This window comes from Myceligenerans pegani, assembly GCF_014892515.1.
Lineage (GTDB): Bacteria > Actinomycetota > Actinomycetes > Actinomycetales > Cellulomonadaceae > Myceligenerans > Myceligenerans pegani.
Genome location: NZ_JADBGR010000096.1, coordinates 57672 through 114813, shown reverse-complemented (window position 1 = coordinate 114813; position 57142 = coordinate 57672). Strand labels below are relative to the sequence as shown.

At 71.4% G+C, this 57142-nt stretch carries 50 protein-coding genes and 1 other RNA gene (2 of these 51 only partly in view); 22 read left to right on the top strand and 29 right to left on the bottom strand.

Features of this window, described 5'->3' with window-relative positions:
- Positions 1–1969 carry the 5' portion of an HNH endonuclease signature motif containing protein gene (locus IIE03_RS15880; protein WP_192863727.1) on the bottom strand. 53 nt of this gene lie to the left of the window's left edge, so only the first 1969 of its 2022 coding nucleotides appear in the window; the start codon lies at positions 1967–1969; the stop codon falls past the left edge of the window.
- Between the two features lie 402 nt (positions 1970–2371).
- On the opposite strand from IIE03_RS15880, the gene IIE03_RS15875 reads away from it, so the two are divergent.
- Positions 2372–5221, top strand: a complete 2850-nt coding sequence (locus IIE03_RS15875) for a glycoside hydrolase family 9 protein (protein WP_192863726.1) — start codon at positions 2372–2374, stop codon at positions 5219–5221.
- Between the two features lie 341 nt (positions 5222–5562).
- On the top strand, positions 5563–5751 hold the full coding sequence (locus tag IIE03_RS15870; protein ID WP_192863725.1) for a hypothetical protein: 189 nt from the start codon (positions 5563–5565) through the stop codon (positions 5749–5751).
- A gap of 243 nt (positions 5752–5994) precedes the next feature.
- On the opposite strand, the gene IIE03_RS15865 is transcribed toward IIE03_RS15870, so the two are convergent.
- From IIE03_RS15865 to IIE03_RS15855, 3 genes are read right to left on the bottom strand one after another with little or no spacing between them, the layout of a single operon-like run.
- Positions 5995–7731 carry an AIPR family protein gene (locus tag IIE03_RS15865; RefSeq protein WP_192863724.1) on the bottom strand — a complete coding sequence of 579 codons (1737 nt, stop codon included), beginning with the start codon at positions 7729–7731 and terminating at the stop codon, positions 5995–5997.
- Positions 7732–7767: 36 nt separating this feature from the next.
- Entirely contained in the window at positions 7768–11142 is a 3375-nt protein-coding gene (locus tag IIE03_RS15860; protein WP_192863723.1) for an ATP-binding protein, read from the bottom strand.
- Positions 11139–11780 carry a hypothetical protein gene (locus IIE03_RS15855; protein WP_192863722.1) on the bottom strand — a complete coding sequence of 214 codons (642 nt, stop codon included), beginning with the start codon at positions 11778–11780 and terminating at the stop codon, positions 11139–11141. The genes IIE03_RS15860 and IIE03_RS15855 overlap by 4 nt, the downstream gene beginning before the upstream one ends.
- Positions 11781–12422: 642 nt before the next feature.
- On the opposite strand from IIE03_RS15855, the gene IIE03_RS15850 reads away from it, so the two are divergent.
- The 3 genes from IIE03_RS15850 (at position 12423) to IIE03_RS15840 (ending at position 15140) form a co-directional block, all read left to right on the top strand.
- Positions 12423–12692 (top strand): hypothetical protein, encoded by a 270-nt coding sequence (locus tag IIE03_RS15850; RefSeq protein WP_193107586.1) that lies wholly within the window; start codon positions 12423–12425, stop codon positions 12690–12692.
- A gap of 283 nt (positions 12693–12975) precedes the next feature.
- Complete coding sequence (locus IIE03_RS15845; protein WP_192863720.1) at positions 12976–14067, top strand: HAD family hydrolase; 1092 nt, start codon at positions 12976–12978, stop codon at positions 14065–14067.
- On the top strand, positions 14064–15140 hold the full coding sequence (locus IIE03_RS15840) for a TIR domain-containing protein (RefSeq protein ID WP_192863719.1): 1077 nt from the start codon (positions 14064–14066) through the stop codon (positions 15138–15140). The genes IIE03_RS15845 and IIE03_RS15840 overlap by 4 nt, the downstream gene beginning before the upstream one ends.
- 377 nt (positions 15141–15517) lie before the next feature.
- Here IIE03_RS15840 and ssrA read toward each other — a convergent pair.
- The 14 genes from ssrA to IIE03_RS15775 all read right to left on the bottom strand — a co-directional run bounded on the left by ssrA (position 15518) and on the right by IIE03_RS15775 (position 26246).
- Positions 15518–15889, bottom strand: a transfer-messenger RNA (tmRNA) gene (gene ssrA, locus IIE03_RS15835).
- Between the two features lie 176 nt (positions 15890–16065).
- Positions 16066–16383, bottom strand: a complete 318-nt coding sequence (locus tag IIE03_RS15830) for an Rdx family protein (protein ID WP_192863718.1) — start codon at positions 16381–16383, stop codon at positions 16066–16068.
- Between the two features lie 3 nt (positions 16384–16386).
- A complete protein-coding gene (gene smpB / locus IIE03_RS15825; RefSeq protein WP_192863717.1) occupies positions 16387–16884 on the bottom strand; it encodes an SsrA-binding protein SmpB in 498 nt (165 codons plus the stop codon).
- A gap of 108 nt (positions 16885–16992) precedes the next feature.
- The gene (locus IIE03_RS15820; RefSeq protein ID WP_225997840.1) at positions 16993–18339 is read right to left on the bottom strand and encodes a peptidoglycan DD-metalloendopeptidase family protein; all 1347 of its coding nucleotides are present in this window, start codon (positions 18337–18339) and stop codon (positions 16993–16995) included.
- A gap of 2 nt (positions 18340–18341) precedes the next feature.
- On the bottom strand, positions 18342–19253 hold the full coding sequence (ftsX, locus tag IIE03_RS15815; RefSeq protein WP_192863715.1) for a permease-like cell division protein FtsX: 912 nt from the start codon (positions 19251–19253) through the stop codon (positions 18342–18344).
- Between the two features lies 1 nt (position 19254).
- The gene (ftsE, locus tag IIE03_RS15810; protein WP_192863714.1) at positions 19255–20067 is read right to left on the bottom strand and encodes a cell division ATP-binding protein FtsE; all 813 of its coding nucleotides are present in this window, start codon (positions 20065–20067) and stop codon (positions 19255–19257) included.
- Positions 20068–20351: 284 nt separating this feature from the next.
- Positions 20352–21467: a peptide chain release factor 2 gene (gene prfB, locus IIE03_RS15805; RefSeq protein ID WP_192863713.1), complete on the bottom strand. Its 1116-nt coding sequence runs from the start codon at positions 21465–21467 to the stop codon at positions 20352–20354.
- Between the two features lie 55 nt (positions 21468–21522).
- Complete coding sequence (locus IIE03_RS15800; protein WP_192863712.1) at positions 21523–22014, bottom strand: hypothetical protein; 492 nt, start codon at positions 22012–22014, stop codon at positions 21523–21525.
- Complete coding sequence (locus IIE03_RS15795; protein ID WP_318843017.1) at positions 22014–22469, bottom strand: pilus assembly protein; 456 nt, start codon at positions 22467–22469, stop codon at positions 22014–22016. Before IIE03_RS15795 ends, IIE03_RS15800 begins: the two co-directional genes overlap by 1 nt.
- Positions 22466–22843 (bottom strand): TadE/TadG family type IV pilus assembly protein, encoded by a 378-nt coding sequence (locus tag IIE03_RS15790; protein ID WP_192863711.1) that lies wholly within the window; start codon positions 22841–22843, stop codon positions 22466–22468. Before IIE03_RS15790 ends, IIE03_RS15795 begins: the two co-directional genes overlap by 4 nt.
- Complete coding sequence (locus IIE03_RS25965; protein WP_225997839.1) at positions 22840–23031, bottom strand: hypothetical protein; 192 nt, start codon at positions 23029–23031, stop codon at positions 22840–22842. Before IIE03_RS25965 ends, IIE03_RS15790 begins: the two co-directional genes overlap by 4 nt.
- Positions 23032–23065: 34 nt before the next feature.
- A complete protein-coding gene (locus tag IIE03_RS15785) occupies positions 23066–24001 on the bottom strand; it encodes a type II secretion system F family protein (protein ID WP_192863710.1) in 936 nt (311 codons plus the stop codon).
- Positions 23998–24852: a type II secretion system F family protein gene (locus tag IIE03_RS15780; RefSeq protein ID WP_192863709.1), complete on the bottom strand. Its 855-nt coding sequence runs from the start codon at positions 24850–24852 to the stop codon at positions 23998–24000. The genes IIE03_RS15785 and IIE03_RS15780 overlap by 4 nt, the downstream gene beginning before the upstream one ends.
- Entirely contained in the window at positions 24852–26246 is a 1395-nt protein-coding gene (locus IIE03_RS15775) for a CpaF family protein (protein WP_192863708.1), read from the bottom strand. The genes IIE03_RS15780 and IIE03_RS15775 overlap by 1 nt, the downstream gene beginning before the upstream one ends.
- Positions 26247–26600: 354 nt before the next feature.
- On the opposite strand from IIE03_RS15775, the gene IIE03_RS15770 reads away from it, so the two are divergent.
- Complete coding sequence (locus tag IIE03_RS15770) at positions 26601–27818, top strand: pyridoxal phosphate-dependent aminotransferase (RefSeq protein ID WP_192863707.1); 1218 nt, start codon at positions 26601–26603, stop codon at positions 27816–27818.
- Between the two features lie 117 nt (positions 27819–27935).
- On the opposite strand, the gene IIE03_RS26400 is transcribed toward IIE03_RS15770, so the two are convergent.
- Together IIE03_RS26400 and IIE03_RS15760 are read right to left on the bottom strand one after the other, a co-directional pair.
- Positions 27936–29375 (bottom strand): LCP family protein, encoded by a 1440-nt coding sequence (locus tag IIE03_RS26400; RefSeq protein WP_192863706.1) that lies wholly within the window; start codon positions 29373–29375, stop codon positions 27936–27938.
- A gap of 103 nt (positions 29376–29478) precedes the next feature.
- Positions 29479–30723: a multidrug effflux MFS transporter gene (locus tag IIE03_RS15760; RefSeq protein ID WP_192863705.1), complete on the bottom strand. Its 1245-nt coding sequence runs from the start codon at positions 30721–30723 to the stop codon at positions 29479–29481.
- A gap of 212 nt (positions 30724–30935) precedes the next feature.
- Between IIE03_RS15760 and IIE03_RS15755 the strand changes: the two genes are divergently transcribed.
- From IIE03_RS15755 to IIE03_RS15745, 3 genes are all read left to right on the top strand, one after another.
- Positions 30936–31685, top strand: coding sequence for an SOS response-associated peptidase (locus tag IIE03_RS15755; protein WP_192863704.1), 750 nt, complete (start codon positions 30936–30938; stop codon positions 31683–31685).
- A gap of 126 nt (positions 31686–31811) precedes the next feature.
- On the top strand, positions 31812–33518 hold the full coding sequence (locus tag IIE03_RS15750; protein ID WP_318843016.1) for a DUF885 domain-containing protein: 1707 nt from the start codon (positions 31812–31814) through the stop codon (positions 33516–33518).
- 143 nt (positions 33519–33661) lie between these two features.
- Positions 33662–34105: a CBS domain-containing protein gene (locus tag IIE03_RS15745; protein ID WP_192863703.1), complete on the top strand. Its 444-nt coding sequence runs from the start codon at positions 33662–33664 to the stop codon at positions 34103–34105.
- Here the strand turns inward: IIE03_RS15745 and IIE03_RS15740 are convergent.
- The 4 genes from IIE03_RS15740 to IIE03_RS15725 all read right to left on the bottom strand — a co-directional run bounded on the left by IIE03_RS15740 (position 34075) and on the right by IIE03_RS15725 (position 37603).
- A complete protein-coding gene (locus tag IIE03_RS15740) occupies positions 34075–35097 on the bottom strand; it encodes a hypothetical protein (RefSeq protein ID WP_192863702.1) in 1023 nt (340 codons plus the stop codon). The genes IIE03_RS15745 and IIE03_RS15740 overlap by 31 nt on opposite strands.
- Entirely contained in the window at positions 35094–35336 is a 243-nt protein-coding gene (locus IIE03_RS15735; RefSeq protein ID WP_192863701.1) for an acyl-CoA carboxylase epsilon subunit, read from the bottom strand. The genes IIE03_RS15740 and IIE03_RS15735 overlap by 4 nt, the downstream gene beginning before the upstream one ends.
- Positions 35333–35926, bottom strand: a complete 594-nt coding sequence (locus IIE03_RS15730; protein ID WP_225997838.1) for a hypothetical protein — start codon at positions 35924–35926, stop codon at positions 35333–35335. Before IIE03_RS15730 ends, IIE03_RS15735 begins: the two co-directional genes overlap by 4 nt.
- A 78-nt stretch (positions 35927–36004) precedes the next feature.
- Complete coding sequence (locus IIE03_RS15725; RefSeq protein WP_192863700.1) at positions 36005–37603, bottom strand: acyl-CoA carboxylase subunit beta; 1599 nt, start codon at positions 37601–37603, stop codon at positions 36005–36007.
- 142 nt (positions 37604–37745) lie between these two features.
- Here IIE03_RS15725 and IIE03_RS15720 point away from each other — a divergent pair, with 142 nt between their 5' ends.
- Both IIE03_RS15720 and IIE03_RS15715 read left to right on the top strand, forming a co-directional pair.
- Positions 37746–38612: a biotin--[acetyl-CoA-carboxylase] ligase gene (locus IIE03_RS15720; protein ID WP_192863699.1), complete on the top strand. Its 867-nt coding sequence runs from the start codon at positions 37746–37748 to the stop codon at positions 38610–38612.
- A gap of 157 nt (positions 38613–38769) precedes the next feature.
- Entirely contained in the window at positions 38770–39909 is a 1140-nt protein-coding gene (locus IIE03_RS15715; protein WP_192863698.1) for an adenylate/guanylate cyclase domain-containing protein, read from the top strand.
- Positions 39910–39947: 38 nt separating this feature from the next.
- Here the strand turns inward: IIE03_RS15715 and IIE03_RS15710 are convergent, their stop codons facing one another.
- Positions 39948–40688, bottom strand: a complete 741-nt coding sequence (locus IIE03_RS15710; protein WP_192863697.1) for a crotonase/enoyl-CoA hydratase family protein — start codon at positions 40686–40688, stop codon at positions 39948–39950.
- Between the two features lie 63 nt (positions 40689–40751).
- Here IIE03_RS15710 and IIE03_RS15705 point away from each other — a divergent pair, with 63 nt between their 5' ends.
- From IIE03_RS15705 to IIE03_RS15690, 4 genes are all read left to right on the top strand, one after another.
- Positions 40752–41426, top strand: a complete 675-nt coding sequence (locus tag IIE03_RS15705) for a Maf family protein (protein WP_192863696.1) — start codon at positions 40752–40754, stop codon at positions 41424–41426.
- Between the two features lie 246 nt (positions 41427–41672).
- Complete coding sequence (locus IIE03_RS15700; RefSeq protein ID WP_192863695.1) at positions 41673–43484, top strand: acetyl/propionyl/methylcrotonyl-CoA carboxylase subunit alpha; 1812 nt, start codon at positions 41673–41675, stop codon at positions 43482–43484.
- A 103-nt stretch (positions 43485–43587) separates the two neighbouring features.
- A complete protein-coding gene (locus IIE03_RS15695; RefSeq protein WP_192863694.1) occupies positions 43588–44052 on the top strand; it encodes a hypothetical protein in 465 nt (154 codons plus the stop codon).
- 41 nt (positions 44053–44093) lie between these two features.
- Positions 44094–44555, top strand: a complete 462-nt coding sequence (locus IIE03_RS15690; RefSeq protein ID WP_192863693.1) for a hypothetical protein — start codon at positions 44094–44096, stop codon at positions 44553–44555.
- A gap of 87 nt (positions 44556–44642) precedes the next feature.
- On the opposite strand, the gene IIE03_RS15685 is transcribed toward IIE03_RS15690, so the two are convergent.
- The 3 genes from IIE03_RS15685 to IIE03_RS15675 all read right to left on the bottom strand — a co-directional run bounded on the left by IIE03_RS15685 (position 44643) and on the right by IIE03_RS15675 (position 47178).
- Positions 44643–46091, bottom strand: coding sequence for an NAD(P)H-quinone dehydrogenase (locus tag IIE03_RS15685; RefSeq protein WP_318843015.1), 1449 nt, complete (start codon positions 46089–46091; stop codon positions 44643–44645).
- Between the two features lie 20 nt (positions 46092–46111).
- On the bottom strand, positions 46112–46579 hold the full coding sequence (locus IIE03_RS15680; RefSeq protein WP_192863692.1) for a hypothetical protein: 468 nt from the start codon (positions 46577–46579) through the stop codon (positions 46112–46114).
- Between the two features lie 74 nt (positions 46580–46653).
- A complete protein-coding gene (locus IIE03_RS15675) occupies positions 46654–47178 on the bottom strand; it encodes an NUDIX domain-containing protein (RefSeq protein ID WP_318843014.1) in 525 nt (174 codons plus the stop codon).
- Between the two features lie 96 nt (positions 47179–47274).
- Here IIE03_RS15675 and IIE03_RS15670 point away from each other — a divergent pair, with 96 nt between their 5' ends.
- The gene (locus tag IIE03_RS15670) at positions 47275–48114 is read left to right on the top strand and encodes a purine-nucleoside phosphorylase (protein ID WP_192863691.1); all 840 of its coding nucleotides are present in this window, start codon (positions 47275–47277) and stop codon (positions 48112–48114) included.
- Positions 48115–48118: 4 nt separating this feature from the next.
- Positions 48119–49993, top strand: a complete 1875-nt coding sequence (locus IIE03_RS15665; RefSeq protein WP_192863690.1) for a phospho-sugar mutase — start codon at positions 48119–48121, stop codon at positions 49991–49993.
- 22 nt (positions 49994–50015) lie between these two features.
- On the opposite strand, the gene IIE03_RS15660 is transcribed toward IIE03_RS15665, so the two are convergent.
- Positions 50016–51077: an LCP family protein gene (locus IIE03_RS15660; RefSeq protein ID WP_192863689.1), complete on the bottom strand. Its 1062-nt coding sequence runs from the start codon at positions 51075–51077 to the stop codon at positions 50016–50018.
- Positions 51078–51186: 109 nt separating this feature from the next.
- Between IIE03_RS15660 and IIE03_RS15655 the strand changes: the two genes are divergently transcribed.
- The 5 genes in view from IIE03_RS15655 to wecB are tightly spaced (each overlapping or abutting the next) and all read left to right on the top strand, a layout consistent with a single transcriptional unit that may run on beyond the window.
- Positions 51187–52599 carry a glycosyltransferase family 4 protein gene (locus tag IIE03_RS15655; RefSeq protein ID WP_192863688.1) on the top strand — a complete coding sequence of 471 codons (1413 nt, stop codon included), beginning with the start codon at positions 51187–51189 and terminating at the stop codon, positions 52597–52599.
- Positions 52596–54404 (top strand): glycosyltransferase family 4 protein, encoded by a 1809-nt coding sequence (locus tag IIE03_RS15650; protein ID WP_192863687.1) that lies wholly within the window; start codon positions 52596–52598, stop codon positions 54402–54404. The genes IIE03_RS15655 and IIE03_RS15650 overlap by 4 nt, the downstream gene beginning before the upstream one ends.
- Complete coding sequence (locus tag IIE03_RS15645; protein WP_192863686.1) at positions 54401–55324, top strand: ABC transporter permease; 924 nt, start codon at positions 54401–54403, stop codon at positions 55322–55324. Before IIE03_RS15650 ends, IIE03_RS15645 begins: the two co-directional genes overlap by 4 nt.
- On the top strand, positions 55314–56432 hold the full coding sequence (locus tag IIE03_RS15640; RefSeq protein ID WP_192863685.1) for an ABC transporter ATP-binding protein: 1119 nt from the start codon (positions 55314–55316) through the stop codon (positions 56430–56432). The genes IIE03_RS15645 and IIE03_RS15640 overlap by 11 nt, the downstream gene beginning before the upstream one ends.
- Positions 56429–57142 carry the 5' portion of a non-hydrolyzing UDP-N-acetylglucosamine 2-epimerase gene (gene wecB, locus IIE03_RS15635; protein WP_225997837.1) on the top strand. It continues 480 nt past the right edge of the window, so only the first 714 of its 1194 coding nucleotides appear in the window; the start codon lies at positions 56429–56431; its stop codon lies beyond the right edge, outside the window. The genes IIE03_RS15640 and wecB overlap by 4 nt, the downstream gene beginning before the upstream one ends.

Sequence of the window (57142 nt, the reverse complement as noted above, 5' to 3'; positions counted from 1 at the left end):
TGGCGGCTGTGAAATGTGCTTGCGGGTGAGTGGTGTATCGGCGGCCGGTCGGGCTGGTCCAGGTGATGGTGCCGTCCGCGGCAAGATCTGAGGTCCAGCGGGTCTGGTGCTTCGTGATGTGGTGGGTACGGCACAGGTGCACCAGGTTGTCGTGGTCGGTGCGGCCCCCGTGAGCCCAGTCGGTGGCATGGTCGACGTCGCAGCGCTCGGCACGCGCGCCGCATCCCGGCCAGCGACAGGTCACGTCGCGGATCCTGAGGTACTCGCGCAGGTCGGCCGGCACCACGTAGGAGTCCCTGCCGACCGAGACCACCGCGCCGGTCTCGGGGTGCGTCAGCAGACGCCGCAGGCTGGGCGCCTGAGCGAACAGTCGAGCGGCGGTCTCGTCGTCGACGGGGACCTGCCCGTCCAGCATCGCCGGCCCGGCGGCCGGGTCGAGCTCTCCGTGGTCCAGGAGGCCGGCGATGCGCAGCAACGGCACGGTGACGTGCACCACGGGGCGGATCGACCGCGCCAGTGGCACCAGCGGCAGGCAGCCGGCTCGTCCATCGGGGTCGAGGACGTGACCGGATGCCCCCGGGCCGTGACGTGCCTCGTCGCCGACCGCACCCTCCGCATCGCCGTCGCTGTCGTGGTGGTGGTCGTGGACACGGCAGACCAGCGCATCGTCGGTCGCCGGCGTGTCCGCGGGCACGCCCTCGCCGGTCACCTCAGCGCACCCATCGCCTGCGTCACGGCAGACCGTCTCCGGGCAGGCCGACTCAGGACCGGACGGCTCCGAGCCGGACTCCCCCGAGCCGGACTCCTCGACGGCGGACGATCCGAGCCTGGCCGACGTCGATCCGGCCGACGATCCGGTCGGCGTGGGGCCGACAGACGTGGGGCCGACAGACGTGGGGCAGGCCGGCGTGGGGCCAGGCGTTTCAGGACCGGATGTCTCCGCGAGGAGCAGACCGGACAGGGCGTCCGCGCGCAGTTGGGCGCTCGTGCGCGGGTCGCTGTGCCGGCGTGCGTGCCGCGCCGTGGCTCGCAGCCGATCGTCGATCGCGTGAGCGGTCACCGCAGGCAGGAATGCCTCGAGGTAGGCCATGCCGTCGCCGACATCCTCCAGACGCACGAACCTGCGGTCGGCCGCCTTCTGACACCGCACGTCCACCGGCTCACGATGGTGCCTCTCCCGAGCCGTGCGGGCACGACGACGCACCTGGCCGGGGGAGAGCACACCGCCGGTGAACACCGGCGCGGGCGGGGACAGCGGGCCGTCCACCTGCTCGGGATCCTCGGCCACGGCGGGGTTCATCACCTCGTCGGTCACCTTGTCGGCGACCTCGGCGTCCAAGCCCGCGAGCTGGGAAGCCATCGCTCGGGCATGGGCCAGGGAGATGCGTCCGTCCAGCAACTCGTCGAGCACCCGTGCCCCTGTCGAGGCGAGGATCTCGGCGTCGGTCAGCAGCCCGGCCGCCGACTGACCGGCCACCTGCATCACCGCACCCAGCTCCGCCGCCAGGCCGCGCCGGGCCAGGTTCTCCACCCACTCGGCCAGTGTGCCCCGCCGGCCCTGCGCACGGGTCGCCTTGGCCGCCGCCTCGGTGTCGACCAGCGCGTCACGGGACACCTGCTCGGCGATACGGCGGGCGCGCTCGATGGCTGTCACCATGCGCCCCGACATCGCAGCCACCCGCGCCTCGGCCTCCGCCACGTCGTCCACCGCGCGAGCCAGATCCTCCAGCGTCGGGGCGTCGGGCGTGGCGACCAGGGCCGCGACGCGCTCCGCCGGATCGGCCGGGCGGCCGGTCATCGCGGCCAGCGCTACCGATTCGGCCCCGCCGGCAACGGCCCGCACGGCCGAGATCTGCGAGCCACGGCCGCCGTCGGACGCGATGTCCAACGCCCCGCCGCTTGCGGGCGCAGCACCACCCCGAGCGGCGTCCACGCCGCTCCACAGCAGGCTTACCCGACGAAGCATCATGAAATCTATTCTCGCACCATAGATTCGTACACGCATCCGCACATGTGAGGATTCCCAAAATCTGTGGACAACCTGCGCCATGCGAAGCCATGTCGCAGCAGCTTCCTGTGGCCAGCCCTGCCGTGGCCAGCCCTGCCGATCCGCCCGAGGGGCCGGTCCGCGCACCGCCGATCCGCGCGGCGGCCGGGCCGCACTGCCGACGCCACGCGACGAGCCGGGCCGCACCCAGCGGGCGCCCGTGCGGCCCGCGCGCGGCACCCGTGCGTCCTACGAAGACCGGCATGTTCGTCGCCCGCTCCGCACCGCTAAACGTTTCGGCCCCTGCCGCCCGCCCGGACGGCTGGCGAAAGTATCGGACCGGGCCTGCGTCAACGCGGACGCGGGCGGATCCGAGAGGTAGCCATGCATCCACGTACCCCCGCACGACGGCGCGCGGCGGCCCGAACCACCGCGCTCACGGCGACCTGCGCCCTGCTCGCCGCCGGTGCCACCGGCGTCGCCCCGGCGGCATCCGCGGCCGGCGACCACAACTACGCCGAGGTCCTGCAGAAGTCGCTGTTCTTCTACGACGCCCAGCGTTCCGGCGACCTGCCCGACGACTTCCGGGTCAACTGGCGCGGGGACTCCGGGATGGACGACGGCGCCGACGTCGGACTCGACCTGACGGGCGGCTGGTACGACGCGGGCGACCACGTGAAGTTCGGCCTGCCGATGGCGTTCTCGGCGACGATGCTCGCGTGGGGCGCCATCGAGAGCCCGGGCGGTTACACGGCGTCGGGCCAGAAGGACGAGCTCCTGGGCTCGCTGCGCTGGGTGAACGACTACTTCATCAGGGCGCACCCGGAACCGAACGTGCTCTACGCGCAGGTGGGCGACGGCGAGGCCGACCACCGGTGGTGGGGGCCGGCGGAGGCCATGCAGATGGAACGCCCGGCGTACAAGGTCGACGCGTCCTGCCCGGGCAGCGACGTCGCGGGCGAGACGGCGGCCGCGATGGCGGCGTCGTCCATCGTGTTCGCCGACTCCGACCCCGCCTACGCCGCCGAACTGGTCACCCACGCCGAGCAGCTCTACGACTTCGCGGACACCTACCGGGGCGAGTACTCCGACTGCGTCCCCGCCGGGAGCTACTACAACTCGTGGTCCGGCTACCAGGACGAACTGGTCTGGGGTGCCTACTGGCTCTACGAGGCCACGGGCGACGCGTCCTACCTCGCGAAGGCGGAGGCGGAGTACGACCACCTGGGGACCGAGCCGCAGACCGACACCCGCGCCTACCGCTGGACGGTGGCATGGGACGACAAGTCCTACGGCTCGTACGCGCTGCTGGCGCAGGCGACCGGCGACCAGCGGTACGTCGACGACGCGAACCGGTGGCTCGACTACTGGACCACCGGATACAACGGCGAACGGGTGACCTACTCCCCCGGCGGCCAGGCGCACCTCGACACGTGGGGCTCGCTGCGCTACGCCGCGAACACGGCGTTCGTCGCCCTGACCTACGGCGACTGGCTCGCCCAGCAGGGTGACACGACGCGTGCACAGGCCTACCACGACTTCGGCGTGAACCAGATCGACTACGCCCTCGGCGACAACCCGCGGGGCTCGTCGTACGTCGTCGGGTACGGCGAGAACCCGCCGCAGGATCCGCACCATCGCACCGCCCACGGATCGTGGCTCGATTCCCTGAGCGATCCGGCCGAGACACGGCACACGCTCTACGGCGCTCTCGTCGGCGGCCCCGGCTCCCCCGACGACTCGTACACCGACGAACGGTCGGACTACGTGTCGAACGAGGTCGCCACGGACTACAACGCGGGCTTCACCTCCGCCCTCGCCCACCTGGTCGACGAGTACGGCGGCACGCCGCTCGCGAACTTCCCCCAGCCGGAGACGCCCGATCAGGACGAGTTCTTCGTCGAGTCGAGCCTCAACCAGCCGGGGACCCAGTTCACGGAGATCAAGGCCATGGTGCGCAACCGGTCGGCGTTCCCCGCGCGCGTGCTCGACGACGTGCGGGTGCGCTACTGGTTCACCCTCGACGCCGGCGCCGACGCGTCCACGGTCCGGGCCTCGACGAACTACACCGAGTGCCCGGACGGCGCGGCGACCGTCGGGCATGCGGGCGGCGACCAGTACTACGTGGAGATCGACTGCTCCGGTTCGCCGGTGTACCCGGGCGGGCAGTCGCAGCACCGCCGCGAGATCCAGTTCCGGGTGAGCGCGGACGTGTGGGACCCGAGCAACGACTGGTCGTACGTGGGCATCGGGCCCGACCTGGGCAAGAACGACCGGATCACGCTGTACGAAGGATCCGAGAGGCTGTGGGGCTCGGAGCCCGGCCCGGTCGAACCCGACACGACGTCGCCCACGACGCCGGGCACCCCCGTGGCCGACGACGTCACCGCCTACGGCGCGACCCTGACCTGGACCGCGTCCGACGACGACCGATCCGGGGTCGCCTCGTACGACGTGCTCCTCGACGGCGCCGTCGTCGCCACCACGACGACCCCCGCCTACACCCTCACCGGGCTGGACGCCGAGACCACCTACGAGGTCGCCGTGGTCGCCACCGACCACGCCGGCAACACGTCGGACCCCAGCGCCACGACGTCCTTCACCACGGCCGAGGCACCGGCGCCCGACACGACCGCGCCCACGGCGCCCGGCACCCCGGTCGCGAGCGACATCACAGCCAACGGCGCCATGCTGACGTGGGCCGCGTCCACCGACGACGGATCCGGCGTCGCCTCGTACGACGTGCTTCTCGACGGAGCTGTCGTGGCCACCACCGCCACCGCGGCACACGCGCTCACCGGCCTGGACCCGGAGACGAGCTACGAGGTCGCCGTCGTCGCCACCGACCACGCGGGTAACGCCTCGCAGGCCAGTGGGGTGGCGACCTTCACCACCGCCCAGGCCCCCGACCCGGGCGCGATCTCCTGCACGGCGTCGTACACGGTCGTCAATCAGTGGGACAGCGGCTTCCAGGCCGAGGTCTCGGTCACGAACACGGGGACCGAGACCGTCGAGGACGCGGTCGTCACCTGGGAGTTCACGAACGGCGAGACGATCTCGCAGTCGTGGAGCGGGACGGCGACGCAGGCCGGCTCGGCGGTGACCGTCGTGGCGCCCGGATGGGCCCCGGACATCGCGCCGGGCGTGACCTGGACCTTCGGTTTCATCGGCACGGGAAGCCCGGTCGCGCCGAGCGCCATCCTGCTCAACGGCACGCCCTGCACGATGGAGTGACACCGGCCGGCCGCGCCGTCCGCTCCCCCGCGTCGCCCCGCTCCGCAGCCTCGCGGAGCGGGGCGGCGCGGCCGCTCCCGGGCGCGGTTGCGCCGGGGAAACGAGGCGCAACACGACGCTGACCAGGGCACGTCCAGGATCTACGGAATGGGTGGCCCCTGCGTCAGAAATGTATGAACACAAATGCTGGACACGCGTCCAACAGCAACATCTCAATTGTTCTTGACGGCATTCTTTCCTCGCTGGCAGGCTCTCCTTCACCCATCGAGCCGGGCCGCTGACCGCACGACACCGGTCACGCGCATCAGTCCGGCCGGAGCAACAACAGAGAGAAGAACGCTATGGGCGACGCGATCGCCACGGGCGCCGAGGTGCGGGTCACCGGACCATCCAGCACGGAGCGCGGATCCGAGGGTGTGGTGAAGACGATCCGGCGCGGCTGGACCGGAATGGAGGCGGTGGTGGAGTCCCCCGGCCTCCTGCGCAAGCGGGAGTTCACCGTCCCCCTGGTCGACCTGTCGAGGAAGTGACTGAGTCCCGGCCGCCCCGCCCGGCGCACAGGAAGCCCCGCCCCCGTAAGTAGGCAACACCCCACGAGAAACGAAGCAGGAACACCCCACGAGAAGCCCGCCATGGCGGGGGTCCCGGGGCGTACCCCGGGACGGGGCGTGAGGGCTCCGCCCCCAGGTCCTGGGTGACCACGGCCTTTGCGAGAGCGTCGAGGCGCTGCTGGGGTCAGATCCGTCATCGGACCAGACGCCCATCTTAGGCGCTCAGCGACGCGCGCCGTTCAGCTCGCGCCGGGCCCGCTCGGCGAAGCGGGTCGTCCGGACGGCTTGGCTCAGCGGCACGCCGGCCTTCTTCTCGGCATCGATGGCTCGTTGCACGGCGGGCAGCAGCTCGTTGACGAGCTTCTCGGCCTTGGCCTCGTCCCACATCACCTCCAGGATCGGGACGCACAGCTTCTCCGCCGCGCGGTCGTTGCCGGGCAGCTTGCGGATCGGACCGATCAGGCGCTCCCTGATGAGCGCCATCAGGTGATGCTGCGCGGGCCGGTAGCCGCGGGCGATGTGCTGGTTGCGGATCAGCCACTCCAGCCGGTACCAGGTCACCGCGGCCGTGTAGTAAAGGACCTGCGGCTGCCCCGCCACGAACAGTTCCTTGCCACGCGCCTTGATCAGTTCCTGATAGCGGCCGACGCGCGCTGGTTCGTCCAGGAACATGGCCAGATACGCGCGGCTGAGCTGGCCGCGGCTGATCACGCGGGTCTGCTCCACGTCCTTGTTGCCGCTGTACTGTTTCGCGCGGCGCTCGTAGAACAGCCGGTGTTCCTTCGTCGTCCTGCCGAGCGCGAAATGGTCCTCCAACCCCTTGTGGAAGTCCTCGCGCGCGGCCAGGTCCTCGTCGCTGACCGGGGTCTGCTGGTTGGTCGCGGCCACGATGCCCTGGATGACGTCCTCATCGGTCGAGTGCACGATGTGGACGCTGACGAAGACCTCATCGGTGAGCTGATCGCGTTCGTGGAACAGGACGTGACAGGTCTGGCACCCGTTGACGATCTGGAAGTCGTCCAGGACGAATTTCTCTCCGACCAGCTTCATCTCGCGGGCCACGATCGTGATGCCGTTGTTCATCACCGCGAACCGCTGCCGCTTGACCGGGTCCCGCAGCGTTTCCCGGATGCCGGTGTTGACGGCGTTGTAGCCCTGGAAGGCTCGGACGTTGCTCTCGAAAAGCTGCTGGCGCAGATTTCCCGCGTCGTCGACCAGCATCTCGCTCACCAGTGTCGGAGCGGAGATCAGCCCGACGAAGGACTGCTTGACCCCGGGCGCCTCCGGAAGCGGGAACTGCCTCGGCATCGGCACGGTCACTCGGACGGTGCTGAGCGCCCGCCCGTACAGCGTGCGCAGCTCGCGCCAGTTCACGCAGCGCACGTCGACCGTCTCGAACCGGTTGAGCCGCCCCAAGGCCTTCTCGGCCGAGCGCGCCTTCTGCGTGATCATCTTCGCGATCTGATCGCCGGTGGTCACGTAGCGGACGTGCAGCTCCGGGAGCCGACCGGCCAGGCGGACGGGATCGTCGAACACGACCTCGACGCATTCGCGCAGGCCGCTCACCTCGTCGGACACCTCGTACGGCAGTTCCTGGTCGGGTCCGCAGAGGTGGCTGAGGTTCTCCGCGAGGTCCGAGATCACCTTGCCCTCGAACCTGCTACTGGTCTTGGCCTGGATGATCACGAACTGCACCCGCGGCTGCTTGCTGGCCTGCATCGCCGCCCGGACGTCGTCCGGCTCCCGGTACATCTGCCCCTCGATCACCACCGCGTAGGCGTCGATGCCGAGGTCGTTGCCCCCACCGGTGCGGTAGGTGTCCGGATCGAAGGTGTCGTTGCAGAACGTGTTGAGCACGCAGAAGGTCGCGAAGACCTCGAAAGCCTCGTCCTGCGGCCGTCCGCTCAGACCCTGGTCCGTCTGGAACGCTTCGAGGAGGCTCTGGATCACTGTCTCCATGGCAGGTCGACTTCTCCACTTCTTCTGCGGCGGACGTCAGTCCTGCCGGGCACGTTCGACGACCTCTTCGACGGTGAGCGGGCTGGGTGGGTGATGGCTCAGGCAGTTGGGCGTACGAATCCTCTGGAACGTCAGCCCTTCGGCCACGGAGTAGAACTGGCCGGCGCGGAGCCGGGAGATGTCCGGCACGACGCTGCCCTTCGCGGCCGCCATCTCCTTCACCGCGGCGATCTGAGCCGGGCTGTTGAGGAACCCGAAGAACTGCGTGGCGGCGTTCCCGGCGATCCGGTTGTGAATGCCGCGCGGTGCCTGCGTCGCGAAGACCAGGCCCAGCCCGTACTTGCGCGCCTGCGACGCCAGCGCGAGCGTGCTCGACGTGCTGGCCGTCAGCGCCCCGGACGGAGCGATGGTCTGCGCCTCGTCCATGACGAGAAGACCACCCAGCGGCCGGTCCCCGGCCGGGTTGCGTTTGATCCATGCGAACAGCGCCATCTGGAGCTGATTCACGAAGCTCTGCCGCTGCTCCTCCGTGGGCAGGCCGACCAGGCTGATCACGGAGATCCGGGCACGCCTGCCCTCCGGCGGGTTGAGCAGCATGCCGGGGTCCACCGGCTCGCCTGATTCGCCGAACATCGGGTCGTTGATCATCGCCGCACGCAGGGTCTGCGCCATGTCCGCGGCCATCTGGCGGGCGTTGGCGAGTTTCGTGACGCCGTCGGGCAGGTCGCCGAGCATGTCCAGAAAGGCGCCGAGCCCTCCCCGGGTTCTCCGGGCGAAGTGCCGGAGCGCCTCCTTGAGGACGGCCCGGTGCAGGTCGGCCTTTACGGTGGACCCGTTGACACGAGCACGTGGCGCGAGGGCGTCAACGGCGGTGTCGATGGCCTGGAGGAACTCGTCCGGGTCGTCGACGACGGCGGAAAAATCGGGCAGTGGGTGGAACGTCAGCGGACGCCCCGCTTCCCTGCGAGGCGTCCACACGACGACGTCGGTGTTGCTCAGGTAGTCCTCTGCTCGTTCCGTGTCATGGGGTCCCCAGCCATTCGGCGGTTGTGGCCACGCGTCCCCGAGCCGGGCCAGGTCGTTGTTGGGATCCAGCACGATGGCCGACACGCCCCGCAGCGCGCACTCCTCGACCAGCCTCCGGATGAGCACGGTCTTGCCGGATCCGGACCCCGCGAAGATCGCCGTGTGCTTTCGCAGGGACTCCAGAGCGATGGACACGGGCGCGCCCGTGTCCATCACGGTCCCGATGTCGAGCATCACGGGGTCCGACGACGGATGGTGCTCCCCGTTCATGTCCGACGGCGGACGATTCTCCACGTCTTCACCCGACGACGACTCGCCCGTCGCCGCGTCGCCCGACGTCGCCTGCGCGGGAATGGTCTCGCCGACCACGACCTGCGCGGACGCGACGTGACCCGCCACGGGAGTCGACCTGTCCCCTGACTGCGCGGGCGCCGGTGGTCCGGGCTCCGGAGCACGCACGCCGCCGTCGTCCCGCGGATCCCCGAAGACCCGCCGTAGGATTCCCGTGCGACCGGCGGGTTTCCGGTTCAGGAGCCACGTGCGGAACTCGTCGGACGGTTCGGTGGCCGACAGTCGCTCCAGCGCCGCGAACGTGCGCAGGTCCGTCTCGATGTCGACGCGTGGAAGGTCGATCACGATCCCGCCGGCGTCCGTGAACTCCTGGACCATCTGTCTGGTCTTTGGGCCGCTGGACCAGTCGCCGGTGCGCAGGAGATAGGCCTTGCGCTTCGACACCTCCGGGTCGAGACCCGTGTAGTTCAGGACTCGCTTGACCCTCTTGATCACCGCGTTCCCGTTCGACCAGGCGATCGCGCGGAACGACCGGTCGATCCGGTCCTCGGTGTCCTCGTCCACGATGTGGTGGAGTTCGCCGTGCAGGGCGGGATTGCCGGCGGCCATCGTCTCGTGCGGGACCCGGTACTGGGTGCGCGCTTCACCCTGTTCCTCGACCCACGAGGTCAGAGCCGAACGCATGAGCTGCGGCATCCGTTCGTCCTCGCGCTTCGCATCGAACGCTTCGGCCACGTTCGCGACGAGTGCCGCATCGTTCTGCATCAGATCGGCCAGTTTGCGATCCATCGCGGCGAACGCGGTCTCATCGCCCGACGAGGGCTGCCCCGGCGTGCGCTCCGGAATCTGCTCCGCGGCCGGCGCTGCCAGGCTCATCAGCTCGGTGACCTGGTCCGAATTCAGGCACTCCTGAAGGTGATCGTCGACCCGGCGGATGAGGCCACGAGCGGTGAAATGCACGGCGTCCCTGAACGCGTCCGGGTGAATCGGCCAGCTCGCATAGGGAGGAGTGAAGTTGAGCTGACCGAACGCAAGCGCAAACCGCCGCTCGATCAGGGTCAGCGCGATCTCGGGCGACGGGAGGAACTTCAACTGCTGGGCGCGGCGGAAGCGTTGCGCGACGGACCCAAGGGCGTGACGCTCGATTCCCTCCCAGACCGAGTCCATGCAGGCGACGAGAACCAGCGACCGGCGAGTGACCTCGCGCAGTTCCATGAGCCCGCTGCCGACCTCCTCGAACTTCTTCATCCGCAGCGATTCCAGGGAGTCGGAGTCCGCGGAACCCACGGCCGTCTCGTGCTGTACCTCGGGTGCTGCGCTCCCCGTCGGCCGATCCGATTGCTGCACCAGCGTGTCGATCTGGTCCAGAGCGATCACACTCGGTCCGGTGAGCGCGATGAGCTTGAAGAGTTCGCCGACCGTCTCGTGCGCCGACCGCGACCTGGCTCGCATACCCCATTCCGCCCGCTCGCCGGTCACCTGTTCTTCTTCGGACGTCAGATAGGCACGGGCCAGCTCCCTGGCCGCGACGGAGCGTGTAGCGAGCAGCAGTACCAAGGCTCGCAGGGTGTGTCCGCACTCGAACGCCAGCTGCGGGTCCTTGTCGCCCAGGGCGTCGACGATCCCGTCGAGCCCTGATCGGGTGATCCGGTCCGGCCCGACAAGTTGGCGGTGCAAGGGTTCGGGCAGATCGAGCGCCCGGGACAGCCGCGACCGCAGCGTCTCGGCCTGGGTGGGCCCGTTCTTGAGCGGCCGTAGCAGGCAGCTGAGCACGTCTTCGGTGAGCTTCGGCCAGAACTGCCGCTCGTGGCGCAGGTCAAGGGCGAAGAAGTAGCCACCCGCGGCGATGGACTTCGACCTCACGGCGGAGACGAGGTGGCTCTTGCCCGAACCCGGCCGCCCGGTGACGACCACGCCCGTCGGGCTCTCCCCGGAACTGGCCTTGGCCGCGTCGAAACCGCTCATGACCGTGCCGAACGCCGGGCCGTTGATCCCGGCGATGTGCGTCCGGGGATCCTCCCAGATGCCGTCCTTGCTGACCGCCCAGCTCGCGCTGGCCAGCCCTTTCAGCACCTCGCGTTCCCGCTCCCTCATGACCGCCCGATGGAGATCAGGTGCATGTCCTCGCCGCCCATGCGCAGCGCGGCCGCTCGGTCGGCGGCGGTCAGCGTCTTCTGGTTGAACTCAGGGTCCAACAGCACCTCGGGTTCGAGCACCAGGTCGAACAGGGCCGCGTCCAGGTCGGCACGCGGAACGTCGTCGAGAGCGTCCCGGAGACGAGCCAGGCCGACCCAGCCCCCCGGCTCGCGGGCCAACGTTGCATACACGGAACGGATTCGCCTGGCGACGTCGTCGGGCGCAACGGCCGCGGGCCCATCCTCCAGGCCGAAGATATCCGCGACCTGTAGGTCGTTCCGAGCCATGTAGGCAGCGAGTCGGCCGGTCAGCCCGTACTGCAAGCGCGCCTGCTTCGACGCACGTGCCGGCGGTGAGCTGCTCAGTTCCTCGCCGCAGCGCCGCCACCCTACGTCCGTGAGTTCGTGCATCCACGCCCGGTACCGCCCGGCCTGCCACGCCCTGATGTATCCCAGTTCGACCAGGCGCTCCCGAACCCTTTTCTCGATCGTGACGCCCAACTCCGCGGCGAGATCCGCATTCGACACCTCCCGAGTCAGCGTCATCAGCGCTAGCAGCGCCGACCGTTCCGGCAGGTTCAGCTGGGAGTCCGCCATGCTGCAAATGTACCCAGATTCCGACATGAGAGGCAGCACTCCTGCAGCCGGTGACGCAACTTCACCCGCAACGACAGCCGAGCTCACCACGCAGGAGCGCAAGGAGTGCGACCCCACTTGCACAGGGCACCGGGGAAGGAGGCCCCGCTGGCGAGGCGTGAGTGCTCCGCCACCACAAGACATGACGAGACGGCGTGGCCCGAAAGGGCACACGCCGCCCACCGTCGAGTGGACCCGGGGTTGCTCGGGCGGCGGCTGAGCGACCGGCTGCTCCTCGACGGGTGAAGCCACTCAGCGATGAGCAGGTACGGGAGCGGTGAGGGGTACCGGGCGGCGCGACGGTATACAAGCTGGGCAACCAGTTCGGCATCGACCGCAAGCGGGAGAGCCGGATCTTGAAGCGCAAGGGGCGTGCAAACGCGTGGATCTGAGTTCACGCCGGCGCAGGCAGAGAAAGCTGTCCGGCTCCACGAAAGCGCGCTGACTCAGGAGCAGATCGCGACGGCGTTGGGAGTGTCGAGACGGACGGCGCAGCCGAGGCTGATGAGCCCATGCGGCCACTATCGTCGCTGGCAGCGCGAGTAGAACGAGCGCCGCCGTGCAACGGCACGCCATCCTCACAGATCACGATCTGACCAGCTCATGACCCGACCTGCGCCGCTGAATCGCGCTGTCTCAGAGCAGGTTCAGATGCTGCGCCTCCGCCGTGCGCAGGAATGGGTGAGATCGGCACAAGATCTGGTCAAAGCCGCTCTGATCTGCGATGATGTGGTCAATCGACGAGGGGGCAACGCAATGTTGCGAGGTCATGCCACCAATCGCGCAGGCCTCGACTATCTCGGCCGCGAGAGCCCGCTTCGCGGCGAAGCCGACCGCTTCGGCTTGCCCGCCACCGCAAGACGGCAGGGCTGACCAGTGCACAACCCCGGCCAGGTTCAGTCGCCAGTCGACGCACGTGTGTCCACTATCAGCAGCGCAGATCTCGTAGACAGCTACCCGCGAGTGCTCGATGCGCCCTGCAGTACCCGTACTGCCTCAGCACAGGGACGCCGGACCGTTGCACCGCTGCGCCGGAGGTGACGTGCAAGACTTCAGCGATCCTGGCATGTCCCTTATTGAGTCAGATTCTTTTTCGAATGAGTACTACCACCCTCGCCACATCCATCTACCTTCGACTATACGGTAGGTTCCCCTCATGACAGATCGACTTATGTACGAGATTAGCCCCGCAGAGCTCATTGACCGGATAGCCATCGAGACGCTGATCGCTACCCGCCATCCCGATCAGGAAACACAGTCGGAAGCTTTGCGCCGGCTCGAACTTCTCCACCCGCTAGAAGGCACTGTTGTGGGCTCCATGGCGCAGAGTCAGCGCCCAGTACTTGACGCGTTTGTTGCCGCACTGCAAGCAACTAACCGCCGACTTTGGCTGGCCGAATCACGCCTACGAGAACTCGACTGGAGCGCTGATGGCAAGCGGGAGTACTTCACCTTGTCCAGGTCTCTCTTCCTCACCAATGTGAGGCGCAGCGCAATCAAGAACAAGATTGACATGCTGCTCGGGATTAAGGGATCTAGAAAAAAACACTACGACGCGGGTGCGCCCACCGCGGGAAACGCTCCAATATTATCTGCTCCGCATTTCGCCATCCTATTCGACCTCGACGGAGTTCTTGTGGACACCGAACCGTTGAAGGCGCGTGCTCATGCCCTCGTAGCCGAGGATATAGGCATCAAGGGCACAACTGACTTTAGCGAGCTTGTCGGTCAGTCTCTTAGTTCAATCGCAGGCCAAATCATGTCGGAGTCAGGCAGGGCGCAGTCGAGTGATGACTACGTCAAACGCTTCCACGCCAGATACGCAGAACTTCTATCCGAGACCGTGCCGCCAATTGCTGGTGGCCCAGAGGTGATCAGTCACCTTCGTCACTCATCGATACTGGTCGGCGTGGTGACCTCATCTACCGCGTTTGAGTGCGAGACGGCTTTGAGGTCTGCACGCTACGAACCCTCCGAATTTGACGTCCTCATCTCGGCCGACGATGTCGGCCGAGCGAAGCCAGACCCGGCCCCGTACCTGGCGGGAATGGAGGCGCTCCTGGTCAAACCGAGAGATTGCATCGTCGTTGAAGATTCAATCTCCGGCGTGACGGCCGCTCTGGCCGCTGGAGCCAGAAAAGTCTTCCACCTCCAGGGGAATTCCGCCGGCAGTGAACGCCTTGAATGCCTGGACGATATTCCCAAAATGCCCTTCGTCCGGAACGTTCCACTCCTCGACATCCCATGAAGGTCACCGTATTTGGGGGGTGGTATTCGGGGCGATCCGGATTCGAATGCACTGGCTCGCTATCCGAGTTCGCTACGACTGGCCGGGCCATCGGTCGACTGCTTTCCACCTTGGGGCACCGCCTTATCATTACCTCCAATACAGAGCGAACCCTCGACAGTTTCGTTGCGGAGGGATTTCTGAAAGCATCGGCCGACAGTTCGCGCCCCCCGTCAGGTTCCGAGCTGACCATCGTGCTTTTTGGACCCGACCAGGCGGACACACAGTATGGCGAAGGGAGCGATGCGGCATTCAATGAGCTGATATCTCAGTATGGCGAGTTCATTAGCTTTGTAACTGCACCCGGCCGGCTTCGCTTTAGTCGACACTTTGCGGCAATTGGCGAGTGCGATGCCGCCATCATTCTAGGTGGGGCAGACCACACGTTCCTCGCAGGACGCGTCGCACGTGTGGCACAGAAGATCATGGTTCCACTTGGGGGCTCTGGCGGGGCTGGTCGAGAGCTTCTCGAAGAAGGCTTGCGGCTCTCGCGGCAGCAAGATGGTGCACACTCAAGGCCAACGGAAGCACGGCTGCGAAGGCTGTTCGCGCCATGGAGTGAAGGAGTAGAGAGAGTTCTCAGGGATATCCTGACTGAGACGCCTGTTGCTATCGTACATGGCCGCAGTCCTGACTGGCAATCGCTGCGCAACATGCTCGATACCGTCCTGTCGAGCGATATTCACCGATACCGGCCAGTGCTCATGAATGAGCTTGAAGTAGATTCGGAAGCATTGCCGTACAAGTGGGAACGCGCGGGGTCTATGGCAACTGCAGCGATCGCCCTGATAACACCCGACGATGTCGGCGCGCTCGACGGCTCAAGCGCATTGTCGTCGCGGGCGAGGCAAAATGTTTGGCTCGAAGTGGGCTGGATGTGGGGAAGGCTTGGACGCAGCCGCTTGCTCTTGCTTGTGCAGGGCGATGTCGAAGTACCCTCTGATCTACAAGGCATCGAGTATCATACGTATGAGGGAAACCTTAATGAATGTCACGGACGAATAGCTGCATTCTTGGCCCGCCTACACCAATAAGTGCCAACTCCCAGAACTCAAGCGATTCGAGCGAACCGCGGGCCAGCGAACACATCGCCGACACCATCGGCGAGGAAGAGTCCGCCTCCAAGCTCCTCCACCAGCAGCTCACGGCCGAACTCCAGGCCCTCGACACCAGCGGGAGCCGTACCGCCCCTGTGACGACGAGCAGCGCCGTGGCTCAAGGAGTCGTTCGCGCGGCACCACGCCGTCCAACGCCTCCAACGGCTCAGCACCACCGACAAGCCCGACCCGGCCCCGCGAGCCCTCACACGACAGCAGGCCCGCCTCCGATGGAGACGGGCCTGCTGCACTAAACACGGTCAACATCCTCCTGAAGGGTGCGACCTCGGACCACTGTTCGAGTAGTCCGTTTTGGGTGGAGCTGCCGGGAATCGAACCCGGGTCCGGTGTCGCTTTTCGAGGACTTCTCCGGGCGCAGTCTGCTATGGCTTTTCTCGGCCCCCGCGCTTGCGCAGACTCATTCGCGGACGGGCTCAGTCACCTAGAAGTCCCAGTGGTCCCGGTGACGTGGACCACTGGCAGTGGCTCTCGAGATGACGCCGGCTACCGGGGTGAGAGCACCCCCGGGCCGACGGACTTCGGGCCCGCCTCAGGCGGCGAGGGCGAAGTCGTTGCGCGAGTTCTTATCGGCAACTATTGGTTTGCAGACATCGTTAGCGAGATAAGTCTGCATCCTCGGCCCGCTTCCCCTCGAAGCACGACCACCGTCGAAACCGATCAGCCCCATGTTGAGTTGTCAACGCCCCACCGAGGCCCGAGGGCTCCGGCGAGGTACCCAGTCTAGTGGATCAACACGCCGGCCCGTCACGTTATTTCCCGGCCGCGCCACGACCGCCGTCGTGCACGAACGCCCAGGTGACGGGAGTGCTGCAGGGGGCGGCAGCGCGCCGATCCCCTGCACTCAGCGGTTGGCCGAGCGATCCGCGTGCCCCAGGGACATCTCCGGCGCAACCAGGTCGCGCACCCTGCGCTTGAGCTCGGCGATGTCGGGGAAGCCGCCGTCGCGCTTGCGGTTCCAGACCGTCGTCGGGACGCCGTCGTCGGACGCCGACACCTGGATCCGGAAGACGCCGGCCTCGACGTCCTTCGCGGCGGGCCGCAGGGCGACCTCGCCGAGCTCGGACTCGAAGGTCTGCAGCAGCTCGGCGGCGTACCACTGCGCCCGCAGCAGCCACCTGCAGCGGACGCAGTACGTGATGACGATGCGCGGTGCCGGCACGTCCTAGCTCAGCTTCTCGCGGTGGCGCATGGCGCGCAGGGCCTCGCGGTTGTCCTGCTTCTCGCGCAGGGCCTGCCGCTTGTCGTACTCCTTCTTGCCGCGCGCGAGCGCGATCTCGACCTTGGCCCGGCCGTCCAGGAAGTACAGGGACAGCGGCACCACCGTGTGGCCCTTCTCGTGCGCCTTGGCCTGCAGACGCAGGATCTCGTCCTTGTGCAGCAGGAGCTTGCGCTTGCGGCGGGGCGAGTGGTTGTTCCAGGTGCCCTGGAAGTACTCGGGGATGTGCACACCCTCCAGCCAGGCCTCTCCCCGGTCCACGTGCACGTAGCCGTCCACGAGGGACGCGCGCCCCATGCGCAGCGCCTTGACCTCGGTGCCCCACAGCACGAGGCCCGCCTCGAAGACGTCCTCGATCACGTAGTCATGGCGCGCCTTCTTGTTGTTCGCCACGACCTTCCGCGGGTCCTCGTGCTTCTGCTTCTTCTTGGCGCCCTTCGCCATGGTCTCCCTCCGCATCCATCGCATCGGCGCTCGTCCAGCTCCGCGCGCGACGATCCAGGATACGCGCCAGGGCCCGCTCCGTCCGGTGATTAACGCGGGAAGCCGAGATCAGAGGTAGGTCATCGGGTCCACTGTGGACCCGTTGACGTACACCTCGAAGTGCAGGTGGCAGGCCGTGGACGTCCCCGTGGTCCCCGAGTAGCCGATCACCTGACCGCGCGTCACCCGCTGCCCCGGGGAGACCGCCCAGCTCGTGAGGTGGTTGTAGCTCGACATGAGGCTGTTGCCGGCGCTCGTCCAGCCGTGGTCGATGAGCACCTGGTTCCCCAGGCCCTGGATGGTGCGGGCGTAGACCACGGTGCCCGAGTTCGCCGCGAGGATCGGGGTACCGCAGTAGGCCCGGAAATCCGTGCCGGCGTGCAGGCGCCAGTAGTTGAGCACCGGGTGGAAACGCATCCCGTAGGAGGAGGTGACCACGGGGTTCGCCGTCGGCCACGTCAGGTACGACGTCGTCCCCGACGACCCACCGGACGATCCGTCCCCGCCACCTCGGCCGCTCCCGCCGCCGTCGCGGCCGCTGCGGCTGGCGGCACGCTGCCGGTCGCGTTCCTGCTGCTCGGCGATGATCTCCTTGAGGTCGGCCTCGATCGAGCTGATCGCCTGCTCGGTCTCCTCGAGCGACCGGGTCGCGGCGTCCCTGCGCCGCTCGATGCGGTCCTTGAGCTTCTCCTGCTCCGCGATGAGGTCCTCGATCTCGGCCTTCTTGCTCGCGGCCTCCTCGCGGACCTCCTTCTTGCGTTCGACGTTCTCGTCGGCGAGCGCCTTGAGCTCCGCGACCGTCTCGCGGATCGCGGTGAGCCGCGCCCGCATGTTGCGCGCCTGCGCCGCGGAGTCCTGCAGTTCGGCGAGCGCCCGCGCCTGGCTCCGGGCCGCCGAGGAGGAGACGGCGTACCCGTCGAGGAACTCCTCGGTGGTCTGCGCCCCCGTGACGAGGCCGAGCGCCGTCGTCCGTCCCGAGGAGCGGAACTCCTCGCGCGCCATCTGGACGATGTCCTCACGCGCCGTGTCCGCCTTGTCGGCGTCGTCGGCGATCTGCCGGACGATCCGGGCCTCCTCGGACTGCGCGTCCGTGAGACGTTGCGCGAGGATCGCGGCCTCCCGTTCGGCCTGTTCGAGACCGGCCTCGGCCTGGGCCAGCTCGGCCTCGGCGAGCGGCAGGCGCGCCTCGACGTCGTTGAGCTCGAGCGCGGCTTCGGCGAGCCGCTCGTCGGTGTGCTCGAGGCTGCTCTCGAGTTCCTCGCGCTCGCGCTCCTTGGCCTCGGCCTCGGCCTCGGCGGCGGCGCGCTGGTCGTCGAGGTCGTCGGCCGCGGCGGGGACGACGGCGGTCCCGCCGCCGAGGGCGAGCAGGAATGCGAGGGTCAGCGGGACGACTCCTGCCAGGTATCGGTGCGACATCATCAGATCCTCGTGTACCGGTTGAGCGTGACGACCGAGCTGACCGCCGCGAGCGCCACCGCCACGAGGACGAGGAACGGCGCGACGGCGAGCACGTCGCCGGAGTCTACGTAGGCCACCCAGTCGACGGAGCGTTCCAGCCAGTCCGTGACCAGGAATCGCACCGCGAGCCAGAGCCCGAGGCAGGCGAGCAGCGCGCCGGTGACGGCGGCGATCGCACCCTCCAGGAGGAAGGGGAGCTGGACGAACAGGTTGGAGGCTCCGACGAGCCGCATGATCTCGGTCTCCTTGCGGCGCGAGACCGCGGACAGCCGGATGGTGGTGGTGATGAGGAGCACGGCGGCCAGGAGCATGACGCCCGCGAGGCCGGCGGCGAGCAGCGTCGCCACGTTGAGGGTACGGAAGAGGGGCTCGAAGACGGCGCGCTGGTCCTCGACGAGTTCGACGCCGTCGCGGCCGGTGAGGACGTCGCTGACCACGGCGAACTGCTCGGGGTCGGCGAGTTCGAGCCGCAGGGACGCCTGCATGTCGTCCTCGGTGAGCTGGGTGCCCTGGTAGCCGTTGGGGTAGCGCTCGGTGAAGGCGTCGTAGGCGTCGGCCTTGGTCTCGAGGTAGACGGCCTCGACCTCGTCGGCGAGTTCGGTGTCGATGATGTCGCGGACGGCGTCGATCTGCCGTTCGGTGGCCTCGCCGGAGGCGCAGGTGGGCATCATCGAGCCGGTCGGGCAGAGGAAGACGGAGACCTGGACGAGGTCGTACCAGTCGTCCTTGAGCTTGCCGATCTGGGTCTGCAGGAGTGCGGCGGCCCCCACGAAGGTGAGGGACACGAACGTCACGAGGACGACGGCGACCACCATGGTGGTGTTGCGCCGCAGTCCTGCCGCCACCTCACCGGCGACGAACTGGAATCGCACGTCAGGCCTCCCCGTGCGTGAACGCCCGGGCCGGTTCGTGACCGGGACGACGTATCGCGCTCAGCCGGCGGACGCCGCGCGCGGGTGTGTCGAGCACCGTGGAGCGCCCGACCTCCGGGAGGATCGACTCGCGCTCGCCGTAGACGCCGGATGCCTCGTCACGCACCACGACGCCGTCGGACAGCTCGACGACGCGGCGGCGCATCTCGTTGACGATCTCGTCGTCGTGGGTGGCCATGACGACGGTGGTGCCGGTGCTGTTGATGCGGTCGAGCAGCCGCATGATGCCGAGGCTGGTGGTGGGGTCGAGGTTGCCGGTGGGCTCGTCGGCCAGCAGGATCTGGGGCCGGTTGACGATGGCGCGCGCGATGGCGGCGCGCTGCTGCTCACCGCCCGACAGCTCGGTCGGCATGCGCTTCTCCTTGCCGGACAGGCCGACCATGTCGAGGATCTCGGGGACAGCGTCGCGGACCACGGACCTCGGCTTGCCGATGACCTTGAGCGCGAACGCGACGTTCTCGTAGACCGTCTTGTTCTGCAGCAGGCGGAAGTCCTGGAAGACGACGCCGAGCTCACGGCGGAGCTTGGGCACGCGCCAGGAGGAGAGCCGCGCGACGTCGCGTCCGGCGACGTAGATGCGGCCGCGGGTGGGGCGGTGCTCACGGAGGACGAGGGACAGGAAGGTCGACTTCCCGGAGCCGGAGGCCCCGACCAGGAAGACGAACTCGCCGCGCTGCACGTCCACCGAGACGTCCTCGAGGGCGGGACGCGCACCGCGCGTGTAGACCTTCGACACGTTCTCGAACCTAATCACGTGCACTCCCCCACGGATGACGTCGGCCCCGCCTTGCCTGGGGACCCCGAGGGCATCACCACCGGTGATACCCACCTGCGAGGCTAAGGGTGATTTTGCCGACGCACACGGCGAGACACGCCGGTGGCCCGTTTCATGTCGCGGCTCCCGCAGGCGGTTTCAGGGAAACACCTGGAATTTCACGACAAGACGACGCCCAGCTGTGCGCGGGCTTGCACGTCGTTGCGCTGGCGGCCCGACGCAGGCCCTGGCGGCGCGGGCCGGGAGCGGCTCGCGTGCCGGGGTCAGGAGGAGGCGACCTGCTGGTTGCGGCGCCAGCGGATGCCGGCCTCGATGAAGTCGTCGATGGCGCCGTCGAAGACGGCCTGCGTGTTGCCCTGCTCGTGCTCGGTCCGCAGGTCCTTGACCATCTGGTACGGCTGCAGCACGTACGAGCGCATCTGGTCGCCCCAGCTCGCCTTGATGTCGCCGGCGAGCTCCTTCTTCTTCGCGGCCTCCTCCTGCCGGCGCAGCAGCAGCAGGCGGGACTGGAGCACGCGGTACGCGGCGGCGCGGTTCTGGATCTGCGACTTCTCGTTCTGCATCGCGACCACGACGCCTGTCGGGATGTGCGTCATGCGCACGGCGGAGTCGGTGGTGTTCACGGACTGCCCGCCCGGCCCGGACGAGCGGTACACGTCGATCTTGAGCTCGGACTCCGGGATGTCGATGTGGTCGGTCTGCTCGATGAGCGGGACCACCTCGACCGCCGCGAACGACGTCTGCCGGCGCCCCTGGTTGTCGAACGGGGAGATCCGCACGAGCCGGTGCGTCCCGGCCTCGACGGACAGGGTGCCGAACGCGTACGGGACGTTGACCTCGAACGTCGCCGACTTCAGCCCCGCTTCCTCGGCGTACGACGTGTCGCCCACCTTGGTGGGATACCCGTGGCGCTCGGCCCAGCGCAGGTACATGCGCAGCAGCATCTCGGCGAAGTCCGCGGCGTCCACGCCACCCGCTCCGGCCCGGATCGTGACGACGGCCTCGCGCGCGTCGTACTCGCCGTTGAGGAGCGTCCGCACCTCGAGCGAGTCGAGGTCCTTGCGGATCGCGGCGATCTCGGCCTCCGCCTCCTGCAGGGAATCCGCGTCCTCCATCTCTTCGCCGAGCTCGACCAGCGTCTCGACGTCGTCGATCCGCGCACCGAGCTTGTTCACCCGGTCCAGCTCGGCCTGCGCCGCCGACAGCGCGGACGTCACCTTCTGCCCGGTCTCCGGATCGTCCCAGAGGTCGGGCGCCGCCGCCTGCTCGGAGAGCTCGGCGATCTTGCTCTCCAGCGCGCTGGGGTCGCTGACCGCCTCGATGGACTCGAGGGTGCCGCGCAGGCCCTTGATCTCGGACGGGAAGTCGATGGTTGCCACGAGAATCCAGCCTACCCGCCCGGCCCGCCGGCTCGTCGCCGAGGTGCCACGGCCCTCACCACGCCCTTGCCGTCGACGTCGCCGTCAGGACGATCGGCCGGGTCGCGTCCGTGAACCAGCCCAGCAGCAGCGGCCGGCTCGGCGCCGCGAGCGAGACCCGGGCGGACCGGCCGTCGGGCGACGTCGCCGAGACGACCCGGAGGCCGTCGGGCGCCACGCCCGGATGCTCGGCGAGGTAGCGCTCGACGGCGGCCGCGACGCTCCGGTCGTCCAGCACCAGCGTCCCCCCGCCCCGATCGCCGTCCGGAACCACCTCACCGGCATAGATCCGCTGCTCGTCGACGGCCTGGGCGGCACTCGCGGCGAGCATGTCGGCCAGGTCGGCAAGGTGCTTGCGGTCCAGGTGCACGGCCGTCGCCGAGGCGACCATCCCGACCAGGGCCACCGCGAACATCACGAACGCCGCCGTCAGCAGCCAGACGCGCCCGCCCTCCGGGCCGTCGGCCCGGGGCGCGCCGTCGCAGCCCGGCGCGGCAGGTGGCGGCATCACGGCCGCACCGCCGCGTAGCGGTCCACGACGCCGACGTGCGCGGCGTCGACACGCACCATCGCCGGGACGCGGCGCCCCGGCTCCCCGGGCACGAGCGGCAGGGGCACGGCGACGCGCACGACGGCGGCGACCTCCCCGCCGGGAGCGAGGCACCCCTCGTGCCCGCACTCGATGTCGAGGGTCCCGGCGCTCTCGGGCAGGTCCTGATCACGCAGCGCGATGCGGACGGCGGCCTCCGCCCGTGCCGCTCCCCGGCCGGCCGAATCGGCGGTCACCACGGCGCGCACCGCCTCCCGTGCGGCGGTCTCGGCGGCGAACGTCCCGGCCTGGACGCGACCCACCACGGCGACGAGGTAGACGAGCGGCACGAGGAGCAGCACGGCGAGCAGGACCTCCACGACCGCCGACCCGGCCTCGTGCCCCGCGTCGCGCGGCACGGCGACCCGGGTCACGGTTCCTCCAGCGCGTGTCCCCGCACGGTCACGGCGGAGGCCGGTCCCAGCAGGCCGACCACCGGGAGCGGCGTCGTGACCTCGACCTCCGTCACGCGCAACCCGTCGAGCGTCGTCTCCCGGGCGGTCACGTCACGGGCGTACGAGCCGTTCAGCGACGCGGCGAGCAGCTCGCGCGTGCGCGCGACGCCGTCCACCGGACCGCGGTCCGCCCGGGCCGCGACGCGGGCGCCCTCGGCGGCCGCGTCGATCGCCAGCGCGCGCACGTGCACGGCGAGCGTCACCTGGACGACGCCGAGCAGCAGCGCGAGGACGAATCCGGTGACGACCACGGACTCGGCGACGGCGGCACCGCGCTCGTCCCGCCCGGTCACCCGTTTCCCGTCACGGAGGCGATCGCCTGACGGAACGCCCCCTCGAGGAGCGGTCCGGCCACGGCCCACAGGGCGACCACCAATCCAGCGGACATCAGAGTTATCAGCACCCACCCGGGAACGTCGCCCCGCTCGGAATCGCGGGCACGGCCCCGGAACCATGGAGCGCGGTCGATCTTCGGTGACATCTCGGGCATCCCTTCGTCGGTTGTCTCTTCGGCGTCAGAACCCCACGCGCAGGGCGGCGAGGCTGGGAAACACGGCGAACATGACGGTCACCGGCAGGATCAGGAAGACGACGGGGACGAGCATCGCGATCTCGCGCCGTCCGCCGGACTCCATCAGGGCCCGCCGGCCCGCCTCGCGCACGTCCTGGGCCTGTGCCTGGAGCACGCCGGCCAGCGGTGTCCCGCGCTCCAGCGCGACGGCGACGGCGTCGGCGAACCGGCTCAGCGGCACGCAGCCGGTGCGGGCGGACATCGCGGTGAGCGCGTCCGGGACGGCGGCTCCGGCCCGGACCGCCCGGACGACCCGGGTCAGCTCGCGGGACAGTTCCCCGGTCGTGCTCCGCGCGACACGGTCGAGCGCGGCGGCGGGGCTCTCGCCCGCGGCCACGGCCAGTGCGAGCAGGTCGGCGATGGTCGGGAACTCGGCGAGCATGCGCTCCTCGCGACGGCGCACGGTCCAGGTCAGCGCCTGGTCGCAGGTCACGTAGCCCGCGGCGCCGCCGAGCACGACGAGCGCGCCCAGCACGACGCCCGGGGCCGGCCGCGTCCACGCCAGCAGGATCGCGAGGCCGAGCCCGGCGGCGAGGCCGAGCACCGTCCAGGTGAGCTGGCGCGCCCGGAAGTGCTCGACCGACTCCCCGCTCGCCGCCCGGTCGAGGCGCCGGCGCAGGCCGTCGGCCGGCGAGCCGAGGCGCTCCAGGCGCGCGGCGACCCCGGGCAGGGCCACCAGCGCGACGAACAGCCCGAACGGTCCGGTGCGGCCGGGGTCCCCGTCGTGCAGCAGGGCTGAGGTCGACGGGCGGGGCCGGAGGTAGGGTTCGAGCCGCTCGACGAGACTCGGGCGTCGCGCGCGCCATGCCGCCCACACCAGCCACAGCCCGGCGCCGAGGCCGAGCCCGGCCGTCCCGCCCCATACCGCCCACGCGTTCATCGCAGCACCCGCGCCTCGGCCGGGAGCCGCCCCACCCGCAGCATCACGCGGTACGCGGCGAACGAGCACACCACGCCGGCGATCAGGACCGCCGCCCCGGCCGGCGTGTCGTAGGCCCCGACGGCGCCGGGCCGGGTGGCGAGCAGTGCGAGGATCAGCCAGGGGCCGGCGACGGCGACGCGTGCCCCGTTGACGGTCCAGCTCTGCCGGGCCTCGAGCTCGCCGCGGGTGCGCAGGTCGTCGCGGAGGAATCCGGACAGGGTGCGCAGGAGCCTGCCGAGGTCGCGGCCTCCGACGTCGTGCGTGATCCGCAGCGCCTCGACGATCCGGTCGGCGACCGGGTCGGCGAGCCGGTCTTTGAGCGCGGTGAGGCTGTCGCCGAACCGGCCGGACGCCCGGAAGTCGCGCGCGAACTGGGCGAACGGCTCACGCAGCGCGATCGGTCCGCGTTCGGCGAGCTGGGCGACGGCCTCCGGCAGGGACAGCCCGGCCCGCACGCCGGAGGCGAGGTGGTCGACGACGTCCGGCCACATGGCGCGCAAGGACCGCGTCCGGGCGCGCGCCCGTGCCCGGAGCCCGGCACGCGGGCCCAGAGCCGCCAGCGCCGCGAAGCAGAGGGCGAGCGCGGGCGACCTGGTTGCCGCGAGCACGATCAGGCCCGCGCCCAGTGCCGCCGCTCCCGTCGCCCCGTACAGCGCGGCCGGTGAGGCGTGCGGCAGGCCCGCCTGGGCGAGCAACTCGCGCGTCCGGGCGCCGCCCGCCCCGGGACGCGGGCCGACCGGCCGTTCCCACCAGGACCACCACAGGCACCAGACACCCGCGCCGAGGAGCAGGCCGACCACGACCCCCATCAGGCGCGCGCCGCGAGGGTCCAGGGGGACTCGGCGCGCGGCGTGGCGGCCGGGACAGCGCCCGGGACGTCGTCGGCCCCGAGCGCCGGCTCCCCGTCGGTGAGCAGCGCGTGCACGTCGATCCCCGCGTCGGTGAACCGCAGCAGGTGCGGGGGCATCCCGTCGGCCCGGCGCAGGCCGTGGTCGTCGCGCCGGAACAGCGTCGCGGTCTCGACGACGCCGTCCTCGACGCGACCGGTGACGGCGAGGATCTCCCGGACCACCCGGCGTCCGCGCTCGATGACGAGGTGCACCACGAGATCGACGGCGGCCGCGACGGTCGGCACCACGAACCGGTCGGTCACGTTCTCTCCCGCCAGCAGCGGGAGGGTGGTCATCTTCACGACGGCCTCGCGCGCCGAGCTCGCGTGCACGGTGCACATCCCCGGGATGCCGGAGTTCAGCGCCACGAGCAGGTCGAACGCCTCCGCCTCACGGACCTCCCCGATCACGATGCGGTCCGGCCGCATCCGCAGCGCCTCCTTGACGAGGCGGCGAAGGGGGATCTCGCCCGTGCCCTCCAGGGAGGCCTGGCGGCACTGCATCGCCACCTGATCGCGCACGGGGAGCCGCAGCTCCCACACCTCCTCGCACGAGACGACGCGCTCGTGCGCCGGGATCGATCCGGCCAGCGCGTTGAGCATGGTGGTCTTCCCCGCCTGGGTGGCACCGGCGACGAGGACGTTCAGTCCCGCCCGCACGGCGGCGCCGAGGAACGTCGCCGCGTGCCGGGTGAGCGAGCCGAGCCGGACCAGGTCGTCCAGCCCCGAGGCCCGCACCACGTGCTTGCGGATGTTCACGCTCAGGTGCCGGCGGGTCACGCCGGGCAGCACGGCGTGCAGGCGCTCTCCGCCGGGAAGGCACGCGTCCACGAAGGGGCTGCTGAGGTCGAGGCGGCGCCCGGTGGACTTGAGCATCCGCTCCACCAGGTCACCCACCTGTTCGGAGCTGAGGATCGTCGTGGTCAGCTCGCTCCTTCCGCCGCGGGCGACGAAGACCTGGCTGGGCTCGTTGATCCAGATCTCCTCGATCTCCGGATCGTCCAGGTACGGCTGCAGGGGCCCGAGCCCGCCGACCGCGGCATGGACCTCTTGTGCGGCGCGTCCGGCATCCTGCAGCGGGACGACGACGCCGCGTGCGGCCCGATCCTCGTAGTCCGCCACTGCCTCGCGAACCAGGTCGCCGAAGGCATCGGCTTCCGCCACCGGGTCGACGCCACGCCGCCGCACGAGCTCGCGCACCTCTCGCTCCAGCACGTCGACGACACCCGCGCCGTCCGGCGTCGGCGCCACGCCCCCGTCGGCCACGTCCGGGTCCGCTCCGGCGCTCCCGATCCCCTCCGCGGCAACGGGCATGGCCCTCCCCCTGAAAGTGCTGGTGGTTGTCCTTGTCAGCGACCCCCGATCGCTGCTGCCGTCGAGCGTAGGGCCACCGCCCGGGATCCGCTCGTCACCACCGAATACCTGTGGATAACTCTCTGCAGCGGCGGGCGCCCTCGTGGCCGCCGTTTCCAGGCCCTGTGGACGACACGCCAGACCCGGGGCCGGAGTTATCCACAGATCCACAAGGTTTTCCACATATACGCAGGTAACGGGGGGTGTGCGACCTCGCTCCGCCGTGAAACACCGGTGGACGACCGGTGGACGCGGGCCGACGGGACACACCGCACGGCGTTCCCGGTGCCGCTCCGCCCGGCTAGGGTCGGCTTCATGACCAACGTCGGCCCTCCCGGTCCCTGGCAGTCCGTCGCCCGCTCCATCGGACTGATGTCCGCCGACGGGACGGTCGCCGCCACGATCTTCGCCGAGATGTCCGCCCTCGCCGCCCGCACCGGCGCCGTCAACCTCGGTCAGGGGTTCCCCGACGTCGACGGCCCGCAGGCCGCCAAGGACGCCGCGATCGCCGCCATCCGCGCCGGCCGCAACCAGTACGCCCCCGGCGACGGCGTCCCTGAGCTGCGCCGCGCCGTCGCCGACCACCAGCGCCGCCACTACGGGCTCGAGCTCGACCCGGACTCCGAGATCCTCGTCTCGACCGGGGCCACCGAGGGCATCGCCGCCTCGATCCTCGCCCTCGTGGGGCCCGGCGACGAGGTGCTCACGCTCGAACCGTTCTACGACGTGCACGCCGCCTGCATCGCCCTGTCCGGCGCTACGCACGTGACCGCCCCGCTCGTGCCGCGCGACGGTGCGTTCCGCCTCGACGTCGCGGCCCTGCGCGCGGCCGCCTCGCCACGCACCCGCGTGATCGTGCTCAACACACCGCACAACCCCACCGGCGCGGTGCTCACGACGGCCGAGCTCGAGGCGGTCGCCGCCGTCGCGCGCGAGCACGACACCGTCGTCCTCACGGACGAGGTCTACGAGCACCTCGTGTACGACGGCGCCCGCCACGTCCCCGTCGCCACCCTGCCGGGGATGCGGGAACGCACCCTGACGGTGTCGTCGTCCGGCAAGACCTTCTCGTTCACGGGCTGGAAGATCGGCTGGGTGAGCGGCCCGGCCGACCTGATCACCGCGGTACGCACCGTGAAGCAGTTCCTCACGTTCAGCTCCGGCGCGCCGCTCCAGCCCGCGATCGCCGAGGTGCTGGCCGACGACGACGCCCCGCGGGCACTCGCCGCCTCCCTGGCCGAACGCCGCGACCTGGTCTGCGAGGGCCTCACCACCGCCGGATTCGCCGTCTCGGTGCCCGCCGGTACCTACTTCGTCGCCGCCGACGCGTCGGGCCTCGGGTTCGACGACGGCACCGAGCTGTGCCGCCGCCTCCCCGAGCTCGCGGGCGTCGTCGCCGTCCCGGTGTCCGCGTTCTGCGCGCCGGGCTCCCCGACGTCGGACGCGCTGCGGAGCTGGGTCAGGTTCACCTACGTCAAGCAGCCGGACGTGCTGGAGGAGGGCATGCGGCGGCTCGTCAAGGCGTTCGGCTGACCCGGAAGCCGGGGCACCTGCGCGCGACCACGCCGTTCTGCTCGGTGGTTGCGCTCTCCCGACGCAGGGCGCGGTCGGCCACGACGGCGTCGTCGGCGCCGGCCAGGAGAGGTTTCGTCAGGAGCAGGTCCCCGTCGGCTGGCTCGGTTCCGGGTCGGGGTCCGCGGACGCCTCGTCGGTGGATGGCGTGGCGGTGCTGTCCGTGCCAGTCCCGTCCGTACCGGTCCCGTCGTCGGCGCCGGCCTCATCGCCCGATGCGCCGGAGCCACCACCCGAGCCACCGCCGCCGGAACCTCCACCGTCACCGCCGGAACCGCCGTCGTCCCCCCCGGAGCCGCCGCCGTCGGCCCCCGAGCCGCCGTCCGCGCCGCCGCTGCCCGATGTCTCCTCGCCCTCGAGCGGGGGCAGGCCGGCCGGCTCCACGTCGTTCGCGAGGTCGGCCCAGAGCTGGTCCGCCTCGTAGGTCCATTCGACGCGGTTCGGATCCTGCGTCCACGGCTGGTTCGGGACCGTGGTGAAGAGGATCCGGTTCTTCTGGATGTCCTTGAGGCTGAACGCGAGCCCCACGAGGTTCCGCGCGTCGCCGAGCTCCGGGTCCGGGTTCACGGAGCCGAGCACCGCCTTCGACAGGTTCAGCATCTTCGCCGGGTTGGCCATCGTGTCGGCCGACAGGATCTGGCGCAGCAGCGCGTTGATGAACCCCTGTTGCCGGTCGATGCGGTCCAGGTCGCTCTGGGTGGTCCCCTCCACGTGGCGCGCGCGCAGGTAGTCGAGCGAGTCCATGCCGTCCAGCGTCTGCTCACCGGCGGGAAGGTTCACGCCGCCGTACTGCTGCGGGGTCACGATGGGGTACGGGAGGCAGACCCGCACACCGCCGATGGCGTCGACCACGTCGAGCACGCTGTGCATCTTGACGACGATGTGGTTGGGCATCGGCAGGCCTGTGTTGTCCATGACCGTCGTGATGGTGCAGGCGGCGCCGTAGGTGAGATCGTTCTCACCCTCGCCCGTCAGGTAGCCGCCGGCGTTGAAGGCGCCGTTGAACTGACCGAGCCCGAGCGCCGGCGCCATGCTCCCGTCCGGGAGCTCGCACCCGGGCCGGTTCACCATCGAGTCGCGCGGGATCGACACGACGTGGATCCACGACCGGTCCCGGGAGATGTGCACCAGCATCGTGGTGTCGGACCGCATCCCGGCCTCGTCGGCGCCGCCCGCGACCGCCACGTTCTCCGCGTCGCGGAAGTCCGTGCCCATCACCAGGATGTTCACCGGGACGTCCTTGAAGGGGTCGGCCGGGTCCTTCACCTCCTTGCTGGCACCCTGCACGATGCCGGACACGTCCGAGACCTCGACCTCCGCCGCCAGCTGCTCCATGACCGTGGCCGTCGCGGCACCGCCCAGCGCGAGCACACCGACGAACGACATCGCGACGATGCGTGGCTTGCGCGACCAGCCCTTGCCTGAGGAGTGCCGATTGGCCGGCCGATCCGTCCGCTTGGGGATCCGATGTGGCGGCATCGAGGCGTGCTGCGCGGACGGCCGGTCAGGCTGAGGCATAGCCCGGAGAATAGCGTCATCACGTTCCACACTTGTTCAGACGCTTGTCAGGTGTCGAAGGTTGTGCGGTATCTCCACACCGCGTACCGTCGCGGCCCGGCCCTCAGGGCCGCCGGAACGCCGGCGTGGCGACGGCCATGACCACCAGCGCCCCGAGCACGGACGCGAACATCACCGACACCATCGCGACCGACCCGCCGCCGAGGAACCCCGCGAGCGAGCTGACGATCCCCGCGACCGACGACTGCGCCGCGCCGATCATCGCGGCCGACGTGCCGGCGATCTCACCGTGCCGGGACATCGCCAGTGCCGCGGCGTTCGGCTGGATGAGCGGCGTGGCCGCGAGCGCCAGCCACATCACGACGAGCAGCCCCGTCAGGCCGCCGATGCCGAGCAGCACGACGCCGAGCAGCACGGCCGAGGTGGCGGTCTGCGCCACGACGGCGAACCGCATCAGGCGCATCGGGTCGATCCGGCGCACGAGCGCGGCGTTGACCTGAGCGGCGAGCACGAGCCCGACGCCGTTGGCGGCGAACAGCACCGAGAACTCGCCGTGGGAGAGACCGAACTCCTGCTGGAACACCACGGGAGAGCTGACGACGTAGCTCATCAGCACGCCGAACGACAGGCCGGGCAGGACCGCGAGGGCGAGGAACTGCCGGTCCCGCAGCAGGGTGGCGTAGCCGGCGAAGGCCCGGCCCGTCCGGCCGGCGACACGCCGCTCGGCCGCGTGCGTCTCGGGCATGAGCCCGAGCACGATGAGCGCGAGCACCGCGCCCATGGCGGCCAGCAGCACGAACACCCAGCGCCACGACGCCTCGGTGAGGATGGCCGCCCCGATGGTCGGGGCGAACATCGGCGCGATGCCGATGACCAGCATGAGGCGCGACAGGACGCGTGCCGCCTCCGCCCCGGTGAACCGGTCGCGGACCACGGCCATCGCCGTGGTGCCGGCGGCGGCGTTGAAGAAGCCCTGCAGCACTCGCAGAGCGATCAGGCCGCTCATCGTGGGGACGACGGCGCACAGCAGCGACGTCACGACGTGCAGCGCCAGGCCGACCAGCAGCGGGGCGCGGCGTCCGAACCGGTCGGAGAGCGGCCCGATGACGAGCTGACCGAGTCCACCGCCGACGAGCATGGCCGACACCGTGAGCTGCGCCATCGCCTCGGTCGAGCCGAGGTCGGCGGCGACCTGCGGGATGCCCGGCAGGTACATGTCCGTGGTGAACGCCGGCAGGGCGCACAGGGAGCCGAGCATGACGACCCACAGGGCGACGGTCCTGCCGCGCGGGCGGGCGGGCGAGGAGGGGAGGGCGACGGAACGGGTGGCGAGCTGCGCGGTGGACACAAGTCTCCTGGGGGCGCGACGAGAGTGGGCGGCGACGATGCTGGTGGACGGTTTCCCCAGTCTATCGAAACGATACGAACGTGTCACGGGTAATGTGTGTCACGGCCGGTTCGAGTCGGGTGCGGCGACCGGCCGTGAGCCCACCCGAGCCGGTCCCGCCCGCCCGGCCCCGCCCACCAGGCGATGTCAGACACCCGGAGCACACTGGGGGCATGTGCGGAAGGTTCGCGTCGTTCAGGGACGCCCAGGATCTGGCCGACGAGTTCGCGGTCGCCGAGCTCGCCGAGGACGCGCGGCTGCTGGCGCCGTCGTGGAACGTCGCGCCGACCGACCCGGTCAGGATCGTGGTCGAGCGAGCGGCGCGGGCCACCGGCGAGATCACCCGGTCGATGCGCGTCGCCCGCTGGGGCCTCGTCCCCTCCTGGGCCAAGGACCCGGGCGTCGGCGCGCGCATGATCAACGCCCGCAGCGAGTCCCTGCTCGACAAGCCGGCGTTCGCCAAGCCCCTCGCGGCCCGGCGCTGCCTCGTGGTCGCGGACGGGTACTACGAGTGGAGACGGCTGCCCGACGTCGGCCGCGGGGTGAAGCAGGCCTACTGGATCCATCCGGCCGCGGGGCGCACGGCCGCGTTCGCGGGCCTCTACGAGTTCTGGCGCGACCGTACGAGGGCCGACGACGATCCGGCCCGCTGGCTCGTCACGACCACGGTGATCACCCGGGCCGCGGCCGGCGCGATGGAGCGCGTCCACGACCGCACCCCGGTGGTGCTGCCCCCGGACGCCTGGGACCGCTGGCTCGATCCGGGCGTCGGCGCCCAGGAGGCCGGTGACCTCTTGCGCGGGCCCGGCACGCCGCTGTCCACCACCCCGGTGGGCGCCGCCGTCGGCTCGGTCCGCAACGACGGGCCCGGCCTGATCGAACCGGAGCGGGATCCCCGCGACCCGGATCCCGTGCTCTTGTGACCCGGCTCCTCTGACGGGACTCCCACGGCCGGACCCCCGGTTCCCGCGACCGACCGCGCGTGGTGCTCCCCCGGTGGCACGGAAAAGCCGGGGCGCGCGCCCACCCCGCCGCAGTACTCTCGCGACGTGACCACACCCTCCGACACGCGAACCCCGACCGCCGTCGACGCCGTCGCCGACGCGCACGTGCAGCGACTGATCGAACACAGCCCGATGACCGCCACCGAGATGGGCCTGCCCGGGCACGACCACCTCATGGACGCGCTGGACCCGGCCTACCACGACGCGGCCGCCGCGCTGAACCGCGCCACGCTCGACGCGCTCGACGCCGTGGACCCCGTGGACGACGTCGACCACGTGACCCTCGCGGCCATGCGCGAGCGCCTCGGCCTGGAGCTCGAGCTGCACGATGCCGGCGAGGACGTCGCCGACCTGAACAACATCGCCTCGCCGGTGCAGTACCTCCGGGACATCTTCGACATGATGCCGACCGGGTCGGTCGAGGCGTGGGAGAACATCTCCGGTCGCCTGGACGCCCTGCCGGCGGCCGTCGACGGCTACACCGAGTCCCTCCGCCTCGCGGCCTCCCGCGGCGACGTCGCCGCGATCCGCCAGGTCCGCGAGTGCGTCAAGCAGGCTCGGGAGCTGGCGGGCGACGAGTCGTTCTTCTCCTCGTTCGTGCGTGGCAAGGAGGCGGAGTCGGTGCTCGACGGCTCGTCGTCGTGCAGCCTGCTGCGCCGTGATCTGGAGACGAACGCCGCCGGGGCCCGGGAGGCGTACGCGCGTCTCGCGGACTTCCTCGAGTCCGAGCTCGCTCCCCGGGCCCCCGAGACCGACGCCGTGGGCCGGGACCGCTACGCGCTGTTCAGCCGGACCTTCCTCGGCGCCGCGGTCGATCTGGAGGAGACCTACGAGTGGGGCGTCGAGGAACTCGCCCGTGTCGTGGCCGAGCAGGAGGCGGTGGCCCGCGAGATCGCAGGTCCGGACGCGACCGTCGAGGACGCGGTGCGTGTGCTCGACGAGGACCCGGCCCGGAAGCTCGCCGGTCCCGAAGCGCTCAAGGCCTGGATGCAGGAGACGTCGGACGCCGCGATCCGCGACCTGAACGGCACGCACTTCGACATCCCCGAACCGGTGCTGAACCTGGAGTGCCTGATCGCGCCCACGCAGACCGGTGGGATCTACTACACCCCGCCGAGCGACGACTTCTCGCGGCCCGGGCGCATGTGGTGGTCCGTGCCGCAGGGCGTCACCGAGTTCAACACGTGGCGCGAGAAGACGACCGTCTACCACGAGGGCGTCCCCGGCCACCACCTGCAGTGCTCGCAGGCGGTCCACGCGCGGAACACGCTCAACTCGTGGCGCCGGCTCGCGTGCTGGGTCTCCGGGCATGGCGAGGGCTGGGCGCTGTACGCGGAGCGCCTGATGGCCGATCTCGGCTACCTGGACGATCCCGGCGACCGGCTCGGCATGCTCGACGGCCAGCGCCTGCGTGCGGCCCGCGTCGTCTTCGACATCGGCATGCACCTGGGCCTCAAGGCACCCGCGGCCTGGGGCGGGAAGACCTGGGACGCCGGCACGGCGTGGGAGTTCCTGAAGGCGAACGTGAACATGCCCGAGGAGTTCGTCCGCTTCGAGTACCACCGCTACCTGGGATGGCCGGGGCAGGCGCCATCGTACAAGGTGGGCCAGCGGCTGTGGGAGCAGACGCGGGACGAGGCGAAGGAGGCCGCGGCCGCGAGGGGTGAGGAGTTCGACGCGAAGGCGTTCCACGCCCGCGCGCTGAACCTGGGTTCGGTCGGCCTGGACGTGCTTCGTGAGGCACTCGCCTGAGTTGCTGATATGGAGGAACGTCCCGAGGCGGGTGCGCCCACCTGCGCACCCGCCCCTACCCGAACCGCGGCGCGTGCCGTACCGTCAGGGAAAGGGGCCTGCGACGACGCCGGTCCCGGCGAGCGGCGACGGAGGTGCTTCCCATGCGAGTGACAGAGGCATTGCGACGTAAGGGCGTCTCGGTGGTCACCATCTCCGGTGACCGGAGCGTGCGTGAGCTGCTCGCCCTGCTGGCGGAGCACCGGATCGGCGCCGTCGTGGTGTCCGACGACGGCGCCCGCGTGGACGGCATCGTCAGCGAGCGCGACGTCGTCCGCAGGCTGCACACGGAGGGGGACGGCGTCCTGGACGGCACGGTCGCGCAGATCATGACGGCCGAGGTGCACACGTGCGGCCCCGAGGCCACGCTCGACGAGCTGATGCCCCTGATGACGGAGCACCGCGTCCGGCACGTCCCCGTGCTCGTGGACGACCGGCTGGCCGGGATCGTGAGCATCGGCGACGTCGTCAAGCACCGGATCGCGGAGGTGCAGGCCGAGCGTGACCAGCTGACGGACTACATCACCGGCGGGCGCATGCCCGTCTGAGCGGCCCGGGCGGCGGCGGAGAGGTCCACCAGGAACGCCGCGTCCTTGCGCACCTGCTCGGGGACGCTCGGCGCCCACCAACTGTCCGGCACCGCCTTGACCTCGACGTTCACGCCGCGCCGGCCGAGGATCGAGGTGAGCAGCACGGTCGACGTCGTCGGCAGGCTGAGCACGCGCTGGCCCTCGTGCATGCCGGACAGCCGCAGTTCCAGCACCGCGCCGGGGTCGGCGATGGTCACGCCGGGGGTGGTCCGCAGGATGCGCTGGACGAGGGGCTCGTCGCGCCGGTACGGCACGTAGAGCAGCGGCCCCTCCGCGGCCAGGGACAGCACCCACGACAGGTAGCTGTCCGTGTCCACGAATCCCGCGCCCACCAGGCCGGAGCCCACCACGACGGTCGGCTCGTCGGGCGCCGCCTGCAGGGGCTGGGAGCTGAACCAGGCGAACTCGTCGGGCACCACGCGCACGCCGGCCTCCGACAGGCGGCCGAGCGCGTCGCCGGGCAGCGGCAAGGCGGTGAACAGGGTGAGCCCGTCCCGGCGCGCCAGGGAACGCAGCCGGTCCGCCGTGGCACGGCCCAACGCGCGGCGCGCCGCGCCGGAACGCACGCCGGAGCGCACGAACGCCCCGGTCGGCGAGGTGAGGATGCGGTCGAGGTCGAGGGCCGCCAGCCCGTCGTCGACCAGCGTGATCGAGTCGACGGGGCGCGTCAGGAGGGCGGTCTGCACGACGCCCGAGAACGCCTCCCCGACGATCCGGTTCCGGTTCAGCGACCACATGGCGTTCCGGACCGGTCGCACGTCCATGGTCAGGCCGGGCGGCAGGGCGGCCCGGGCGAGCGCGTCGCGCGCCTGGGCGAGCGTGGGGACGTCGTCGCGCACGTGCACGCGCGTGGTCTCCCCGCCGAGTCCCGCGGCATGCGCCTCGATCGTGCACAGCAGTTGCAGCGGCGACTCGACCAGCGCGCCGACGACGCGCGCCCGTGCGCTCACGAGCGCAGGCTCCAGCGCCAGGCGTCGGCGTTGTGGCGGCCCGACCGGCCGCCGAAGTTCTTCGCGGTGGCGGCGCCGTTGCCGCGCAGCACGCGCGACCGGTTGGTCCACTCGTCGATGGGGGCGGCGTCCTCCGGTTCCACGGCGGCCGTGACGGCCGCGAGGCCCGCCACGAGAGCGGCGACCTCGACGTCGTCGGGCCGCCCGCGCACGACCCGTACCTGCGGGTGCGAGCTCATCGTTCGTCCTCCCTGAAGTCGTCGGTGTGGTCGTCCCCGCCGGAGCCGGGGTGGTCGTCGGTGTCGTCGAACGCGTCCTCGTCGAGCGAACCGTCGTCGAAACCGGCCGGCGCGCCCCGCGACGAGATCCACTCGAGCACCTCGTACCCGCCGTCGGCCAGCCGTTCGGCGATCTCCTCGCCCGTGGCGTCGACCAGGCTGAGCACGCCGTCCAGCGAGGCGTCGTTCCCCCGCGCGGCGACCAGGAAGCTCAGGTAGAACGGCTCCGCGCGCCGCTCGACGCCGGGCTGCTCCGGGCCGGACGCGTCCGCGCCCGGCTCCCAGATGGAGGTGGTGAGGTCCGGGTGCATGCCGAGGGCGCCGTGCAGGGTGTCGAAGAGGTCGGCGTTCCGCTGCCCCACCTTCTCCTCGAGCGCGTGCACGCGCGGGTCCTCGTCGGCCTCGGCGGCGCCGAACTCCGCGCGCACGCCGACCGCCGTGCGGACGTAGTCGTGCAGGGTCGCGGCGAGCGCGTCCACCGCGCGGTGCAGCGGTTCAGGATCCACGGGACCCAGCGGTGCCGGGCCGTGCGTGGCGTCCTCATGGCTCATGTGGGGTTCCTCCGGTGGGGCCGGCCGGGGACGGGGCCGTGAGAGGTCAAGCGTAGTGCGCCCGACTGTGTGCCCCCTTCACAGAGGAATGTTGCCGTGCTTCTTCGGCGGCAGGCTCGCACGCTTGGTACGCAGCGCCCGCAGCGCCCGGACCACCTGGACACGCGTCTCCGACGGGCGGATCACCGCGTCCACGTACCCGCGCTCGGCCGCGTCCCACGGGTTGACGATGGCCTCCTCGTACTCGGCCGTGAGCCGCGCGCGCTCCGCCTCGACGTCGCCGCCGTCGTCGGCGACCTTCTTGAGCGCCCCTCGCTGCAGGATGTTCACGGCGCCGCTCGCGCCCATGACCGCGATCTGCGCGGTGGGCCAGGCCAGGTTGATGTCCGCGCCGAGCTGCTTGGAGCCCATCACGATGTACGCGCCGCCGTACGCCTTCCGGGTGATGACCGTGACCAACGGGACGGTCGCCTCGGCGTACGCGTAGATCAGCTTCGCGCCGCGGCGGATGATCCCCTGGTGCTCCTGTCCCACGCCCGGCAGGAAGCCCGGCACGTCGACGAACGTCAGCACGGGGATGTTGAACGCGTCGCACGTGCGCACGAACCGCGCGGCCTTCTCCGCGGCGTCGATGTCCAGCGTGCCCGCCATCGACAGCGGCTGGTTGGCGACGATGCCCACCGCCTGCCCCTCCACGTGCCCGAAGCCCGTCAGCACGTTGGCCGCGAACATCGGCTGGACCTCCAGGAACGACTCCGGGTCCAGCACCGCCTCGACGGCGTCGCGCATGTCGTAGGGCTGGTTGTCGGAGTCGGGGACGAGTCGGTCCAGCGCCTCGTCGTCGGCGGTGACCTCGAGCGGGGTGTCCTCGGCCGGGAACGCCGGGGCGTCGCTCAGGTTGTTCTGCGGCAGGTAGGAAAGCAGATGCCGGACGTAGTCGAGCGCGTCGTCCTCGTCGTGCGCCATGTAGTGAGCCACGCCCGACGTCGCGTTGTGCGTGCGCGCCCCGCCCAGCGTCTCGAAGTCGACGTCCTCGCCGGTCACCGAGCGGATCACGTCCGGCCCGGTGATGAACATGTTCGACGTGCCGTCCGCCATGACGATGAAGTCGGTCAGCGCGGGGGAGTACACCGCGCCGCCGGCGCTGGGCCCGAGGATGAGCGAGATCTGCGGGATCACGCCCGACGCCGCCACGTTGCGCCGGAACATCTCCGCGAACTGCGTCAGGGCCGCCACGCCCTCCTGGATGCGCGCGCCACCGCCGTCGCTGATCCCGATGATCGGCACGCCCGTGCGCAGCGCGAGGTCCTGCACCTTGGTGATCTTCTCGCCGTGCACCTCGCCCAGGCTGCCGCCGAACACGGTGAAGTCCTGCGCGTAGATGCAGACCTGACGGCCGTCGATCGTGCCGTACCCGGTCACGACGCCGTCGCCCGGGATGCGCTTCTTGTCGAGGCCGAAGTTGCGACTGCGGTGCGTGGCGAGCGCGTCGAGCTCGACGAAGCTGCCCTCGTCGAGCAGCTCGGCGATGCGCTCGCGCGCCGTCTTCTTGTCGCGCTTGTGCTGCTTGGCCTGCGCGGTCACCTCGGGATCGGTGACCGCGGCGGCGCGGCGGGCCTCGAGGTCGTCGAGCTTGGCCTGGGTGCCCGCGGGGGCGGCGGTCGTGGCGTCGTTCACGAGGCGAGCCTAGTTGGAAGATTCGGCCAACTCGATGGCAACGTCGTCAGCGTGGGGGTGGTGGGGCTTGTGCGGTTCCTACAGGGCGCGGTTCTCCCACCGCGGCACGCGGGACGGCCTCGGGAAAGGCAGGATGGAGGTCATGCGCGCACCGCTTCGCCCCGACGAGCTCCACCTGCCCGGATTCCACCGCATCGAGGTGGTCGACGAGTCCGGGTCCACCAACACCGAGCTCGTCGCCGCCGTGCGGGCCGACCCGGGCGCCTGGCCCGCGCCGTCGGCCCTCGTCGCCGAGCACCAGACCGCCGGTCGCGGCCGCGCCGGCCGCTCCTGGGCGTCACCGCCGCACGCCTCCCTCATCGTGTCGACGCTGCTGCGCCCGGCTGTCCCGGCCGAGCGCCTCGGCTGGCTCCCGCTGCTGGCCGGGACCGCGGTCGTCCGCGCGGTCTCCGCGGACGACGGCGGCGGGCCCGACGACGGCGCCTGGGGCCTCGCGGTCAAGTGGCCCAACGACGTGCTGGTGCGGGCCGACTCCCCCGTCACCGGACTGGGCGGGTACCGCAAGGTGGCGGGGATCCTGGCCGAGGTCGTCCCCGAGATCGTCCCCGCGGGCGGAGCGGGAGAGCCCGCGGCGGTCGTGCTCGGCATCGGCCTCAACGTGTCGCAGACCGCCGCCGAGCTGCCCGTGGAGACCGCCTCCTCGCTGGCGCTGGCCGGGTACGGGGACCTCGACCGGACCGCGCTGCTGGCCGCGCTCCTGCGTGAGGTGGCGGTCGTCGTCGACCGGTGGGAGGCGGCGGGAGGCGACCCGGTGACGTCGGGGCTGGCCGACGAGTGCGCGCGCGTGTCCGCGACCCTCGGCACCCGTGTCCGCGCGGAGCTGGCCGGCGACGCGGGCGTCGTCGAGGGCGAGGCCGTGCGGCTGGACGCGACGGGCGCCCTCGTGATCCGTACCGCAGCCGGGCAGGAGCGCGTGGTCTCCGCGGGGGACGTCCATCATCTGAGGTGACTCGCCCGAACCAGGTCCTGGATCGAGCCCCGCGCAGGTCGAGCCCGGCCCAGGTCGGGCCACGGCGAGGTCGGGCCACGGCGTGGGCCAGGCAACGGCACAGGCCGGGCCACGGCGTGGTGCGGCCGGTTCGAGCGACCCGAATAGGCTGGTGCCCGTGCTCGAGAACCAACCCGACCGCGCCGAGGGCGCCCAGGCGCCGGGCGACCCGTCCGGTCCGGACGCCTCCGCCGGTCCGTCCGGACCGGAACACACCCCTTCCCACGCGTTCGGCTCGGACACCGCGACGCGCCTCGACGAGGAGATCCTGGGCGGGCCACGGCAGTACACGTTCTCGGAGATCGTCGAGCGGACGGGCCTGGACCGGAAGAAGATCGAGGACTTCTGGCGGTGGATGGGCCTGCCCGTGACCCACCCGACCGACCCGTGGTTCACGGCGTCGGACGTCTCGGCGCTGCGCGAGATCGACGAGGTCTTCGAGACGCAGGAGATGGACGACCGGGCGCGGATGGCCTTCGTCCGCGCGATGGGCCACACCACCGAGCGCCTCGCCCTGTGGCAGGTCGAGGCTCTCGTGGAGCACCTGGCCCGGCGGTACGACCTGGACGAGACCTCGGCCCGGCTGCTCGCCCTGGACCGTCTTCCCGACCTCGCCGAGGTCCTCGGGCACCAGCTCGAGCACGCCTGGCGCCGCCAGCTCGCGGCACTGACGGGCCGGATGGCGATCGAGTTCGCGGGCGCGCGCGACGAGACGGACCACGACGCCCACCAGCTCCCGCTCCCGCGGGCCGTGGGGTTCGCCGACATCGTCTCCTTCACGAAGCGGACGGCGGGCCTGGAGTCGGCGGAGCTGGCCGACTTCGTGCAGCGCTTCGAGGCCGGCGCCCGCGACATCATCACGAACTGCGGCGGCCGTGTCGTCAAGACGATCGGCGACGCCATCCTCTTCGTGGCCGACGACGCCGCGACGGGCGCCGAGGTCGCACTCAACCTCGCCGAGGCGACCGGCGAGTCGCTCGGCACGGCCCAGCCGGACGAGCCCGAGATCCCGGTGCGCGTGGGGTTCGTGTGGGGGCGCGTCCTGTCGCGGTTCGGCGACGTGTTCGGCCCGTCGGTGAACCTGGCGTCGCGGCTCACCGACCAGGCGGAGCCGTCCACCGTGCTGGTGGACAAGCCGACCGCGGACATCCTCGCGGCGGCGTCGTCCCAGTACGCGCTGACGCGGCAGCCGGTCCGGGAGGTTCCCGGGATCGGTCCGCTGGCGCCGGTCCGCCTCCAGCGCGCCTACACGGGCTGAGACCGGCGCGTCCGGCGGAGCCGGTCAGCGGCCGCGAATCAGCGGCCGGGCATCGCGCCCGACAGCAGGCGGAGCTGGGCCGCGCGTTCGGCGGCGAACGTGCGGCGCGGGCCCTGCCCCCAGGTGCGGTTCAGCAGGCGTTTCGCGGCGCGGACCGCCTCGGGCCGGTGCCCGGCGATCGTCTCCGCGAGCGCCCGGGCGTCGGCCAACGGGTCCGGGGACGCCGAGCCCGCCAGGCCGAACCGGACGGCATCCGTCCCCGAGAACTCCTCGGCGGTGAGGGTGAGGCGGGTGGCCGTCTCGAGCCCGGTCAGCTCCGAGAGCGCCTGGATGCCTGACATGTCTGGTACGAGGCCGCGGGCGACCTCCATGACGCACCAGCGGGCGTCCGGCGTGGTGATCCGCAGGTCGGCGCCCAGGGCCAGCTGCAGGGCGCCGCCGAGGACGTGTCCGTGCACGGCCGCGATCACCGGGACGGGCAGGCGGCGCCACGCCCGGCACGCCTCCTGGAAGCGGTTGGTGCCGCGCCACGTCGGCACGAACGCCCGGGCGACCCCGGCGGGGTTCCGCGCCGCGGCCGCGAGGTCGAGTCCCGCGCCGAACGACCGCCCCTCGCCGGAGAGCACCACGGCGCGCAGGCCGGGAGCGCGTCGCAGGCGCCGTGCCGTGGCCGCGAGGTCGGCGAGCATGTCGAGGGTGAGCGCGTTCAGCTTGTCGGGTCGATCAAGGCGGACGTGCGCGACGGCGTCGTCGTCCACGGTGCAGGCGATGTGCGACATGGCCGAAGCGTACGTCCCGGGCGGGAGGGCGCACGGGCCGGTGGAGCCTCTATCCTGGCGCCCGTGCTCCGACTCGTGCTCGCCTCCCGTTCCCCCGCCCGGCTCGCCACGCTCCGCTCGGCCGGGGTGGAACCGATCGTGCGGGTCTCCGGCGTGGACGAGGACGCGGTCCTCGCCGCGGCCCGGAGCCGCACCGAGCGTCTCGGGCCCGACGACGCCGTGCTGCTGCTCGCCCAGGCGAAGGCGGAGGACGTCGCGCGCCGGCTCGGCGACGCCGGTTCCGACGACGGTTCCGATGCGGCGGCCGCGGCTGGCACCCTCGTCGTCGGCTGCGACTCCATGCTGGAGATCGACGGCGAGGTGGTGGGCAAACCCGCGAGTCCGGACGTGGCCCGGGAGCGCTGGCGTGCGATGCGCGGCGGCAAGGGGGTCCTGCACTCGGGCCACTGGCTGGTCGACCTGCGCAGCGAGGACGAGGGGGGCACCGGCGCCACGATCGGCGCCGCGAGTTCCACCACGGTCTGGTTCGGCCGGCTGGACGACGACGAGATCGATGCGTACGTGGCCACCGGCGAGCCGCTGGAGGTCGCGGGCGCGTTCACGATCGACGGCCTGGGCGGGCCGTACGTCGACCGGGTGGAGGGCGACCACCACGGCGTCGTCGGCATCAGCCTGCCTCTGCTGCGCGCCCTCCTGCGCGACATCGGCGTCCCCTGGCACACGCTTCGCGCCGCCTGAGCCGCCGAGCACCCCACCGCAGGTCCACGGCCGGCGGGCACCGCGAGGGCCGCCCGTGCGCATCGCGAGGGGCCGACGGTGGTCGTTGCGGAATCCGACAGCGAGGCCCGGCGAGCGGGCGGCCCGGGCCCTCCGATACGGTCACGCATGGTGGATTCCTCCAAACGCGCTCCGGGCTCGTTGGCGGACCTTCCACACGTCCGACGACGCTCGCTCGCGTTACCGTGAGCCGTGCCCAGTTCTCGTATGCCCAGCGCCAGCATCTCCAAGGTGCTCATCGCCAACCGCGGTGAGATCGCCGTCCGCGTCGCCCGTGCGTGCGCCGACGCGGGGATCGCGTCCGTGGCGGTGTACGCGGACCCGGACCGGGACGCGTTGCACGTGCACCTCGCCGACGAAGCGTTCTCGCTCGGGGGCGCGACGGCCGCCGAGACCTATCTCGACATCGCGAAGCTGATCGACGTCGCTCGCCGCTCCGGTGCCGACGCCGTCCACCCCGGCTACGGGTTCCTGTCGGAGAACGCCGAGTTCGCCCAGGCCGTGATGGACGCGGGGCTCGTCTGGATCGGCCCGCCACCGTCGGCCATCGAGTCCCTCGGCGACAAGGTGAGCGCGCGCCACATCGCGCAACGCGCGGGCGCTCCGCTCGTTCCGGGGACTCCCGATCCGGTGGCGGACGCCGCCGAGGTGCGCGCCTTCGCGGAGGAGCACGGCCTGCCGATCGCCATCAAGGCGGCGTTCGGCGGCGGTGGCCGCGGCCTGAAGGTCGCCCGCACGCACGACGAGATCGAGGAGCTGTTCGACTCCGCCGTGCGCGAGGCCACGGCGGCGTTCGGCCGGGGCGAGTGCTTCGTGGAGCGCTACCTGGACAAGCCGCGGCACGTGGAGACGCAGTGTCTCGCGGACGCGCACGGCAACGTGGTCGTGGTCTCGACACGCGACTGCTCGCTGCAGCGGCGGCACCAGAAACTCGTCGAGGAGGCGCCCGCGCCGTTCCTGAGCTCCGCGCAGACCGCGGCGCTCTACGAGGCGTCGGAGGCGATCCTGCGCGAGGCGGGCTACGTCGGTGCGGGAACGTGCGAGTTCCTCGTGGGCGCCGACGGCACGATCTCGTTCCTCGAGGTCAACACCCGCCTGCAGGTGGAGCACCCGGTGACCGAGGAGGTCACGGGCATCGACCTGGTCCGCGAGCAGTTCCGCATCGCCGCGGGCGAGAAGCTCGGCTACGGCGCACCGGAGGTGCGCGGGCACTCCTTCGAGTTCCGGATCAACGGCGAGGACCCGGCGGCGGGCTTCATGCCGGCACCGGGACGGCTGGACAGGATCGTCTGGCCGTCCGGCCCGGGCGTGCGCGTCGACACCGGCGTCGTCGAGGGTGACGCCGTCTCGGGCAACTTCGACTCGATGGTCGCCAAGCTGATCGTCACCGGCGCGACCCGCGCGCAGGCGGTGGAGCGGGCGCGTCGCGCCCTGCGCGAGCTGCGCATCGAGGGCATTCCCACCGTCGTCCCGTTCCACCGCGCGGTGCTGGAGGCGCCGGCGTTCGTGCCGGAGCTCGCGTCGGGCGGCGAACCGGCGGACCGCACGTTCGCCGTGCACACCCGCTGGATCGAGACCGAGTTCGCCGACACGGTCAAGCGGCTCGGCCCCGCCCCCGCTGCGGCCCCCGCACCGGAGGCCGGACCGGAGGAGCTCGCCGAGCGCGTCGTGGTGGAGGTCGGCGGACGCCGCCTGGAGGTCGTGCTCCCGGTCGGCCTGGGCGTGGCCGCGGGCAAGGCACGGTCGGCGAACGCCGCGCGGCGACCCGGCCGGCGTTCCGGCGGGACGAAGTCCGCCGCGACGGGCAACACGCTCGCCTCCCCGATGCAGGGCACCATCGTCAAGGTGGCCGTCGCCGAGGGCGATCAGGTGGCCGAGGGCGACCTCGTGGTCGTGCTGGAGGCCATGAAGATGGAGCAGCCGCTGGTGGCGCACCGCTCCGGAACGGTGGCGTCCCTGGTCGCGGAGCCCGGTGCGGGAGTCACGGCGGGCGCCGCGATCTGCGAGATCGTCGACTGACCCACGAGCCGCAGGTCACCGGTTGATAACTAAACCGGCCAAGCCCTCTCAAAATTCACCCATTTGGCAAATGGCTCATCATCCGACCATATAAAGTCACCGCGTGACACACGTTCTCACCCTTACCCCAGAAGAAGCGATCGCCCTGGTCCGCCCGCGCCCGACGCTGCCGTCGTTCGTGACGGACCTCGCCTGCGACAACGACACCGTCTCGCTGACCGCGGACCTGCGCCGCCTCGTGCACGCGCCGATGCCGGTCAAGCTCGCCGCGCGGGCCGTGCCCACCATGCACGGTTCGGCGCGGATCGTCTCGGTGGCCGACAACGTCGCAGTGCTCGCGGTCGACGCGGACGCGGCCGGCCTTCCCGCGACGAAGCTGCTGCCGCTCGCGTCCGGGACCGTGGCCAAGATGGCGCGCAAGAAGGGCCTGCCCGAGGGGACGGTCGAGGTCCGCAAGGACGCGACCATCGCCCTGAACATGCAGGCGCTGCTCGCGGACCGGTTCTCCTCGGTCACCGGGCTGACGTTCTCCGGCGGCAAGGTCGTGGTCACCGGAACTCCCGCCTGACCTGGTCTTCAGCACCCGGCCGGGTCCGCTAGTGTTTGCCCGTGACTGAAGCACTCACTCTCACGCCCGAAGAGGCCATCGCCCTTGTCCGCCCCGGTTCCGGTCTGCCGTCGTTCATCAGCGACGTGAAGGTCGACGACGGCACCGCGTCCGCGCACGCCGACCTCCGCCGTCTCGTCGACGCTCCCGCCGCCGTCAAGGCCGCAGCCAAGGTGGTCCCGACACTGAACGCGTCGGCCGAGGTCAAGGACGTGACCGACGGCGTCGCGACGTTCGACCTGAAGGCCGACGCCGCAGGCCTGCCGGTCAGCAAGCTGCTCGGCCTGGCGCAGCCGGTCGTCAAGGGCCTGCTCAAGGAGAAGGGCCTGCCGACCGACGTCGTCTCGCTGGGCGCCGGCACGTTCTCGATCAACCTCGCCACGGTCCTCGCGGACCGCGTCAAGGAGGTCACGGGCATCCGCCTGGCGGACGGCAAGGTCGTCATCGAGGGCACCCCGGCCTGACGGTCTCCTCGGGCTCCGCTTCTGGGGTTCCAACCCCTGCCGGGGCGGTACGTCGCACGACGACGTACCGCCCCGGCGGCGTTTCCGTCAGCGCTCCTGGACGCGGGCGTCGAGGACGCGCGCCGCCTCCGCCGTCGTGCCGCTCAGGGACGGGTAGATCGTGAACGACGCCGCGACGTCGTCGACCGTGAGCCGATGCTGGACGGCGAGCGTGATCGGGAAGATGTGCTCGCCCGCGCGCGGCGCGACGACCACGCCGCCCAGCACGACCCCCGCCTCCGGGTGGGCGAACAACTTCACGAAGCCGTCGCGGATACCGAGCATCTTCGCCCGCGGGTTGCGGGCCAGCGGGAGCGTCGTGGTGATGTACCGCGACCCCTGCTGCTTCAGCGCGTCCTCGCTGTACCCGACGGTGGCGATCTCCGGCGCGGTGAAGATGTTGGAGGCGACCGTGCCCAGCCGCAGCGGCGCGACGGCGTCGCCCAGGGCGTGCTGCATGGCGATCCGGCCCTGCATCGCGGCCACGGAGGCCAGCGGGAGCACGCCGGTGCAGTCGCCCGCGGCGTAGACGCCGCGCACGGACGTACGGGAGACCTTGTCGACCTCGATGTGGCCGTGCCCGGTCAGCGTGACCCCGGCCTCCTCCAGCCCCATACCCACGGTGTTCGGGACGCCGCCCACCGCGATGAGCACGTGCGACCCGTGCACCACGCGGCCGTCCGACAGCGTCACGGCGACGCCGTCGTCGGTGCGTTCGGCGGCTTCCGCCCGCGTGCGGGACAGGACCGTCATGCCGCGCGAGCGGAACACGCCCTCCAGCAGCTCGGCCGCGTCCTCATCCTCGCCCGGCAGTACGCGGTCGCGTGAGGACACCAGCACGACGTCGGCCCCGAGCGCGTTGTAGGCACCGGCGAACTCCGCGCCCGTGACGCCGGAGCCCACCACGACGAGCTTCTCCGGCAGCTCGGTGAGGTTGTACATCTGCGTCCAGGTGAGGATGCGCTCGCCGTCGGGCACCGCCGTGGGAAGGGTGCGCGGCGTGGCGCCGGTGGCCACCAGGATCGTGTCGGCGTCCAGGACGCGCCCCTCGTCGGCGGGGTCCGCCGCCGACTCGACGACGACGCGCGACGTCGATTCCAGGCGCCCCGAACCGCCCACGATCTCGATGCCCTCGCGCTCCAGCCGGCCCCGGATGTCGGCGCTCTGCGCACGTGCCAGCTCGAGCACGCGCTTGTTGACGGCCTTGAGGTCGACGGACAGGTCGCGCTTCGCGGCGTCGTCGGTCAGGCGGATACCCAGCTCCGGGGCGCGCTCGGCGATCGTCATCCACTCCGCCGTCGCGATGAGGGTCTTGGAGGGGACGACGTCGGTCAGCACCGCCGCACCGCCCAGGCCCTGCCGTTCGACGACGGTCACGCGGGCCCCCAGACTCCGGGCGACGAGCGCGGCCTCGTAACCGCCGGGGCCGCCCCCGAGGACGACGACGTGGGTGGGGATGTGGGCGGGATCGGACGTGGTCACGGCAGGGGAGCTCACGGGGCCATTCTGCCCTGTCCTCAGCCCACCGAGCCGTCCAGGACGATCTCGCCGTCCGCCAGGCGGAGGTTCGTCACGGTGAGCCCGGGCAGCTTGGCCTCCAGGAGGCGCTCGACGTCGACGGCGATCCGCGCGTCGTGCTGGATGTCGACGACGCCCGGCGGCAGGTCCTGCTTGGCGAGAGCCTGCTCGATGGGCGCCGCGGCCAGGGACAGCAGCCGGTGCGCGGGAAGCCCGGCGGCGTTCGCCTCGACCTCCAGGGTGGCGACGCCGGACGCGAAGGCGGCGACGCGGACGTCGGCCCGCACGATGGGGGCGATGCGGACGGCGAGCTTGAGCGGGCCGGGCAGCGTGTCCAGGCGGCGCAGGTCGGCCACGACGCGGACGACGTCGCCCTCGCCGCTCACGGAGCTGATCACGGGCGGAACGGGCTGGCCGGCGACCTTGACCAGTCCGAGGACCTCGGCGGGAGTGATGCGGATGTGCACCCGGTGACCCTATCCGACCCGATCTCGCCGGGGCGCGCACGGGCAGACACGATCCGACGAGGCCGGGCGCCGGATCATCCCCGTACCGCCGGGGCGCGCACGGGCAGGAGCCGCAGGAGCTCGGGGAGCGCGGCCTCGAACGGGGGCAGCAGGTCGAGGCCGGCGAGCTCGCCCAGGGCGACCCAGCGGACGGCGAGGCTCTCGGCGTCGGCGGCGCGCGGGACGACGCGGGCACCGGACCGGACCTCGGCGACCACGGTCGTGTACGTCCAGGCCGGATGCTCGAGGACGTGGGTGCCGACGACCTCCACCGCGGCGGGGTCGACAGCGGCCTCCTCCGCGGCCTCGCGGAGCGCTCCGTCGCCGGCGCTCTCCCCGGGGGCTAGCGCCCCTCCGGGGATGCCCCAGGTGCCGCCCATGTGCGACCACGGCGCCCGGTGCTGGAGCACGAGGTGACCGGGGCCGCCGTCGGCCCCGCGCCGCACGAGCAGGAGCCCGGCGGCCCCGTACAGACCCCAGTGCCGGTGATCCCCGCACACCACCCAGTCGTCCCCGTCATGGCGGTGCAACCCCACCGGAGGCTTCAGCGATTCGGACACGATCGCCAGTCTGGCAGACGCCTCCGGGGACGGACACTCGTGGCGGGGGCCCGGGCGGCGGTGGCCTCCCGTGTCACCGCCGGTTAATCTCGGATCATGAGCACCGCCCCGGACCTCGACGATCCCACCACCGACCCGTTCGACGTGGCAGCGGCCGCTGCCGAGCACATCGCGGCCAAGTCCGGCGTGGCCGGTCACGACATCGCGCTCGTGCTCGGGTCGGGGTGGGGCGGCGCCGCCGAGCTGATCGGTGACGTGGTCGCGGAGATGCCCACCGCCGAGATCCCGGGCTTCCTCAAGCCGGCCGTCGACGGCCACCGCTCCACGACGCGCTCGATCCGCGTGGAGCGTGCCGACGGCTCGGTGCGGCACGCCCTGGTCCTCGGATCGCGCACCCACCTGTACGAGGGCATGGGGGTGCGCCGCGTGGTGCACGGCGTGCGCACCGCGGCCGCGACGGGCGCCGAGACGCTGATCCTCACCAACGGCTGCGGCAGCACGCACATCGGCTGGCGGCCGGGGCAGCCCGTGCTCCTCAAGGACCACCTGAACCTGACGTCGCGGACCCCGCTCGAGGGCGCGAAGTTCGCCGACATGACCGACATCTACACGCCGCGCCTGCGCGACCTCGCCCGCGAGGTCGACCCGGAGCTCCCCGAGGGCGTGTACGCCCAGTTCCACGGCCCGCAGTACGAGACGCCCGCCGAGGTGAAGATGGCACACCTGCTGGGCGCGGACCTCGTGGGCATGTCGACGGCGCTGGAGGCCGTCGCCGCCCGGCACTGCCGCATGGAGGTGCTGGGCATCTCCCTGGTCACGAACCTGGCGGCCGGGATCAGCCCGCAGCCGCTGTCCCACGAGGAGGTGCTGGAGGCGGGCAGGCAGGCCGGCCCGCGGATCAGCGACCTGCTCGCCCGCATCGTCGCGAAGATCTAGTGGCATGAGCACCTCGGTACCGGTACACCGCACGAGCACCACCGCCGACGACGACGGCGACGCCGTCCTGCGCTACGCCGCGGCCTGGATCGCCGACGACGTGGACGACGGCGACCGCGTCGAGCTGCGCAACCTGCTCGCCAAGGCCTCGGTTCCCCACCTGCGCGACCTGGCGCTCGCCGAGCTGCGTGACCGGTTCTCCGGGCTCCTGGAGTTCGGCACCGCCGGCCTGCGCGGCGCGATGGCGGCCGGGCCGCACCGCATGAACCGGGCCGTGGTGATCACGGCGGCGGCGGGGCTGGGTGCGTATCTCACGTCCGAGATCACCGGCGCGCCCCGGGTCGTGGTCGGCTACGACGCGCGGCACCGGTCGGAGGTCTTCGCCCGGGACACGGCCGCGGTGCTGACCGCGGCGGGCGCCGAGGTCTCCCTCCTGCCCGCTCCGCTGCCCACGCCGGTGCTCGCCTTCGCGGTACGCCACCTGGACGCCGACGCCGGCGTGATGGTCACCGCCAGCCACAACCCCGCCGCCGACAACGGCTACAAGGTCTATCTCGGCGGGCGTGTGGTGACGGACTCCGGCCAGGGCGCGCAGATCGTACCGCCGTACGACGCGCGGATCGCGGCCGAGATCGCCCGCGTCGCCACGGCGTCCGGCGGGGCGTCCGCCGTGCCGCGCGCCGAGAGCGGCTGGACGGTCCTCGGTGAGGACATCCACGAGGAATATCTGCGGCGCGTCGCCCTGCTGCGCGATCCTGGCCTGCACCTCCGCGACGTGCACGCGCCGCGGCTGATGCCGACGGCGCAGGCGCGGACCGCCGTCGCGATCCCGGACGAGTTCGCCGGCCCGCCCCCGCTGCGGATCGTGACCACGTCGCTGCACGGGGTCGGCGGCCGGACGCTGGGGCGGGTGCTCGCGGACGCGGGATTCACCGACGTCGTGCCCGTCGAGGAGCAGCTCGACCCGAACCCCGACTTCCCGACCGTGAGGTTCCCGAACCCGGAGGAGCGAGGCGCGCTCGACCTCGCCCTGTCGATCGCGTCGGACGTCCACGCGGACGTCGTCATCGCGAACGACCCCGACGCCGACCGCTGCGCCGTGGCGGTGTACGACCCGGACTGGGGCACCTACCAGGGCGCGGAGACGGCGGCGTCGCACGGCTGGCACATGCTCACCGGGGACCAGGTGGGCGCGCTGCTCGGCTGGGACATCGCGCAGCACACGACGTCGGGCACGCTGGCCAGCTCGGTCGTGTCGTCCCGGGTACTGCAGCGGATCGCCGCGCTGCACGGCCTGCGCCACGCGACGACGCTGACCGGGTTCAAGTGGATCTCCCGCACCCCGGACCTGGTGTTCGGCTACGAGGAGGCGCTCGGCTACTGCGTGGACCCCGAGGCCGTCCGCGACAAGGACGGGCTCTCGGCGGCGCTGCGCGTGGCCCTGCTCGCCGAACGTCTCAAGGAGTCCGGGCGCACCCTCCGGGACGCCCTCGACGACATCGCCCGCGCCTGCGGCCTGTACGCCACCGGGCAGCTCGCCGCGCGGTTCGACGACCTGGCGCGCATCCCGGAGGCGATGTCCCGCCTGCGGGCCGCTCCCCCGGCCACGCTCGACGGCGCGCCCGTGGTCAAGGTCGTCGACCTCGCCGAGGGCGTGGACGGGCTGCCGCCCACCGACGGCGTCGTGCTGACGGCCGATGACGACACGCGCGTGATCGTCCGGCCCAGCGGGACCGAGCCGAAGGTGAAGTGCTACCTGGAGGTCGTACGGCCAGTCGGCGAGGACGCGACCGCCGAGGACCTGGGTCGCGCCCGCGTCGTGGCCCAGGAGCGGCTGGAGCGCCTGAAGAAGGAGCTGGCGAAGGCCCTCGGGCTCTGAGCCGGGCCCGTCACTCCACGACTCACTCCACGACGGCAGGCAGGGTGTCGAGCTCGCCTTCATGCTCGGCCGCGTACTCGTCCACGGTGTCGTTCGCGATCGCCTGCATGAGCGGGTCGAGCCGCGCGCGGTCGACCGTGACGATGGACTGCCCGTCGGCGCTGGTCTGGCAGCACGGCATGTGCGGGGACGTGAGGAACGTGATGTCGTTCGTCGAGATCTCCCGCGCCTCGCCGAACAACTGCTCCATCCGTGCCAGGTCGAGGCTCGGATCGGCCGCGGTGGCGTTGCTCACGGCCTCGAGGAACCGGGTCATCTTCACGGGATCGCGCCGGTTGTTGTTGGCCTTCGCGACGATCGCGCGGATCCAGGCCTGCTGCCGCTGGACGCGGCCGAAGTCGCCGTTGGACAGGGACTTGCGCTCGCGCACGTAGGCGAGCGCCTCCTCGCCGTTCATCACCTGGTGGTAAGAGCCGCCGTTGCCGTCGGCGAGGGTGAGCTGCACGCCGCCCAGCGCGTCGGTCAGTTCCGTGAACGAGGAGAAGTCGGTGACGGCGAAGTGGTCCAACCGGACCCCGGTGAGCTGCTCGACCGTCTGGATCATCAGCGGTGCTCCCCCGAACGCGTACGCCGCGTTGATCTTCGCGTCTCCGTGCCCCGGGATGGGGACCCAGGAGTCACGGTTGATCGAGACCACCGTCGCCGACTCGCGGTCCGCCGCCAGGTGGACGAGCAGGATCGCGTCCGTGCGGGACCCGTCGCACAGGCTCGGGTCCCCGCCGGACACCCGGCTGTCGCACCCCAGCACGAGGATGTTGACCGCCTGCGTGTCCGCACCCCCCGGCGCGGGCTCGGGCCGGGAGTCCTCGTCGAGCCCGGCGAACGGATCACCGATCACCTCGATGTTGTCGGCGAGCGACTGCTTGTAGAGGGTGTACGCCCCGTAGGCCCCGCCACCGACGACGACGAGCGCGAGGACGACGATCCAGGCGACCGTGCCGCGCCCGAGACGCTTCCGGCGGGCGTGCCGGATCCCGCCTCCGACATGGTGCTGATCGGGGCGTGAGGAGGTAGTGGCTGCCATGCCGCGTGATCTTACTGTCATTTGCGCGTACTACTCTTAGTACCGGTTCGCATCCCGAGACCGTGATATCGGGTGAAAAACATGGACGTACAACCAGGAGGAACGCTCGATGGAACGCCGCTCCGCGACGGCCCATGGTCCTGCGTTCCTGCTGGTCACACACCACTTCTGGCCCGAGACGGGAGCGCCGCAAAGGCGCTGGGGAGCGCTATCCGCGCACCTTGTCCGCGCCGGATTCGGCGTGACCGTCCTCGCACCCCCGCCGCACTATCCGTCGGGCAAAATCACCCATTCTTCACCCGAATTCCGGCCCGGTGCCGTGGTATATGGGCCACGGGGTGAAAAGATCATTCGCGTGGGCTTTCGGGAGCACACCCTACGGCTTCTGTCCCGCGCCGCCGACCAGGCGATCGCCGCGCTCTCGTCGATGTGGCACGGTCTGCGCCCCGCCGCCCGCTCGGGTGGGCGGCCGGATGTGATCATCGCCACCGTCCCCGGCATCCCGAGCGTCGCCGCCGGCTGGGTCCTCGCCCGCTGCTACCGGGCGGCGCTGGTCATCGAGATGCGCGACGCCTGGCCCGACCTCATCGTCCCCAGCGGGATCCTCGCCGCCCCGAACGGCCGGACCGGTCTGCGGCGCCGCGTCCGCGCCGCGATCGCCGCGACCGTGCACCGCGTGGTGACCCGGCTCCAGGCACGGGCAGACCTCGTGGTCACCACCACGGACGCGTTCGCCGAGGTGCTGCGCGCCCGCGACGTCGCCAGGGTCGCCGTGGTCCGCAACGGCACCGCGTTCGAGGCCGTCCGCTCCCCCGCGCCGGCGCGACTCGACGGGCGTGCTCTCCGGGTGCTCTACGCCGGGACCGTCGGCCGGTCGCAGGGCCTCGACGTCGTCGTGCGTGCCGCCGCCCGGGTGAAGGAGCGCGGATATCCGATCGAGGTCCGCGTCGTCGGGCACGGGAACGACCTGGAGACGCTCGGGGACCTCGCGGACCGGCTCCGGGCCCCGGTCTCGGTGAGCCCGCCCGTGCCCGCCACGAGGATGCGTGACCTCTACGCCTGGGCGGACACCGCCGTCGTGTCCTTGCGCGACTGGGAGCCGTTCCGCTGGACCGTACCGTCGAAGCTGTACGAGGTCATGGCCTCGGGCCTGCCCGTCACGGCGTGCCTGGACGGCGAGGCCGCGCTCATCACCACCGAGACCGGCGCCGGGAGCGTCGTCCCGCCCGGCGACGCCGACGCGCTCGCCGCCCTCTGGTGCGGCTGGCTCGCGGACGGCGTCGTCCCCGCTCCCTCGCCCGACGCCGCCGCCTGGGTGGCGGCCAACGCGAGCGACGACGTCCTCGGGGAGAAGTACGAGACACTGCTGCGGCACCTCGTGGACGGCGACGCGCCACCGGGTGCTCCCGCGTCCGGGGACGTGACCCGCGCTTCCGCCGACGAAGCCTCTGCCGATCTGCTCGGCGACGCGGTCGCCGACGCGCTCCGGACCAAGAGTCCCACCCGGGGGTCGCGGCGTTGACCAGCTCCACCACGTTGCGCGCGACCGAACTCGCCCGCAACGCCCGCTACGCGCTGTCCTTCGCGGCCCGAACCTTCCGCGAGGACCCGCTCTGGCTCACCGTCCAGGCGGTGCGCCGCGCGCCCGCACGGCTGCGCGGTCCGCTCACGCGTGCGCTGCGGATCGCGCCCGAGCCGTCCGCGCCGCACGCCCTCGCGCAGCTGCTCTCCGGGGATCAGGCGTCCGCCGCCCGCGAGGCGGCCGAGCTCCTCTCGGGCGAGCACGGTCCGCGCGGCCGTCGCGTCGGCGCGGAGGTGGCGATCGCCGTCGGGCGCGCTGATCTCCTGGACGACGCCGCGGTCGACGGCCCGGCGTCGTACCGCGCGGCCTGGCTGCGCGGCGACGTCGACGTCATCGAGAAGGCCCTGGCCACCGGGGCGGACGACGTGCCGCTCGGGCTCCGGAGCCAGGTCGCCGCTCTGCAGCCGGCGCTCCGGCCGATACCACAGGCGGCGGCCCGGCCGTTCGGCGCACCCGCTGTGGCGACCGCACCGGCGGCCGGCTCGGCGAGCGCCCGCCCCGCGCCAGGCCTGCGGTCCTCGACGATCGCCGTCCTGCACCACCTGACGAACTCGCTGCCGCACACGCAGAGCGGCTACACGCTCCGCACGCACTCGGTGCTGACGGCCCAGCGCACCGCGGGGATCGAGGCCCTGGCGACGACGCGCCCGGGATATCCGCTGACCATCGGATCCCTCGGCGCCCGCTCGACCGACGTCGTCGACGGCGTGCCGTACCGCAGGCTGATCCCCCGGCGCACCACGACGGATCCCGCCGCGCGGGTCGACGCCGAGGCGCGGCTCCTGGCGGACACCGCGCGCGCCGCGGGGGCACAGGTCCTGCACACGACGACGCCGTCGGCCACGGGCGAGGTCGCGCGTCGCGCCGCGGGGATCCTCGGCGTGCCGTGGGTGTACGAGGTGCGCGGCCTGCCCGAGGAGACGTGGGCGGCGTCGCACCCGACGCCGGAGGCCCGCGCACGGGCGGCGGCCTCGCGCCGGCACGACCTGATGCAGGCGAAGGAGACGGAGCTCGCGTGCGCGGCGCATGCCGTCGTCACCCTGAGCGCCACCATGCGGGAGACCCTGATCGGTCGCGGCGTACCCGGCGCGAAGATCACCGTGGCGCCGAACGGCGTGCCCGCGGAGCTCCTCGCCACCCGCCACCCGGAGCCTCCGGACGCCCGGACCCGGCTCGGTCTTCCCGAGGCGTTCACCATCGGCTCGGTCGGCTCGATCGTGGACTACGAGGGACTGGAGACCACGATCCACGCGGTGGCCCGGCTGCGCGCCGACGGGCATGACGTGCGCGCCGCGCTCGTGGGCGACGGCGTCGCGCGCCCCGGCCTGCAGCGACTCGTCCGTTCGCTCGGGCTCGACGCCCACGTGACGCTGCCCGGCCGCGTCCCGCGCGACGCGGCCCTCACCTGGCTCGCCGCACTCGACGTGGTGCTCGTGCCCCGGCGCGACCACTCCGTCACGCGGCTGGTCACGCCGCTCAAGCCCGTGGAGGCCATGGCCGTGGGCCGGCCCGTCCTGGCGAGCAACCTTCCGGCGCTCGCCGAGGCGGTCGGAGGCGCGGGCGTGCTCGTGCCCCCGGCGGACGCGGCGGCCTGGGCGGGCGCCGTCGCGAGGCTCCACACCAACCCGGAGCACCGGGCGGAACTGGTGTCGAGAGGACGTGACGTCGCCTCGGGAAGGACCTGGGGGCGGAACGCCGAGACCTACGCCGCGATGTACCGGGGCCTGCTGGGAGGGAACGCATGACGACGCCCGCGACCGAACCGCCGCTGGACACCGGGGCGTACCAGGCCCTGTTCGACGCCTCGCCGAAGACCACGAAGGTCGTCACGCTCGCGAACCTCACACGGGTGGGGGCGCGGCCGCCGCTGGGGCAGTACATCGCGCTGCTGTGGGCGCGACGGAACTTCCTGTGGCGGGACGCCCGGGCGCGCGTCGGCTCGAACTCGCGCGAGAGCGTGCTGGGAAAGCTGTGGCTCGTCCTGGAGCCGGTGATCAACGGGCTGACCTACTACCTGATCTTCGGCGTGATCATGGGCGCGAGCCGGGGGGTCACGAACTTCGTCGGCTACCTCGTCATCGGCGTCTTCCTGTTCCAGTTCACCACCAAGTGCACGACCGGCGGCACCCGGGCGGTCACCTCGAACACGAATATGATCCGGGCCTTCACGTTCCCGCGGGCCGCGCTGCCGATCGCCGTCGTGCTCCGTGAGCTGCTGAGCTACCTGTGGGCGCTGGCCGCGCTGGCCGCGCTGATCTACCTGCTCCCGGAGCAGGAGACGTTCACCTGGCGGGTCGCCCTGGTACCCGTCGTGCTGGTGCTCCAGGTGATGTTCACCCTGGGGCTGGCGCTGTTCCTCGCGCGGTGGACCGTGGCGATCCGGGACCTCGCGACCATCGTGCCGCTGGTCTCGCGGATCTGGCTGTACGCGTCGTGCGTGTTCTTCAGCTTCGACACGCTCGAGGACCGCGGCCTGCCGCCGATCTACGGCACGGTGATGCAGTACAACCCCATGTTCCAGGTCCTGGACATGGTGCGGGACTGCGTGCTCTACGCCACGATCCCGGACCTCACGTCGTGGCTGATCCTCGGCGGCTGGGCGGTCGGGATGCTGGTGATCGGGTTCGTGAGCTTCTGGCGGGCGGAGGAGAGCTATGGCCGTTGACGACCTCGCCTACCCGATGCCGGCCGGGCGGCAGCTCACGCCGGTGACCGAGCCGCCCCCGCTGACCGGCTCGACGCCGATGTCCGTGCAGGCTCCCGCGCACACCGGCGCGATCGCGGCGGTCTCGGCGAGCACCGGCGCGACGCCGGTGCTGTGGCCCACGGTGGCGGTACAGGGCGTGAGGATGAACTACCGCACCCCGACCACCGACGCCCGCCGCGGGCGCCGTGCCAAGGTCAAGCGCGCGCTCCTCAACGTCCTGGGCCAGGAGCCCAAGATCACCGTGCGGGCGCTGAGCGACATCTCCTTCGTGGCGCACTCCGGCGAGCAGATCGGGCTCGTGGGCACGAACGGCTCCGGCAAGAGCACCCTGCTGCGCATCATCGCCGGGCTGGAGCGCCCCACCAAGGGCCAGGTCCTGGCAGAGTCCACGCCCTTGCTCATTGGCGTGAACGCCGCACTGGTCCCGGACCTGCCGGGCGAGGAGAACGTGCGCCTGGGCTGCCTGGCGATGGGCCTGTCCCGGGCCGAGACGGAGGCGGCCATCCCCGACGTGATCGAACTGGCCGGACTCGGCAGGTCGATCTACCTGCCGATGAAGACCTACTCGTCGGGCATGGCCGCCCGCCTGCGCTTCGCCATCGCCACGGCGGCGCGCCCGCACATCCTCCTCATCGACGAGGCGCTCGCCACCGGCGACGCCGCCTTCAAGGAGCGCAGCGAGGCCCGGATGAACGAGCTGCGGGAGAACGCCGGCACGGTGTTCCTCGTCAGCCACGCCGCCCAGACGATCGAGGAGACCTGCACCCGCGCCCTCTGGCTCAACAAGGGCCGGCTCGTCCTGGACGGCGAGGCCGAGGACGTGGCCCTGCGGTACCGCAAGTGGGCCTGGGCGATCGCGAAGGACAAGCTCGGCGAGGCCCGGAAGATCATCGAGGACGCCTTCGCGGAACGCCGGGAGACGCAGGTCAGGATCGCGGCCGACGACGAGCCCGACTCCCGCACGCCGGTACGACACGGACGGCCTTCGACCAAGGACATCAAGGCACTGCAGAAGGCCGAGAACAAGAAGGCCGCCTGGCGTGGCCGGTACGAGGAGGGGCAATGAGCACCAAGCCCGTCGTCATGACGATCTACGGCACACGACCGGAGGCCATCAAGCTGGCACCGGTCGTCACGGCCCTCGAGGCGAGCGAAAGGTTCGAGGGCGTCACGGTCGTCACCGGTCAGCACCGCGAGATGCTCGATCAGGTCAACGAGATCTTCGGGATCACACCCGACCACGATCTCGACGTCATGAGCCACGGGCAAACGCTGTCCGGGGTCTTCGCCCGGGTGATGGAGCGCCTCGACCCGGTCCTCGACGAGGTGCGGCCCGACGCCGTCGTCGTCCAGGGCGACACGTCCACGTCGACGGCCGCGGCCCTGGCCGCGTTCCACCGGCAGATCCCCGTGGTGCATCTCGAGGCCGGGCTGCGCAGCGGCGACATCGCGTCGCCGTTCCCGGAGGAGGCGAACCGCCGGCTCACCTCACAGGTGGCCGCCCTGCACCTGGCGCCCACCCTCCGGGCGCTGGCGAATCTCGTGGGGGAAGGCGTGCCGCTGCACGACATCGTCGTGACCGGGAACACGGTCATCGACGCCCTGCTCAGCACTGCGGAACACCGCGCCGAGTTCACCGATCCCGCCGTCGCGCGCGTCGCCGCGTCCGGGCGCCGGGTGGTCCTCGTGACCACGCACCGGCGAGAGAACTGGGGCGAGGCGATGTCCGGTGTCGGTCGTGCGCTGCGCCGGCTGGCCGAGCGGTTCGACGACGTG

Excerpts from the sequence above, each read along its gene's own strand:
- IIE03_RS15700 (WP_192863695.1), top strand. The coding sequence starts at position 41,673 with ATGCCCAGCGCCAGCATCTCCAAGGTGCTCATCGCCAACCGCGGTGAG.
- IIE03_RS15800 (WP_192863712.1), bottom strand. The coding sequence starts at position 22,014 with ATGCCGCCACCTGCCGCGCCGGGCTGCGACGGCGCGCCCCGGGCCGAC.
- IIE03_RS15875 (WP_192863726.1), top strand. The coding sequence starts at position 2,372 with ATGCATCCACGTACCCCCGCACGACGGCGCGCGGCGGCCCGAACCACC.
- IIE03_RS15710 (WP_192863697.1), bottom strand. The coding sequence starts at position 40,688 with ATGTCGCACATCGCCTGCACCGTGGACGACGACGCCGTCGCGCACGTC.
- IIE03_RS15665 (WP_192863690.1), top strand. The coding sequence starts at position 48,119 with ATGAGCACCTCGGTACCGGTACACCGCACGAGCACCACCGCCGACGAC.
- IIE03_RS15770 (WP_192863707.1), top strand. The coding sequence starts at position 26,601 with ATGACCAACGTCGGCCCTCCCGGTCCCTGGCAGTCCGTCGCCCGCTCC.
- IIE03_RS15755 (WP_192863704.1), top strand. The coding sequence starts at position 30,936 with ATGTGCGGAAGGTTCGCGTCGTTCAGGGACGCCCAGGATCTGGCCGAC.
- IIE03_RS15850 (WP_193107586.1), top strand. The coding sequence starts at position 12,423 with ATGACCCGACCTGCGCCGCTGAATCGCGCTGTCTCAGAGCAGGTTCAG.
- IIE03_RS26400 (WP_192863706.1), bottom strand. The coding sequence starts at position 29,375 with ATGCCTCAGCCTGACCGGCCGTCCGCGCAGCACGCCTCGATGCCGCCA.
- IIE03_RS15845 (WP_192863720.1), top strand. The coding sequence starts at position 12,976 with ATGACAGATCGACTTATGTACGAGATTAGCCCCGCAGAGCTCATTGAC.
- smpB (WP_192863717.1), bottom strand. The coding sequence starts at position 16,884 with ATGGCGAAGGGCGCCAAGAAGAAGCAGAAGCACGAGGACCCGCGGAAG.
- IIE03_RS15855 (WP_192863722.1), bottom strand. The coding sequence starts at position 11,780 with ATGGCGGACTCCCAGCTGAACCTGCCGGAACGGTCGGCGCTGCTAGCG.
- IIE03_RS15745 (WP_192863703.1), top strand. The coding sequence starts at position 33,662 with ATGCGAGTGACAGAGGCATTGCGACGTAAGGGCGTCTCGGTGGTCACC.
- IIE03_RS15640 (WP_192863685.1), top strand. The coding sequence starts at position 55,314 with ATGGCCGTTGACGACCTCGCCTACCCGATGCCGGCCGGGCGGCAGCTC.
- IIE03_RS15860 (WP_192863723.1), bottom strand. The coding sequence starts at position 11,142 with ATGAGGGAGCGGGAACGCGAGGTGCTGAAAGGGCTGGCCAGCGCGAGC.
- IIE03_RS15655 (WP_192863688.1), top strand. The coding sequence starts at position 51,187 with ATGGAACGCCGCTCCGCGACGGCCCATGGTCCTGCGTTCCTGCTGGTC.
- IIE03_RS15735 (WP_192863701.1), bottom strand. The coding sequence starts at position 35,336 with ATGAGCTCGCACCCGCAGGTACGGGTCGTGCGCGGGCGGCCCGACGAC.
- IIE03_RS25965 (WP_225997839.1), bottom strand. The coding sequence starts at position 23,031 with ATGTCACCGAAGATCGACCGCGCTCCATGGTTCCGGGGCCGTGCCCGC.
- IIE03_RS15720 (WP_192863699.1), top strand. The coding sequence starts at position 37,746 with ATGCGCGCACCGCTTCGCCCCGACGAGCTCCACCTGCCCGGATTCCAC.
- IIE03_RS15870 (WP_192863725.1), top strand. The coding sequence starts at position 5,563 with ATGGGCGACGCGATCGCCACGGGCGCCGAGGTGCGGGTCACCGGACCA.
- IIE03_RS15780 (WP_192863709.1), bottom strand. The coding sequence starts at position 24,852 with ATGGGGGTCGTGGTCGGCCTGCTCCTCGGCGCGGGTGTCTGGTGCCTG.
- IIE03_RS15660 (WP_192863689.1), bottom strand. The coding sequence starts at position 51,077 with ATGGCAGCCACTACCTCCTCACGCCCCGATCAGCACCATGTCGGAGGC.
- IIE03_RS15645 (WP_192863686.1), top strand. The coding sequence starts at position 54,401 with ATGACGACGCCCGCGACCGAACCGCCGCTGGACACCGGGGCGTACCAG.
- IIE03_RS15865 (WP_192863724.1), bottom strand. The coding sequence starts at position 7,731 with ATGGAGACAGTGATCCAGAGCCTCCTCGAAGCGTTCCAGACGGACCAG.
- IIE03_RS15820 (WP_225997840.1), bottom strand. The coding sequence starts at position 18,339 with ATGTCGCACCGATACCTGGCAGGAGTCGTCCCGCTGACCCTCGCATTC.
- IIE03_RS15670 (WP_192863691.1), top strand. The coding sequence starts at position 47,275 with ATGAGCACCGCCCCGGACCTCGACGATCCCACCACCGACCCGTTCGAC.
- IIE03_RS15840 (WP_192863719.1), top strand. The coding sequence starts at position 14,064 with ATGAAGGTCACCGTATTTGGGGGGTGGTATTCGGGGCGATCCGGATTC.
- IIE03_RS15785 (WP_192863710.1), bottom strand. The coding sequence starts at position 24,001 with ATGAACGCGTGGGCGGTATGGGGCGGGACGGCCGGGCTCGGCCTCGGC.
- IIE03_RS15775 (WP_192863708.1), bottom strand. The coding sequence starts at position 26,246 with ATGCCCGTTGCCGCGGAGGGGATCGGGAGCGCCGGAGCGGACCCGGAC.
- IIE03_RS15730 (WP_225997838.1), bottom strand. The coding sequence starts at position 35,926 with ATGAGCCATGAGGACGCCACGCACGGCCCGGCACCGCTGGGTCCCGTG.